Genomic DNA, 55,980 nt, shown 5'->3' with positions numbered 1-55,980 from the left:
CGCTGGAAATATTGCAGAGACTGTTTCCTGAACGGCGAGTCGTGACTGTGCCCGGGCGTGAGATATTGCTTGGTGGTGGCAATATCCACTGTATTACCCAGCAACAGCCAATATCAGGCTAGAAAACGGGAGTGGCGCACATACCCAGAACCGGTAGTGGAGCGACCACTGCCAGATGGGGCATAATCTTCCTTTCTTCACTAGCGCGGCAAGGGTGTCTTTTTGGCACTTGCTCAGGATGTTTCAACTTCCAGAAGGATTTTGCATGCGGTCTTCTCTTAGCTTTCCGTTCTCTCGTACCACTCTCGCACTCGGCTTGGCCGTTGCCCTTTCGGGTTGTGCTGGCATGAATGCAGCGACTAATGTCTCCAGCACTGAACCTTCTCGCCTGCAGGGCGAAATAACCAGTTCAAGCCCAATCAACGTTAATGATGGCTCGCGTTATCAGTCCTTTTACCTAAATCTTAAGGCGGGCGAGTTAGTTCGTGTGCGTCAGACTGGCGCGTTGGAAAATGCCGTCCTGACGCTGGTCGATGACAGAGGTCAACTTGTAGGAGGTCCAAGCCAAGGGTCTCTGCACCTGGCTCCGGAAACAACGGGCAAGTATCGACTGGGTGTTAGTGGTGGCTCGGATAATGGTTATGGTCCATTTACGCTAGAGCTGGATACGATTACCGCACAAAATGGCGGCGATCTGCAGGTTGATGAATCTGTATTCGGTCTGTTGTCTCGTAATCAAAACGCCAACGACTACCAGCTCACTGTTGGCGAGGCGGGGCTGTATGAGATCAACCTGGGATCAAGTGAGCTTGATACTGTCCTCAAGCTCAGCGGTGGTGGCCTGGAGTTGGAAAATGACGATACTGCCCAGTCAACCGACTCACAGCTGGTAACACAATTGCAGCCAGGTATTACTTACACAGTTACCGCCACCGCTCTAGATCAGCCACCGGAAGGTACTTACGATTTGCAGGTTGGTCGCAAGGCATTACCTGAGGGGGTGGAGCTAACCAACGGTGGTGAAATTAGTGTAGGTCAGACCATTAACGGTTTGGCCGATAGCGGTGAGAAGCATTACCGGATAAACATCACCGAACGCGCTCTGCTCCGTGTCAATATGAGTTCCAGTGATGTGGATAGCTACCTGAAGCTGCAAGGCCCGAGTGTTAATGCTGAGGATGACGATAGCGGCGATAATTATGATGCCCAAATTACCGCGTTGGTTCAGCCCGGTAATTATCGTATCTCCGCGTCTACCGTGAACGGCGCCGCAGGCTTGTTTACGCTGACCAGCTCTGTGCGGGCGGTCAGCAGTCGAAGTGACCGCGTTCGCCCTGGAGAAGCGGTAGCCGGACGTTTGCGCGGTGACCAAGGTAGCCAGGTCACGCTGGTCATCAGCGAGCCGGGTTTTTACCAAGTTGATCTGGTCTCATCCGACTTTGATGCCGTGCTGCACATGGAAGGTCAAGGTATGGATCTTGAGGATGACGATGGTGCCGGTGGTACCAACTCGCGTATCGGTCGTTATCTGGACGCTGGCAGCTACCGTTTGACGGCCAAGTCTTATGAAAACGGCAAAACAGGTGACTATGTGTTGTCGGTCGAGCAGACAGACGAGGGCTAGTTGTTAGCCATTAAAAAGCCCGCCGAACGTATGTCCGGCGGGCTTTTTTGTGCGCAGTAACAAGTGGCGCCGCTTGGCGCGGCGCACTTTAGTCAGCGGTTTAGCTGCTCGCGGCCACGCGTTACCGCAGCGAGCACCTGAGCCGGTGCTGTTCCGCCGATATGGTCGCGCGCGTTTACCGACCCCTCCAGCGTCAATACCTCAAATACGTCCTGTTCAATCTGGTCGCTGAACTGGCGTAGCTCTGCCAAGCTCATTTCTGCCAAGTCTTTCTTGTGGTCTACACCGTACTTGACCGCGTGACCTACGATCTCGTGGCAGTCCCGGAATGGCAGGCCTTTACGCACCAGATAGTCGGCAAGGTCGGTCGCGGTTGAGAAGCCGCGCAGTGCTGCTTCACGCATAACCTCTACGCGTGGCTGGATGGCCGGGATCATGTCGGCGAAGGCGCGCAAGCTGTCACGCAGGGTATCGACCGCATCAAACAGCGGCTCTTTGTCTTCCTGGTTGTCCTTGTTGTAGGCCAGTGGCTGGCTTTTCATCAGGGTCAGCAGGCCCATCAGGTGACCGTAAACACGCCCGGACTTGCCGCGCACCAACTCAGGGACGTCCGGATTTTTCTTCTGCGGCATGATCGAGGAGCCGGTGCAGAAGCGGTCGGGCAGTTCTATAAAATTGAATTGTGCGCTGGTCCAGAGCACCAGCTCTTCAGAGAAGCGTGACAAGTGCATCATTGCTAGAGCAGCAGCAGCGCAGAATTCGATGGCAAAGTCGCGGTCGGATACCCCGTCCAGCGAGTTGCCGGAAACGGCGTCAAAACCGAGTAGCTCGCAGGTGATATTGCGGTCAATCGGATAGGTGGTACCGGCGAGTGCCGCGCTACCCAGAGGCATGCGGTTGACGCGCTTGCGGCAGTCCAGAAGACGCTCACGGTCACGGCTGAGCATCTCGAACCAGGCCAGCAGATGATGGCCGAAGGTCACTGGCTGTGCGGTTTGCAGGTGAGTAAAGCCGGGCATAATGATCGCATTGTGGCGCTCAGCCTGGTCGAGCAGGCCGGTTTGCAGTCGCGCGAGCTCAACCAGGATGATGTCGATTTCTTCGCGCAGCCAAAGGCGAATGTCGGTTGCTACCTGGTCGTTGCGTGAGCGTCCGGTATGCAGCTTCTTGCCGGTGATGCCGATACGGTCGGTCAGCTGGGCTTCGATGTTCATGTGCACATCTTCCAGCTCGACACGCCAGTCGAACTGGCCGTTTTCAATGTCAGTCTGGATCGCGCGCAGGCCTTCGATAATGGTGTCGCGCTCGGCATCGCTGAGTACGCCGACTTGAGCCAGCATGGTGGCGTGGGCGATGGAACCCTGGATGTCGTGCTTGTAAAGGCGCTTGTCGAAATCCACCGAGGCGGTAAAGCGGGCGACGAAGGCATCAACCGGTTCGCTGAACCGGCCACCCCAGGATTGATTTGTTGTCTGGTCTTGGCTCATATGTCGGTTTTTCCGCGGCAAGTAAAAGCCCATAGCATATCATTTCACGCTTGCGCGATGGCGTCCGGCTGGCAGACACTTGGGTAATGAAGAACGGATTCTGGTCCTTGCTCAAGCAACCTTATGCCGGGGAAGATTTTTTCCTCCCCGACCTGTGCTCGTCTGTTGCCGTTTTTACCCTGGTGGTGTTGGCGCAACTGGTGGTGCTGGTCTGGGTTTTGGCGCAGCCGGCAGTAGATGGCTTCAACTGGCTGGGGCTGGCAATGGCCTCTTTGTTCGTACAATGGGTGGTATTGCTCTCGGCGGCGTTGCTTTGTCGCCTGCGCAGCTGGATGCAGCGCCGACCGCTGGGGTTGGCGATTGCGGCTTGCTTTGCCGTGGTCGTGGGATTGACGCTCGGCTTTACGGTAATAGGTGACTGGATTGTCTATCGTGGTATGTCAGGCCCCTTTCACTGGCAAACCGAGCAATTGCTCCGCCACGGCGTGATCGCGCTGATCATGACCAGTCTACTGCTGCGTTATTTTTATTTGCAGCAGCAGTGGCAGCGCCAAAGTCAGGCCGAGTTGCGTTCTCGCCTGCAGGCGCTGCAATCGCGAATCCGTCCGCACTTTCTGTTCAACAGCCTCAACAGCATAGTCAGCCTTATTGCCAGCGACCCGGACAAGGCGGAGCAGTCGGTGCTGGATCTTTCCGATCTTTTTCGTGCCAATCTGGGTAGTGCCGACAGTCTGGCGACCTGGGCTGAGGAGCGACGCTTATGCGAAGGCTATTTACGTATAGAACAGTACCGTCTGGGCGACCGTATGCGCGTTATCTGGCACGTGGCGTCCTTGCCGGATGCCACACCCATGCCATTGTTGACGTTGCAGCCCCTGCTGGAGAACGCCATTCTGCATGGGCTGCAACCGCGACTTGATGGCGGCGAAATTGTTATCACTGCCGAGTACGCCGATCAGCAGGTTGAACTTATGGTGCGTAACACCTGTCCTGAAGAAACGGGCAATCATCAGGGTGCGCGGATGGCGATGGAGAATATCCGTGCACGCTTGCAGACGCTGTTCGGTGAAGAGGCTAAGGTCGAGCTTTGGCGTGAGGGCTCATGCTTCTTCAGCAGGCTGGTCTATCCTTGTAGGCAAACGTCTTCACTACAGCAGAGAAGTCATTGAGGCATGAAAGTACTGATCGCTGACGATGAACCCTTGGCGCGCGAGCGCCTGGCCCGGCTGGTTAGCGCGCTGCCTGGCTATCAGGTCCTGCCAGATATGGCCAGTAATGGTCACGAGACTCTGCGCTTGGTAGCAGAGTTGCGGCCGGATATCCTGCTGCTGGACATTCGCATGCCTGGCCTGGATGGCTTGCAAGCGGCCGCAAAGCTCTGTGAAAGCAGTGACGCGCCCGCCGTGGTCTTTTGTACCGCGCATGGTGAATACGCACTGGATGCATTCGCGGTCAGCGCGGTGGGCTATCTGCTGAAACCGGTGCGTAGCGAAGATCTGGCCAGCGCGCTGGCCAAGGCACAGCGGCCTAATCGCATGCAACTGGCGAGCCTTGGCAAAGCCAGTGACCAAGGTGAAACCGGGCAGGCGCGTAGTCACATCAGCGCACGTACACGTAAGGGTATTGAACTCATCCCGATTGAGGATGTGCTCTATTTTATTGCCGACCACAAGTACGTCACCTTGCGCCATCTCGGCGGCGAGGTCCTGCTTGACGAGCCGCTAAAGTCGCTGGAAGAAGAGTTTGGCGACGAGTTTGTCCGTATTCATCGCAACGCACTGGTGGCGCGCCGGCGCATCGAATGCCTTCAGCGCACGGCCATGGGCCATTCCGAATTACGCCTGAGGGATCTTGAGGGCGAGACTCTGACGGTCAGTCGCCGCCACGTGCCGGGGGTGCGCCGTTTGATGGATCATCTGCAAAAGTGATGCGTCAGCGACCCGCATGGATGCCCGGAAGGTCATGGCGTATCATGCAGGTTGGTTTTTAATGAGAATCCCATGACTCGACATCTGCGAATTGCCACCCGCAAGAGCGCTTTGGCCCTGTGGCAGGCCGAATACGTCAAAGCGCGCCTCGAACAACTCGATCCTTCCGTGCAGGTTAGCCTGGTGCCCATGGTCAGCCGTGGCGATCAGCTACTTGACTCGCCGTTAGCCAAAATTGGCGGTAAGGGCCTGTTCGTCAAGGAGCTGGAAACGGCGATCATCAATGACGAAGCCGATCTTGCCGTGCACTCCATGAAGGATGTGCCCATGCAATTTCCCGAAGGCCTTGGGCTTTATGCGATTTGCGAGCGTGAAGATCCGCGCGATGCCTTTGTGTCGAATCATCACGACAAGGTTGATGCGATGCCGGCAGGCAGTGTCGTCGGGACTTCCAGTTTGCGGCGGCAAGCGCAGCTGATGGCGCGTCGCCCAGATCTGACAGTGCGTTTCTTGCGCGGCAACGTGAATACGCGTCTGGCCAAGCTGGATGCTGGCGAGTACGACGCGATCATTCTGGCCGCGGCCGGTTTGATGCGCTTGGGTTTTGATTCCCGCATACGTTATGCCATGCCGCCGGAAGAAAGTTTGCCGGCCGGTGGCCAGGGCGCAGTCGGCATTGAGTGTCGCACCAGCGATACGCAGTTGCATGCGCTGCTGGCGCAGATGAACGATGAAGACAGCGCGTTGCGTGTGCGCGCGGAACGAGCGTTGAATACTCGCCTTAACGGCGGGTGTCAGGTACCCATCGCCTGCTATGCCGAACGTGCCAATGGGGAAATATGGCTGCGTGGGCTGGTTGGCGATCCGGATGGAACCCGCCTGCTCCGGGCTGAAGCGGTTGGAGCCGAGTCCGATCCTGAAGCATTGGGTATTTCGGTCGCCGAGGATTTGCTTGGCCAAGGCGCGCAAGCCATCCTCGACGCCGTCTATGAAGGTGAGCCGCCGCGGTGAGTAAGTCCGTGTTGCTCACTCGTCAGCAGGAGGATAATCAGCGGCTGGCCGAACAGCTCCAGCAGCAGGGTGTTAGCAGTGAAAGCCTGCCACTACTGGAGCTTGCGCCCCTCACTGAGACGGGCGAACAGCGTCGGTTGATGCTCGAGCTTGACCGCTATCAGGTGGTTATCGTCGTCAGTCGGCTGGCGGCGATCCTGGGTCTGCAGCGACTGGATCAGTATTGGCCGCAGACGCCGGTCGGTATCGACTGGCTGGCGGTGGGCCCCGGCAGTGCCAAGCCGCTGCAGCAGTTTGGTTTGCCGGTGCAGTTGCCAGGTGATGGTCAGGACAGCGAAGCATTGCTGCGGTTGCCGCTATGGCAGGCGCATTTTTCTCGTGCGGACCTTAAGGTCTTGATATGGCGTGGCCTGGGTGGTCGCGAGCATCTCGCCGATCAGGTTCGCGCTGCAGGCGGTAAGGTCGACTATCTTGAACTCTATGAGCGGCGCGTCGCAGAAGGTTTGTCTAGCGGGCTGTCGCTCATGGCTGCGCGGGGCGTTGGTGGAATAGTGGTGCTCAGTAGCCAGTCGTTACTGTATTGGCACGAGGCGGCGGGCGCCGACTGGGAGCGCCAGCGCAATTGGCGCTGCTGGGTGCCGAGTGCCAGGGTTGCGGCACAGGCCACTGACCTTGGGTGTCACGATGTAGTAATCTGCAAGGGTGCAGATGATGCAGCCATCGTCGAGGCTGTGCGGGCACACCCGCTGAAGGACTAAAGGGGAAAGGCGTGGAACCAACAGAATCGAATAACAAAACGGATAACGGCACAGCGTCGAGCGCTGCAGAACCATCATCTGCACCAGCGGCCTCGAATGACAAGGCAGAGTCGAAGACGTCTGCGTCCGCGGCCAAGCCGGATGCCGTTCGTAAGCCAGCCAAGCCTGGCGTGCCGCCCAGGGCCAAATCTCCCGGTAATGGGCGGGGGCTAGGCTGGTTGGCACTGTTGGTTGCTCTTGTAGCTCTTGGCTTTAGTCTGTGGCAGTGGCAGCAGCGCCAGGCACAGCAAGTGCAGATGCAAGTCTTGCTCGAGCAAGTGCAGGCGGGCGGTGAGCAGCGCTTGCAGCAAATGAATGGCCGCCTGGAAGGCGTGCCACAGGGCGATGACTGGCAGTCCATGCAGCGGCTGGTAGCAGAAATGCAGCGCAGTCAGCAAGCCATCGGCGAGCGACTGGATATATTGCAGGGTGATGGTCGAGAAGACTGGAAGCTGGCTGAAGCTCAATATCTGTTGCGCCTGGCTTCGCTGCGCTTGCTGGCGGTGCAGGATGTAAACGCGGCGCGCGAGCTGCTGGGTACGGTAGATGGCATCCTCAAGTCGATGCCGGACAGTGGGCTCTACGGCGTTCGTCAACAGTTGGCGCAATACCAGGCACAGCTTGAAGGTCTACCGGAGCTGGATCGTCCTGGTGTCTTTCTGCGTCTTGCCGCGCTGCGTGACCAGGTTGAGCGCTTGGTGCTGTTACCGGTCCCCGAGTTTGATCCGGATGAAGTTTCAACTGAAGAAGAATACGCTGATCGCCTGCAGCGCCGCGATCGTTGGGATCGCGTGCTGATGCGCCTGGAGCGCTATGTCAGGGTTGATTTCCAGCGCGGCAAGGTGATTACGCCTCTGCTGGACGAAGCTGAGATGCAGCGCGTCCAGCGCACCTTGCAGTTGACCATGGAGCAAGCTCAATGGGCGGCCCTGCGCGGCGAGACTGAGGTGTATCAAGCTAGCCTGACACAGGCTGAAAAGATGTTGTCGCAGTATTTCGAGCTGAAAAATTCGCAGGTTCAGGGCATGCAGAAGCAATTGCAGGAGCTGCATGAGCAGGCGGTGAGCTTGAATCCGCCTGAGTTGGCGCCGCTGCAGCAAAGCTTGGCTACTTATATTCAGAATCGACGTTCTGCCTCTGCGGCTAAACAGTCGGAGGCCGGCGATGAGTAAAAGCTATATAGCGGTTCTCGCTGTTCTGCTGGTGGCGGCTTTATTGGGCATGGCGATCGCGGAAGATCCTGGGTATTTGTTGATTGCCTGGCGTAATGTCTCGATTGAAACCAGTATTTGGGTTGGTTTTGGCTTTCTGCTGGCGCTTTGCCTACTGATCTTGCTGGTGCGGGCGGTGATCCGCGTGATTAATGCCTCGGGACGCCGCATCAACCCCTGGTCGCAGCGCAACCTTCAGCAGCGAGCCAACGTGGTGGCGACTCGCGGGTTACTGGAGTTTGCGGAAGGGCACTGGAAGTCAGCGCTGCGGCTGTTGAAAAAATCCGCACCGCATGCTGAATTGCCGTTGATCAATTACCTGGTTGCTGCCAGAGCTGCGCAGGAGATGGAGGACTATAGTGAGTGCGACAGCCTATTGCGCGAGGCCTACGAAACGACCCCCAAGGCTGATGTTGCCATTGCTATAACCCAGGCGCAGTTGCAGATCGCTCGAGGCCAGCTTGAACAGGCGCTGGCGACCCTTACTCGGTTGCGCAAGGATCATCCCAAACACCTTTATGCGCTCAAACTGATGAGTCAGGTGTATTTGCGTCTGGAGGATTGGGAGCGTCTGCTTGAGTTGTTGCCAGAGTTACGTAAGCAGCAGGTGCTTAAGGCGGCCGATCAGGATGCGTTGGAGTATCAAGTTCACAGCGCTCTGCTGCAGCAGGCGGGCCAGCGCGCCGCACCTGCCGATGTGAACCCGGCCAGCCTGGTTATCGCTGCGTGGGAGCAGATGCCCAAGCGTATGCACGACGATCCCCTGGTAGTGGAAGCGTACTGTCTTCAGTTGCGCGCCAAGGGTAGCGATGTATTGGCTGAGGAAGCGCTGCGAAAAGCTTTGCAGAGCAGTTACAACGACCGGCTGATGAATTTGTATGGTTTGCTGCAAGGTCGCGACGCTGCGCGTCAGCTGGCTACAGCAGAACAATGGTTGCAGAGTCATCCGAATAACGCGACCTTGCTTTTGGCCGCGGGACGTCTGGCTCAGCGAAACAGCTTGTGGGGTAAGGCAAGGGATTATCTGGAAGCCAGCTTTGCCAGTAAGCGCGATATCCAGACTTGCGCCGAGTTAGCGCGTTTACTGGATCGCATGGGCGATAGTGCCGGAGCTCAACGCACTATCCGGGACGGTTTTGAGATACTCGAGGATCACTTGCCGGCGCTGCCGCTCCCGTCTTCGGTCTGACTCTGCGGGTTGTGCGCTTGGAGTGTCTTTAGTCCGCGATTCAGCACTTCACGCGCATGGTTTGCCTCGGGGCCAGAGACGAAGCAAACATGCAGTGTGAGTTCAGCCAACGGCATGGGGTGATATGTTAGTGCTGTCGGGCTTTGACGTAGTTCGGGGTCATTTTCCAGCCAGTACGCCATGACCTCGCTATCGATCACGGCGAAGTCGATGCGCCGGTACAGTAGTTTTAGCAGGTTGAGTCGATCGCTCGCCGCCTTTTCAACCTGTAGTTTTCCTTCAGACACTTTTTGGTCAAACTCGGGAGAGTTGTTGTAACCGCTGACAACGCCAATTTTATAATCGGCAAGATCGTCAATGCTATTCCAGCTAAGCACACTGTCCTGGCGCTGAGCCATGACCAATAGGCTGGTGCCGAGGCTTTCCGAGTAATTGCAGCTTGCACCTTGTGAGCGGTATACCGGGAAGTAGCCAGTCTGCGCGGAAAGCGTCTGTGCTGACTTTATAGCCCTGTTCCAAGGCATGAAATTGACCTTTAGGGGCTGTCCTTGGCTCATCAGTGCCTGCCTGATGAGCTCGATATTGACTCCCTGTCCAGGCCGGCCGGCGCCGGTATAGGGTGGCCACTCGAGGGTGTTCAACTCTATCGCTGAAGCGGGTAATGTCGTCAGCCATAGGTTGAGAGCGCACAGGGTCAGGAGTTGGCGCATGATTCCTCTTGGCTGACAGGTTTAGCCTAACCATCTTTCATGCCAGTGTATGTGCGGACCCGCTAACTGTCATCCTATGCTTCAACGCGGCGCGTACGCAAAGGCGTCAGCGTGCATTTGCGTCGCTGGCATGCCTGCGTCTACCAGGGCATCCAGGGTGGCATACACCATCGCTGGGGAGCCGCTGACAAAAAAACGGTAACCCGCCAAGTCGGCGATGTCTTCGCAGATTGCCTGATGCAGTAGCCCTTCTCTTCCTGTCCAATCAGCCTGGTCACTGACAACCTGATGCAGATGCACGTTGGGCTGTGCTTGCCACTGTGACCAATGCGGCGCTTGATAGAAATCGGCACTATGCCGTACGCCCCAGTAAAGATGGATTGGCTGTTTGAAGCCTTGGTTCAGGCAGGACTCGATCAGGCTTTGCATCTGAGCCAAACCAGTACCCGCAGCAATTAGTACTAGCGGCTGGTCCGGCAATACGCGAGCGCATGCATCTCCGAAGGGCGCTTGAACGCGAGCAATACGGTGTTTTTGCAGGTACTCAATCACGGCGTGAGTGACTGGGTCACGATTCAGTATGTGTAGCTCAAGAGTGCGCTCCTCTTGAGGTGCTGACGCGATGGAAAACGCCGCAGGTTCTGCGCCGTCGCGCTCCAGCAAAAGATACTGACCGGCGTGATAGCGCAATGGCTTGCCTGCGGGCAGGCGCAGGCGCACGCGCCAGACATCGGCGCCAATGTTGACGCACTCGCTGACCTGGCAGGCGAGCTCTCGCACTGGTAGCTCGCCTGGGGCAAGTATCCCCTCCCATTGCAGCTCACAGTCGCTTGTGGGCTCTGCCACGCAGGTATAGATGTCGCCGCTATCGGTATGGCTGCCATCGGCAAGCATAACGCTGCCGCTTAACAGGGTCGCACCGCAAACATGGCAGTTGCCGTTGCGGCAGCTCTGCGGGGCGTCAAAACCCAGCCGCCGTGCGGCATCCAGAATGCGCTCGCCGGGTTGGATGTCCAGGGTCAAGCCTGAAGGTTGTAGCGTGACTATCATTAAGTTCTCAACAAGGTCTCATCAATCGATGCCCAGCTCTGTCCATAGAGCATCGATGCGTTGTTTTACGTTCTCATCCTGGTGAATCGCGGTGCCCCATTCGCGACTCGTTTCGCCTGGCCACTTGTTGGTGGCGTCCAGCCCCATCTTGCTGCCAAGACCGGAAGTGGGGGAGGCAAAATCGAGATAGTCGATTGGCGTATTGTCGATCATCACGGTGTCACGCTTGGGATCCATGCGTGTGGTGATGGCCCAGATAATATCGTTCCAGTCGCGAATGTTAATATCGTCGTCAACTACGATCACAAATTTGGTGTACATGAACTGGCGCAGGAAGCTCCAGACGCCCAGCATCACCCGCTTGGCGTGGCCCGGGTACTGTTTTTTTATCGACACCACCGCCATGCGGTAAGAGCAACCTTCGGGCGGCAGGTAGAAGTCGGTGATCTCGCTGAACTGCTTCTGCAGCAGCGGTACGAAAACCTCGTTCAGTGCAACGCCGAGTACCGCAGGTTCATCCGGCGGCCGGCCAGTATAGGTACTGTGATAGATCGGCTTTTCGCGCTGCGTTATGCGTTCAATGGTAAATACCGGAAAGCGATCAACCTCGTTGTAGTAGCCGGTGTGATCGCCAAAAGGGCCTTCATCGGCCATCTCGCCGGGGTGTATGACCCCTTCGAGTACGATTTCTGCACTGGCGGGTACCTGAAGATCACTGCCGCGGCATTTGACCAGTTCGGTACGCTGTCCGCGTAGCAGGCCAGCAAAGGCGTATTCCGACAGGCTGTCTGGCACCGGGGTAACGGCGCCGAGTATGGTTGCCGGATCGGCGCCCAGGGCCACTGCAATCGGGAAGGGTTCGCCAGGGTGCTTCTCCTGCCACTCCTTGAAGTCGAGCGCGCCGCCACGGTGGCTTAGCCAGCGCATGATGACCTTGTTGCGCCCTATCACCTGCTGGCGATAGATGCCCAGGTTCTGGCGTTCCTTGTGGGGCCCCTTGGTGATCACCAGTCCCCAGGTAATCAGCGGTCCAGCGTCGCCTGGCCAGCAGGTCTGCACCGGGATCCGGCCAAGGTCGACGTCGTCACCCTCGAACACGGTCGCCTGGCACGGCGCGTCGCGCACTACCTTGGGGGCCATGTTGATGATCTTTTTGAAGATCGGCAGTTTGGACCAGGCGTCTTTCAATCCCTTTGGCGGATCGGGTTCTTTCAGAAAAGCCAGCAGCTTACCGATTTCACGCAGTTCACTGACGCTCTCTGCACCCATGCCCATGGCGACACGCTCAGGCGTACCGAACAAGTTGCCGAGTACCGGCATGTCATAACCTGTGGGGTTTTCAAATAGTAATGCGGGGCCGCCCTTGCGCAGCGTGCGGTCGCAAATTTCAGTCATTTCCAGGATTGGAGAGACTGGAGTCTGAATGCGCTTGAGTTCGCCGCGCTGTTCCAGGCCCTTGATGAAATCACGTAAATCGGAGTATTGCATCTGAGCTTCAAGCCTCAAGCGGCAAGCGGCAAGCTGTTTGAGGCCAGCTTGCCGCTTGGAAGTTTGACCTGCTGCCATTTCGCCAACAGAACGGCGGCAGAAACAAGGCAAAGCGCTACAAGCCTGTGCGGTCCGCTTGAGGCTTGTAGCTTACAGCTGAGGGTTAGTTCTTGCTGCGCTTCATCGATTGGAAGAATTCGTCGTTGGTCTTGGTGTCTTTCAGACGGTCCAAGAGGAATTCAATCGCGGCAACTTCATCCATGGAGTGCAGAATCTTGCGCAGAATCCACATGCGTTGCAGCTCATCTTCGCTAGTGAGCAGCTCTTCACGGCGAGTGCCGGAGCGGTTGATGTTGATCGCAGGGAAGGTGCGTCGCTCGGCAATCTTGCGATCCAAATGGATCTCCATGTTGCCGGTACCTTTGAATTCCTCGTAGATGACTTCGTCCATCTTCGAGCCAGTATCGACCAGTGCGGTGGCGATAATGGTCAGGCTGCCGCCTTCTTCGATGTTGCGCGCAGCGCCAAAGAAACGCTTTGGCTTCTCTAGGGCGTGGGCGTCGACACCACCGGTAAGCACCTTGCCGGAGCTGGGGATTACGGTGTTGTAGGCACGAGCCAGACGGGTAATGGAGTCGAGCAGGATGATGACATCTTTCTTGTGCTCAACCAGGCGTTTGGCCTTTTCGATCACCATTTCGGCTACTTGTACGTGGCGACTTGGTGGCTCATCAAAGGTAGAGGCAACCACTTCGCCGCGCACAGTGCGCTGCATCTCGGTTACTTCTTCCGGGCGCTCGTCGATCAGCAATACGATCAGGTGGCACTCGGGATTGTTGCGTGCGATGTTCGAGGCGATGTTTTGCAACATCAGCGTCTTACCTGCTTTGGGCGGTGCCACCAGCAGGCCGCGCTGGCCTTTGCCGATCGGCGCACACAAGTCGATGATGCGGGCCATGAGGTCTTCAGTGGCACCGTTACCGGCTTCCATGACCAGGCGCTCATCAGGGAAAAGCGGGGTAAGGTTTTCGAACAGAATCTTGTTCTTGGTGTTTTCCGGGCGATCGAAGTTGATCGAATCGACCTTCAGTAGCGCAAAATAGCGCTCGCCGTCTTTGGGCGGGCGGATCTTGCCGGCGATGGTGTCGCCTGTGCGCAGGTTGAAGCGACGGATCTGGCTGGGCGAGACGTAGATGTCATCAGGGCCAGCCAGGTAAGAAGAGTCAGCTGAGCGCAGAAAGCCAAAACCGTCTTGCAGGATTTCCAGGACACCATCGCCATGGATATCTTCGCCACTTTTCGCGTGTTTTTTCAGAATGCCAAAGATCACATCCTGTTTTCGCGAGCGACCCATGTTTTCCAGGGCCATCTGGTTAGCGATTTCGAGCAGTTCGGTAATGGGTTTTTGTTTGAGTTCAGTCAGGTTCATAGGGTCGGTGAGCAATAGTTTTGTCGGCAGGATAGGGTTGGTTTTCGGCCGCCATTTGGAATGGGGCGATGAGTTGGCTGTAGAAAAAATGAGCCACTGTCGCAGGGGGCGACCGGAAGTTGGAAAGCAAATCTAGCACCGCTTTGCCGCGGAGTCTAGGTTTTAGCAGAAAAATGCGCCCCAGCTTTTTTGGGCTGGGGCTGAGACATCAGATATTGCTGTCGAGGAAGGCTGCCAACTGAGATTTGGACAGAGCGCCGACCTTGGTCGCTTCGACATTGCCGTCCTTGAACAGCATTAGCGTCGGGATGCCCCGTACGCCATACTTAGGCGGTGTGTCGGTATTCTCGTCGATGTTCAGCTTGCAGATTTTCAGCTTGCCGTTGTAGTCCTTGGAAATCTCGTCCAGAACCGGGGCAATCATCTTGCAGGGGCCACACCATTCTGCCCAGTAATCAACCAGGACGGGGGTGTCAGACTTGAGCACTTCTTCTTCGAAGCTGCCGTCTGTGACATGCACTATCAAATCGCTCATGCGTTTCTCCAAGGGTTTTAAAATACATAATTGGCCCATCATAGCACCACCCAAGCGCGAAGCGGAAGCTGATGGATTCTATGCTCCGTGAAGCTTGCGCAGCAGACAACTGTCACCTCGCGGGTGGTAGAATCGGGACACAACCGACTTAAGGGACAACTGCATGGCTGATTCACATCAGAACGATTTCTCGTTGATAGCGGCGATTGACCTGGGCTCCAACAGCTTTCACATGGTGTTGGCTCGGGTTGATCAGGGCGAGATACGCATTCTGGAGCGCCTGGGTGAGAAGGTGCAGTTGGCGGCGGGACTGGATGAGAACCGCATGCTCAGCGAAGAGGCTATGCAGCGGGGTCTTGACTGTCTCCGTCGTTTTGCACAGTTGATCAACGGGCTGCCATCGGGCGCGGTCCGTATTGTCGGCACTAACGCGCTACGTGAAGCGCGTAATCGTGGTCAGTTCATTCGGCAGGTGCAGCAGATTCTTGGCCATCGCGCAGAGGTGGTTTCTGGTCGGGAGGAGGCCCGTCTGATTTATCTCGGGGTATCGCATACATTGGCCGACGACTCCGGTCGTCGCCTGGTTGCGGATATTGGCGGCGGAAGCACTGAGTTTATTGTCGGTGAACGTTTTGAGTCGCTGCTGCGTGAAAGTCTCAATGTCGGTTGTGTATCTTTCAGTCGGCACTTTTTTGCTGACGGCAAGATTACTGCCGCGCGCTACAGTCAGGCGTATACCGCAGCGCGGCTGGAGTTGATGAATATTGAGAAAGCCATCCATCGGCTCGGCTGGACCGAGGCAGTGGGTGCCTCGGGTACGATTCGCACTATTGGTCAATGCATTCAAGCCGCCGGTAAAGGTCAGGGCGAGGTGACCCGTGAGGGGCTGCAATGGCTCAAGCGCAAGGTGCTGAAGGCAACGCATGTTGAAAAACTGGATATTCAGGGCCTGAAGGCTGACCGTCAGCCTATCTTGCCGGCGGGACTGGCTATTTTGGAAGCGATGTTTGATGCCTTGGGTATTGAAAGCATGGCGCACTCAGAGGGGGCCTTGCGTGAAGGCGTGCTCTATGACTTGCTGGGTCGTCAGCAGCACGAGGACGTTCGCGAGCGGACGCTCAGTGCATTGATGGAGCGTTACCACGTCGACATGGAGCAGGCAGCCAGGGTTGAGGCCAAGGCGCAGCGTTTAATGCACAAGGTGGACGAGCAGTGGCACCTGTCGGTCAGCAAGCAGGCTGATTTGCTGATCTGGGCCGCGCGGGTGCACGAAGTGGGGCTGGATATTGCGCATCACCAGTTCCATAAGCACGGTGCTTACCTTATTGAACATTCCGATCTGCCCGGTTTCTCCCGGCAGGATCAGCAGGCACTGGCGCTACTGGTGCGCGGTCATCGACGCAACCTGCCCAATGCCGAGCGTCTCAGTGAGTTTGGCGATGACGCCGGGACCTTGCTGCGGTTATGCATGATTCTGCGGCTGGCCATTCTCTATCACCACATTCGTGGTAATCAGGACATGCCTGAGCTGGCCGTCGAGGCGGGGCAGGACTACTTGATTCTGCACTTCCCCGAGGGCTGGCTCGAAGCCAACCCGCTGACGCAGGCTGACTTCGACCAGGAAGCCCTGTATTGGGCCAAGGCCAGTTACAGGTTGACGGTACGCTGAGGTGAGTTGGCCAGTTTTTCCAGCAGTGCGTTCTGCGCGCTGCGGGCAATCTGGTTGCCGCTGGGCGAGCTAAGCACGTAGGAACCATCACTCTGCAGTATCCAGCTACGCGTGTTGTCAGTCAGAAACACCTGTAGCTCCTGCTTGGCGCGGGTGATCAGCTTCTTGCCTTCCAGCGGGAAGCAAGTCTCTACGCGCTTGTCGAGGTTACGCTCCATCATGTCGGCGCTGGACATCCACACCTGATCCTGGCCGTCGTTGAGGAAGTAATACACCCTACTGTGTTCAAGGAAGCGGCCGATAATCGAGCGCACGGTGATGTTGTGTGAGACGCCGGGTATACCGGGCCGCAAGCAGCACATGCCGCGAATGATCAGGTCAATCTTGACGCCCGATTGCGAGGCTTTGTACAACGCCTTGATGATCTTGGCATCGGTCAGTGAGTTGGCTTTGGCAATGATATGCGCAGGCTTGCCAGCCAGGGCATTCAGGGTCTCGCGGTTGATCAGTTCGAGCAGGCGTTTTTTCAGTGTGAAGGGCGCTTGCAGCAGCTTCTTCATACGCTGGGTCTTACCCATACCGATCAGCTGGTTGAATAGCTTGTGCACATCTTCAGTGAGCGCCAGGTCCGAAGTCAGAATGCTGTAGTCGGTGTACAGGCGCGCATTGCCAGCGTGATAGTTGCCGGTACCCATATGTACGTAGCGCTTCAGGCTTTTCTCTTCGCGGCGCAGGATCAGCATCATCTTGGCGTGCGTCTTGAAGCCGACCACACCGTAGATCACCACAGCCCCGGCCTGCTGCAAGCGGCTGGCCAGCTGCAGGTTCGACTCTTCGTCAAAGCGTGCCCGCAGCTCGATTACCACCGTCACTTCCTTGCCGTTCCGCGCGGCCTCAACCAGGGCGTTGACGATCTCGGAGTTGGCGCCGGTGCGATACAGCGTCTGCTTGATCGCCAGCACATTAGGGTCTTGTGCCGCCTGGCGTAGCAGGTCGACCACCGGGCTGAAGGACTCGTAGGGATGCTGCAGCAGAATGTCCTGCTTGCTGATGGCCTGGAACAGATTGTCGGCACTCGACAGCAGCTTGGGAATTCCCGGGCTAAAGGTAGGGAATTGCAGCTCGGGATGATTTTCCAGTCCGGTAATGGAGAATAGCCGGGTCAGGTTAACCGGGCCGTTGACCTCATACAATTCGGCTTCGCTCAAACCAAACTGGCGCAGCAGAAAGTCGGTCAGTGGTTTTGGGCAGTTATCCGCTACCTCAAGGCGAACAGCGTCACCGTAGCGGCGTGAGAGCAACTCGCCGCGCAGTGCGCGTGCCAGGTCGTCGACTTCATCAGGGTCAACGATCAGGTCGGCGTTGCGCGTCAGGCGGAACTGATAGCAGCCCAGAACTTTCATGCCGGGGAACAGGTCGTCGGCATGTGCGTGAATCATCGACGACAGGAATACAAAGTTATCGCCGCCATCGCATAGCTCTTCTGGCAGGCGAATCAGTCGTGGCAGCGAGCGCGGCGCAGGGATGATCGCCAGGCCCGAGTCGCGACCAAAGGCGTCGATGCCTTCGAGTTGCACGATGAAGTTCAGGCTCTTGTTGACCAGCAGCGGAAAGGGATGCGTCGGGTCCAACCCTATGGGGCTGATAACCGGCGCCACCTGCTGGCGGAAGAAGCGGCGAATCCATAATGTCTGCTTGTGAGTCCATTGGTGGCGGCGAACAAAGCGGATACCTTTTTCGCTCAGTGCGGGCAGTAGGATGTCATTGAGAATGCTGTACTGACGACTGATGTGCTGGTGTGCAATCTCACTTATTTTGCTCAAAACCTGCTGCGGCTGCAGACCATCCGGGCCGGTTTGCTCGCGAGCGAAGGTGATCTGTTTTTTCAGGCCAGCAACGCGAATTTCAAAGAACTCATCCAGGTTGCTGGAGAAAATCAGCAGGAACTTGAGTCGCTCCAATAGCGGGTAGGACTCGTCCAGTGCCTGCTCAAGTACGCGGATATTGAACTGCAGCTGTGACAGCTCGCGGTGAATATAGAGCTCTGGCGCGTTGATGTCGGCCATTGGCGCGGGATCCATAGGCTTTTCGCTAACGGCTGCCGGGCGTGGCAGCAACTCAACTTTGGGCGCTGTCTCTGCGTTACTTGTGGTCGCTTCCTGCGGGTTGCTTTCGCGGCTGCTGTTGAGCTCTGGCATGGGGGCCTCGTTCAGTTTGATTGTTGCTCGCGCAACTGGCGCGCGGCGGTTTTGGCAAAGTAGGTCAGGATGCCGTCGGCGCCGGCACGTTTGAAGGCGATCAGTGATTCGAGAATCACTGCTTCACTAAGCCAGCCATTGTTGATGGCGGCGCAATGCATGGCGTACTCACCACTAACCTGATAGGCGAATGTCGGTACCTTAAAGCTTTCTTTGACGCGGTGGACAATGTCCAGATACGGCATGCCGGGTTTAACCATGACCATGTCCGCACCTTCGGCCAGATCAGCAGCAATTTCCTGCAGTGCCTCGTCACCGTTGGCCGGGTCCATCTGGTAAGTAGCCTTGTTGCCCTTGCCGAGGTTGCCGGCAGAGCCGACGGCGTCGCGAAACGGGCCGTAGTACGCACTGGCATATTTGGCCGAGTAGGCCATTATGCGGGTATGAATGTGGCCTGCGTCTTCCAGCGCCTGACGCATGGCGCTAACGCGGCCATCCATCATGTCAGAGGGTGCCACAATATCGGCACCGGCGTCAGCGTGGGACAGTGTCTGTTTGACTAGAATCTCGACGGTGATGTCATTCATTACATAGCCGTTGTCGTCGATAATCCCATCCTGTCCGTGGGTAGTAAACGGGTCCAGGGCTACGTCCGTGATAACACCCAACTCTGGGAAGCGTGCCTTCAGAGCGCCGGTCGCACGCTGAGCCAGGCCTTCCGGATTATAAGCCTCGGCGGCGTCCAGCGATTTCTTCTCCAGCGGCGTCACCGGAAAAAGCGCTATCGCGGGAATTCCAAGGTCTACCAGCTCTGCTGCTTCTTCCAGCAACAGGTCGATGGACAGCCGTTCGATGCCGGGCATCGAGGCGATGGCTTCGCGTTGACCTTCTCCTTCCAGGACAAAAACCGGGTAGATCAGGTCATCGGTGGTCAGGGTGTTCTCGCGCATCAGGCGGCGTGAAAAGTCATCACGGCGCATACGGCGGGGACGGCTCAGGGGGAACGGGCGTGGTACAAAAGACTGGCTCACGAAAACTCCATTGGTACGGTGGAATACAATCCACTATGCACCTATCTGGTTGACGTTTATACGTCCAGATTATGACGGAATTGTGACAGAAGGCGTAAGGCTGTTTTTTCTTCGAGCTCTGCGCCAGGCTCTGGCGCTAACTCTACGCGATTGCGGCCCAATGCCTTGGCGCGATACAACGCTGCATCGGCGGCGGCCAGCAAGATGCTGAAGTCGTAACCATGGTGCTCCGAACAGGCCACTCCAAGGCTGGCGCTAAGCCAGACGGGTTGACCTTCCTGCTCCCAAGGGTGACGGCATAAGCCTTGGCGTATGCGTTCGGCTACCTGGGCTGCACGCTCGGTGTTCAGGCCTGGCAATATCAAGGTGAACTCTTCGCCGCCAAAGCGCCCGAGCAGGTCGTCGCTGCGCAAATGCTGGCTGATACTCGAGACCAGATGGCAAAGCACGGCATCGCCTGTTTGATGGCCAAACTCATCGTTGATGCGCTTGAAGTGGTCAGCATCGACCATTATCAGGGTTGCTGGTTGTTTGCGCTCAGCCATTATCTCCAGCAGCGCCTTTGCCTGTTCTTGCAAGCTTCTGCGGTTCAACGCGTTGGTCAGGCCGTCGCGTTCGGACAGTCTATGCAGCGCCTCGGCCGTCCGGTAATGGGTCATCAGAATGAACCCGCTGGCCATGCCTATCTGCGCCAGCATCGCGCCCAGCAGGGTCAGGTTTTGTAGTGGGTTGTCCAAGGCCGGGTGGTCGCTCTGCAAGCCACTGAGTGCGGCGAGCGGGCGCCCAATCAAACAAATACCGAATAGCAGCGCTATGCTGCCGGTAAACCAATAGGCTGTGCGCAGCGGCTGGGCCGCACGTATCAGCAGCTCCTTGGCGCACATCAGGAAAAAGCCGCCAAGCACGAGCGAGCTGATGGCGTAGCAGATATCCAGCCTGCCCAGCTGAAAGCGGCAAACCCAGAGTGCTAGCATGATCAGTGCTGCGGCGCTGATGGGCCCCCATTCGGGCTGGCTGCGGCCTTTGAAGGCGCGTACGCCAAGCCAGATGACGCCAAGTCCGGCCGTCATCAATCCATTGGCGAGAATAATGGAAAGGCTGTGATGCAGGTGCTCCTGGTTGACGTTAAGCATCAGGCCCAGCATCAGGCCGCAGTTACCCAGTGCCCAATGTCGCAGCCCTTGCTCGGTGCCTGCATGCCAGGCTGCCAGTGCGAGCAATAGTGTCATGCTGAGGGTCACCAGTGTCAGAGTGACAGTCAGCGTCGTCAGGTCGAGGGTAGTGAGTATGTACACTGCGGCTTCCCTGCTCGGCAGCGAGCTGCCAAGACGTTGTGTCATCTTCCTTGAAATAGCGGCGACAGATCAATGAGGGTTGGTCGCTCTGCCGGAAGATGAAAGCAAAAGTGATCATCTCGGTAGACCGCAAAATTAAACCAAGTACTGCGCGCGGCAAAGATAATGGGCGCTGTTATGCCTGAAGATGAGTAGCAGTTGACACAAGTCGCTGCGGTTAATGCTGATTCACACAGCTTTCGCTGCGCTCAATCAGTCAATTGGTCCGCTGGTATGTGGCAAAATGCAGTGCTATTTCCTTGTCTGGATGGTGTTGATGCGTATCTGGCTTCGCCGGGGTTTGACCCTGTTATTGCTATTGATCTGGCTCGCGGTCCTTGTCTGGGCTTACTGGTGGTTCGAAGCGCGCTACGTGAAGTCGTTCGAGCGGCCGGCCTTTTTTCAGGGGGAAGCCGTCAGCCCGCCTTTTGCTCCCGGGCATGTTCAGGTTGTCCACGTGTGGCAGTCAGGCTGCCCCTGCAGTGCAGGGCATGAAGCTTATGTGGATGAGATGACCCAGCGCTTTGCGCAGCAGGGGGTAGAGTTCGCGCGCTCCGGACAGCGCAGTACCGACGGTTTGACTGACGGCCTCAAGGTGCTGCCTTATTGGCCGATACCTGAGTTATGGGCGAACTGGCCCGGTGCCCCTGCAATTGCTATTTGGGACGCTGAAGGACAGTTAGCCTATGTAGGGCCTTACAGTGACGGAGCTCACTGTACAACTGACAGCAGTTTTGTCGAGCCAGTGGTGCAAGCCCTGCTAGCCGGACGCAAGGTAGCAATTACTCGCCAGGATGCGGTGGCTTGTTTGTGTGACCTTGATCCCGGTGAGATAGCTATTGATGAATCCAACAGTTCCCCAGTCTCTGAGCCTTGATGCCCATTACCTGCAAGCTGACCGTGTCATGCTGGGTGTGCTCTGGCTATGTATGCTCGCCTCCCTGGCACTGGCCTCCTGGTATGGGACTTGGGCTCAGGCTCTAGTTGTTGGTGGCGGCACGCTGATGGTTATGCATGGCCTGCACGCTTTGGGTAAAGGTGGGCGCTTATTTCGCTGTGCTATAGGGGCTGCCTTTATGGTAATGGCGGCGCTGCATATTAATCAGAGCCGCGGCACCATGGAGATGCATTTCTCCATTTTCGTTCTACTGGCTTTTCTTATCTATTACCGTGATTGGATGCCAATTCTGGTCGCGACGCTGGTTATTGCAGTCCATCACCTCATGTTTTTCTATTTGCAATCACGATTGCAGGGGGTATGGCTGGCGCCAGGATTGACCTTCGGGTTGGTTTTCGTGCATGCAGGTTATGTCGTGGTTGAAGCGGCCGTATTGATATATCTCGCGCAATTAGGCTATCGCGATGCGCTGGAGGGCGAGGCTATGGGGCGAGCCACGGCGATGATGATGGTCGAGGGCGAGAGAGTAGACCTAACTTATCGCGTAGCGATGCGTACCCCTATGGTTGACTCATTTAATCGATTTGTTGGCGGGCTAGATGCAATGGTCGCTGACGTGGGTGATAGCCTGGAGCAGCTGGGTGAAGTGGGGCAGGCGGTTACGGGAAAGTCCGTCGCGGTTCGCCAAAGTGCCGAGCGCCAGCAGAGTGAAACCCAATACATGGTCCAGGCGATGCAGGAGCTTGGTCGTGCGACGGCCGAGGTTGCGCGTAACGCGGCAGATGCAGCTGCAGCATCCGAGGGTGCAGATGGTCACGCCCAGCAGGGGTACAGGGCGATGGAGGGTATTCGTGCGGAGGTGAACTCGCTGGAAGAAAATATTCGCCTTACCGGTACTGCCGTTGATGGCGCAGCACAATTAGCGGTCGATATTGATCAGGTGGTTGATGTGATCAAGAGCGTGGCCGAACAGACTAATCTGCTGGCATTGAACGCAGCTATCGAAGCGGCGCGTGCCGGTGAGCACGGTCGTGGGTTTGCAGTAGTAGCTGATGAAGTTCGTAATTTGTCGCAGCGTACTGCCCGTTCAACTGCCGAAATCCAGGATTTTATATCGCGCTTGCAGCGTGCTTCAGAGCAGGCGCGCGGCGCGATGGAACGCAGCCAGGATTCAGTCGAAAGGTGTATTTCGGTTACTGAAAATAGTGCACAGATTCTCTCTGGAATCGTGGCAGAAATCGCCAGTATCGCAAACCTCAACACTACAATCGCGGCCGCTACTCAGGAGCAAGCTAGCGTAGGTGACGATGTGGCTAAACATCTGCACGGCATTGGCGATATTGCTACCGCCAATGCCGATCAGGCCGTCGAGTTGGCGCGTCTGGCAAGTGAGTTGGAGGCTGTTCGAGGGCAGTTAAACGACCAGGTTCGTCAGTTTGCTACCAAGCGCGGCTAGTTGCCGCGCGACAGCAGGCGGTCAAGTGAATTGGCAAACGCCTGTTTGTCTTTGTCGCTGTAGGGCGCTGGTCCGCCGCGACCGGCGAGGCCGGCGCCGCGTAACTCATCCATCAGGTTGCGCATCGCCAAGCGGTCGCCGATGCTCGCTTTATCATAGACCTGGCCGCGCGGGTTGATCGCGGTAACGTGGCGATCTACCAGGCCAGCCGCCAGTGGTATGTCGGCGGTAATGACCAGGTCACCCTGGCTCGCTTGCTCGATGATGTAATGATCGGCCGCGTCTGCGCCAGCGGAAACAATTACTTGGCGCACGCCCGGCCCCGGCGGCAATTGCTGGGCACTGTTGGCGACCAAGACCAGCTCGATCTGCTTGCGGCGCGCCGCCTTTACTGCAACATCGCGTACCGGTCTGGGGCAAGCGTCGGCATCAATCCAGAGAATCATGTTTGCTCCGTTGTGCGGTTACTCGTCTGCCAGGGCAGCCTGTAATTCGTCGAGTTCCTCATGCGCCTGCAGCCAGGCCTCCTCCAGCTCGGCAATACGTTGCTGGCAGCTGGCCTGTCTGGCCAGCAGTTGTTTCAGGAGGTCCTTGTTGCTGGCCTCGTATACGCTGGGGTCACCGAGTTCGGTTTCTATCTGTGTGTGTTCCTCGTTGGCGCCAGCCAGTTGCTGCTCCAGTTTGTCAGCAGCCTTCTTCAGCGGCGCCAGGCGCTGCCGGTGCTCTGCTGCGGCACGCCGCTGGGCCTTGGCATCTACCTTGGGTGCGCTGTTGGACTCGGGTTGTGCGGCAGCGGCTTGTTGTTGGCGGAACTGCGCCAGCCAGCGGGTATAGCTGTCCAGGTCATCGTTGTAGGTATCAACCTTGCCGTCGGCAACCAGCCAAAGCTCATCAGTGGTGTCACGAATCAGTGCGCGGTCGTGGGATACCAGCAGCATGGCGCCTTCAAAGGCTTGCAGGGCAATGGTCAGGGCGTGACGCATTTCCATGTCGAGGTGGTTGGTTGGTTCGTCGAGCAGCAACAGGTTGGGTTTTTGCCATGCGATAAGAGCCAGCGCCAAACGCGCTTTCTCGCCACCCGAGAAGTGCTCGACCGCCTGATCAATGCGGTCGCCCTGAAAGGCAAAGCCACCCAAAAAGTTGCGCAATGTCTGTTCGCGCTCATCCGGCGCCAGTCGCGCCAAATGCAGCAGCGGGCTGGCGTCAGGGTCAAGGCTGTCGAGTTGATGCTGGGCAAAGTAGCCGATAGCCAGGTGCTCGCCGGTTTTCAGTTCGCCACCAATTAACGGCAGATCGCCGGTCAGTGACTTGATCAGCGTGGATTTGCCTGCGCCGTTGGGGCCGAGCAGCCCGATACGGGCGCCAGGCGCGAGCTGCAATTTGACGTTGGCGAGTATGCTGTTGCCGGTATACCCCAGTTGACCCTTGTCCAGGTCCAGCAAGGGTGTGGATTGGTTGGTCGCTTCGCGAAAACTGAAGGAGAACGGCGAATCAATATGCGCTGGTCCGAGTTCTTCCATGCGTTCCAGCGCCTTGAGGCGGCTCTGCGCCTGTCTGGCTTTGGTGGCTTGAGCGCGAAAGCGCGCGATATAGGCTTGCATGTGTTCGCGTTGCGCTTGCTGCTTCTCGAACGCTGACTGTTGCTGTGCCAGGCGTTCGGCGCGAGTGCGTTCAAACTGGCTGTAGCCACCACGATAAAGGTTCAGTTTCTGGCCTTCAACGTGCACGATATGCTCGACCACTGCATCGAGAAAGTCGCGGTCGTGGGATATGAGTAACAGCGTGCCCGGATAGCTGCGTAGCCAGTCTTCCAGCCAGAGTATGGCGTCCAGATCCAGGTGGTTGGTGGGCTCATCCAGCAATAGCAGGTCCGATGGCCGCATCAGGGCCTGCGCCAGGTTGAGACGCATACGCCAGCCGCCGGAGAAGTCACCAACCGGGCGGTCGCATTGCTCGCTGCTGAAGCCCAAGCCAGCAAGCAATGTACGTGCGCGGCTATCTGCGGTAAAACCATCGTGACTTTCCAGTTCACCATAGAGGCTGCCTAGTTGCTCGGCGGCCTGTTGCGCTTCTGCCTGTTGCAAGCGGTGCTGAATGTCGCGCAGGCGCAGGTCGCCGTCCAGCACGTAATCCACAGCCAGGCGATCCAGATTTTCGATTTCCTGGCGCATATGGGCGATACGCCAATCGGCGGGCAGGCTGCAACTGCCAGCATCGGGCTCAAGCTCTCCGCGCAGCAGTGCAAATAGGCTGGATTTACCGGCGCCATTGGTACCCAATAGGCCAACTTTCTGGCCTGAGTGCAGGGTAAGACTGGCGTCATCAAGCAGCCGCAATGGGCCACGCTGTAACGTAAGGGATTCAATGGTGATCATAGGGCGCGAGTATATCAGCGCGCTAAGGTGCTGTGAGCAGGGGATACAAGAATGAGTGAAGATCGCGATAGTTTGATTGGCTGGGCGCTGGATTGTTATCAGCAGCCAGGGGTGATGAGTACCTTGCTGGCGTTGCAGGATGAGTGTGGGTTGGACGTTTTGCTGTTGCTGGCGTCCGCGTGGTTATGGACCCAGGGTCGGCGAGTGTCGCACGAGGATATGTTGCCAATGCTTGCGCAGCAGCAATCCTGGCAGGACCAGGTGATCAAGCCATTACGACTGGTTCGGCGCAAGCTCAAGCAGGATGAGTCGGCACAGTCGCTGTATCAACAGGTGAAAGCGGTTGAGCTGGAAGCTGAGTTGTTACAGTTACGGCGTTTGGAGCCGTTGTTTGCGGAGTTGTCCGTGCCTGTCAGGTTGCCCTTGGTTGAGCAGCTTGGCGTGCTGGCGCAGGTGCAAGGCGGAGGAGAGAGTGGTGAGCGGCTGCAAGCATTGCTTGATCAGTATGCAGCCGCTGTCGCCGACTTTAGTTCGACTGCGGCGTAGTGGGCTTGGCTGCGGGTCTGGGTTTGCGCGCGCGTGATGACTTGGCGTTATTGTTGTTGCGCGGCGCAGCGGGGCGTCGTGTACGAGGCTTGGCTGCAGGTTTTGGGTTGTCGCGCTTTTCCAGTGCCTGGCCAACCTGAGTGTCGATGCGCTCGAGGCCTTTGGCAAGGCGCAGGGTCTGGCGTACATCGCTGCTCAACTGCTTGATATAGCTTTCGGCTCTCAGTCGGGCTTCATGTAGCTCGACCTTGGCTGACTCCAGTTCGGCCAGCTTCTTGCGTGTTTTGTTCGCTGGTTTCTCTGGCTGCTCGGCTTCCCGCGCGCTGAGTTTCTGCTTGGTCTGGCTGAGCTTGAGATCCAGCTTTTCTTGCTGGCGCTGCAGCTTGGCCAAGGCTTTCTGTGCGTCCTGCTCGGCCTGGTTGCACGCATCCGCCAAGTGTTCGTTGAGCGTTCTGGTCAAGGTTTGCAGCAGGTTGAGAGGATTGGAAACCTTGTCGTCTTGCTTGGCGGTGGTGGTGCTTTTATCGGTGCTGGTCACTGGCATTTCCTGTGGGTCAGACGGTGCTGAGCATGTCTTTGTGAGCGGTATGCAGTACTTCAATCAGGCAATCTTCCAGCTCGAAGCGCTCATGCAGCAAGCCTCCGAGGTGTTGCAGGCGAGTCTGCATGGTGTCTTCATCGACGCCGCAGTCGGGCTGGCCATAAGTGTCGTTGAAGGTGACCGCTTCACGGGTCGTGGTTTCGATGCGCGGATAAACCTGGTGGGCCAGTTCAATGCCTCGCTGGTCTTTGAAATCTTCCGCTTCGCGCATCAGCTGTTCATAAATTTCAAAATGGCCGGCTGACAGGTAGTCGACGAGCGCATCGCAAAAGGCCGCCAGTTCATTGTCCGGGGCGTTCTTTGGTGCCTCGCGCTTGCGCAAGTTGGTGTAGTGCAGAATGAGCTGTTTGCGCTCTGCGAGCCAGCGGTCGATCAACTGGTGAACACCGCCCCAGCGTTCCTGGGAGTTTCTGCAACTGTCCAGCATGTTCCACCTCGTCAAGCTGTGCCGGCGGACCGACTATATGGGTATATGTTCTTTCGTTGTCGCTACAGAATAGGCCACTCGACAGCTGCGCTTCAAGGTTTATAAAAGCTCAGCGTGATACTGCCAAGGGTGAAGCCCCATTTGCTCATCACGGCGCGGTTGAGCATGACGTTGTCATCCACCAGATACATGCGGTCATCCAGGTCGACCAGCCAGGTACGGCCACCGACCGGCAGGCGCAGGGTATAGCGCCAGTGGAACGCATTGCCTGCCAGCGTGCCTTGCGCAACGCCCTCTACATCGTCCGCGGTGCCCTGCCAGTTGCCATCGGGTTGCCGGGTCAGGGTCCAGACCCGGCGCTCGGTAGTGCCGTCGGAGTAAGTGAAGCGTTCATCCAGTGTGCCGGTGTCGCCTTCCCAGGTGCCTGTCATCTTGACGTGAAAGCGCTTGATCACCTCACCGCTGCGGTCCTGGAACATGCCCCAGGCCTGCAGGTCGCCATTGAGGTAGTCCTGCAGCGAGAGTGCTGGTTTCTCCGCCGCGTATTGCTCAACATCGGGGCTGGCGCAGCTGGCCAGAACGCAGCAGAGCAGTACCGTTAACAGTTTTTTCATCGACAAGACTCCAGTCAGGATTAGTCGACCCTGCGCACCAGTTGCATCAGGCCGAACACTGCGAAACAGACAAAGGCAATCAGTGTGCCCTCGGCAATACTCAGACCAAGAAAGGTCCAGCTTACTTCGGCGCACTCTGCGGTCCCGCTGAAGACCAGGCTGAGCATTTCCTGGAACGGTAGCACGTCCAGCATGTAGTCCAGGCTTGGTAGGCACGCAGGAAGCTCGTCGGCAGGCTGATGCTGCAGCCATATTTGGCGTGACGCAATGGCCCCGCCAAACACGCTGATCAGGGTCACTAGTGCGCCGTAGCAGCGGGCAGTGGTGCGCTTTTCGTTGTTCGGCTTGGGGTTGTGCAGCACTGCAGCAAGGCAAGTCAGCGCGATCAGGATCACGGCAACGCGTTGCACTATGCAGAGCGGGCAGGGTTCGAGGCCTACTATGTGTTCCAGGTACAGGGCGGCGCCCATCAGCAACACACAGGCAATGAAGGCAAGCAGGTAAAGGGGGCGGGAGGCCGGCAGGGTCATGCGATATTCCGTCTTCTGCAAATTTGCGGTTGCTTACCTTAGAGCATGCGCTGCATGGCGCACAAGGCTAAAGTCGGTTTCAGCGCAGTGGTGGTTGCGGACGGTTGCAAGCGGGGGATAAACGGTGTGGCGCGCCCGACGAAGGGGCGCCACTATTGTCGCTGTCTCCAAAAGAATCAGGCAGTACCAGCGGCTTCTTCGGTGCGACGTTGCTCGGCCTGAGCGTAGAGTGCGTCGAAGTTGACTGGTGACAGCATCAGCGGAGGGAAGCTGCCACGCAGAACCAGGTTGTCGATCGCCTCACGTGCGTAGGGGAACAGAATGTTCGGGCAGAAGGCGCCAAGGGTATGGCGCAGAGCCGCTTCGTCCAGACCATTGATGGCAAAAATACCGGCCTGCTGCACTTCGGCGATAAAGGTGGTTTCGTTGTCGCCATTAGTGACGGTGGCATTCAGCGTCAGCACGACTTCGTACATGCCTTCCTGTAGCTCGGTGTGGCGCGTGTTCAGGTCCAGATTAACCTGTGGGTTCCACTGGGTCTGGAATACGCTGGGCGCTTTCGGGGACTCGAAGGAAATGTCTTTGGTATAGATGCGCTGCAGGCTGAATTGCGGCTGGCTGGCTGCACCGTTGGCGGCTTGATTGTTCTGGTTTTCTTCGGCCATGTTCGGTCCTTATGAAGTGCTCGTTAGTGTGGTTTAAAGCGTTGGTTAAATCGGCTGATTACCCTGCCAGCAGGCTGTTCAGTTGTCCAGAGCGCTCGCAGACAAAGAGTTCGTCACAGCCACCAATGTAGGTGTTACCGACCCAAATCTGTGGCACCGACGTTCGGCCACCGGCCAGGCGCGTCATTTCTGCGCGCACGGCAGGCAAGCCATCGACGTTGATCTCTTTGTACTCGACCTGCTTGCTGTCGAGTAACCGCTTGGCGCGCATGCAAAAGGGGCAGTAGTTGCTACTGTAAATTACGACCTTTGCCATATTATTTCACCAGCGGCAGATTGTCTGAGCGCCAGCTGCCAACACCGCCGGACAGGCGAGCGACGTTGTCGTGACCAGCTGCCTTGAGTTGCTTGGCGCAACCGCCCGAGTGTTGACCGGCGGCGCAAACCAGTAGCAATGGCTTGCCTTTGTGCTTGTCCAGCTCGCTGATGCGAGTGGTCAGGCTGTCATACGGGATGTTGATGGAGTCAACGATATGGCCAGCCGCAAACTCTTTTTTGGGGCGTAGGTCGACAACAATGGCATTTTCGCGGTTGATCATGGCCGTTGCCTGCTGGGTGCTGACCGCGGTGCCGGACTTACGTCCTTCGGTAAACAGCAACAGCGCCAGTACGACGAGAAAGGCGGTGGTTAGCAGATAGTGGGCGCTGATGAATTCAATCAAGTGCTGAAGAAACTGCATTGGAGATGCTTCCAAAATCGATAAAGGGGGCGAGTATACACCAAGGTGGGCATCGAATAACGAGTGGGGGTGACGCGCCTGGGAAAAGCATTGTGCAGGTGCGAACGGTCGATGCAATACCGGGGCGGAACCGAGCATGACAGCTCGGGGCCTGGCAAGTAAACTGTAGACTTAGTTTGTCGCCTGGCACAGCCCTGGTTGGCTGTGGTCCTCTTCGCCCAATTCAACCTGTGAGTTCATTCAGTATGACAGCAACCCCAAAGCCCGTAGTCCTCATGATTCTGGATGGCTTCGGTCACAGCGAGTCGCCGGAATCCAATGCCATCATGGCTGCCAATACACCGGTATGGGATAGGCTGTGGGCTAACGCGCCACACACGCTGGTTTCCGGCTCGGGCATGGATGTGGGGCTGCCGGATGGGCAGATGGGTAATTCTGAAGTTGGTCACATGAATCTGGGCGCTGGACGGGTGGTCTATCAGGATTTTACCCGGGTTACCAAGGCGATCGATGACGGTGACTTCTTTACCAACGAGACTATTTGTGCCGCCGTTGATAAGGCCGTCAGTGCGGGTCGCGCGGTACACATTATGGGTCTCTTGTCGCCAGGCGGCGTGCACAGTCATGAGGAGCATCTGGCGGCCATGGTGGAACTGGCCGCCAAGCGTGGTGCGCAGCAGATATACGTGCACGGCTTCTTGGATGGGCGCGATACGCCGCCTAAGAGCGCTGCACCCTCGCTGCAATTGATGGAGCAAACCTATGCCCGCTTGGGCAAGGGGCGCACTGCCAGCCTGATTGGTCGCTACTTTGCGATGGATCGTGACAACCGCTGGGATCGCGTTGCATCTGCTTATCGCTTGATCGCCGAAGGGCAGGGCGAGTTCTCCGCGCCGACCGCTGTTGATGCCTTGAATGCCGCTTACGAGCGCGGCGAGAGTGATGAGTTTGTTAAGGCCACCACTATTGGCGATGCGGTGCGGGTTGAAGATGGCGATGCTGTGGTGTTTATGAACTTCCGGGCTGATCGCGCACGTGAATTGAGTCGCGCTTTCGTGGAACCTGCTTTCAGTGACTTTGAGCGCGGGCGCAAACTCAATCTGGGCGGTTTTGTCATGTTGACGCAGTATGCGGCCACTATTCCCGCTCCTTGCGCCTATCCGCCAGCGTCGCTCGATAACGTCCTGGGTGAGTATCTCGCCAAGCAGGGCAAAACCCAGCTGCGTATCGCGGAGACAGAAAAGTACGCGCATGTGACCTTCTTCTTCTCCGGTGGACGTGAGGAGCCCTTTGACGGCGAGGAACGTATTCTGATCCCTTCACCGCAGGTGGCGACTTACGATTTGCAGCCGGAAATGAGCGCGCCTGAAGTTACTGACCGGATCGTCGAAGCCATTGAGCAGCAGCGCTACGACGTGATTATCGTTAATTACGCCAATGGCGATATGGTCGGCCATACCGGTGTGTTCGATGCCGCCGTAGCCGCCGTAGAATGCCTGGATAAGTGTGTTGGGCGAATTGAAGAGGCGCTGGGTAAGGTCGGTGGTGAAGCGCTGATTACCGCTGATCACGGCAACGTCGAGCAGATGGCAGATGACTCGACAGGACAAGCGCATACCGCTCATACCTGTGAGCCAGTGCCTTTTGTTTATGTGGGGCCGCGTGCCGTCGAGATGCGCGATGGCGGCATCCTCTCTGATGTGGCGCCTACCGTGCTGACACTGCTTGGCTTGCCGCAGCCGGCAGAAATGACCGGTCGTTCAATTGTGACTCGGCTCTGAAACCTATTTATCCGCAGCGGGAGGCAGGGCCGATGGAGTGGCTGTTGGTAGCGGCAAGGTTTTGCGGTAGAGCGGTGATCGCCGCTGGCATGAGTGTGCTGGTGCTGAGCGCGGCCGCGCCTGCCGCTGCGCAGGAAACCGATTCGCGTGCGGCGCGTGCTGAGCTGGAAAAGACTCAGGCCGATATTCAGCGCTTGAAGGATATGCTCGATGGGCTGAAGCAGGAAGTCTCCGGGCTAGAGTCCGAGCTGAAAGAAAGCGAAACGGATATCGGCCGGCTCAAGCGCGAAAGCAGCGAGCTAGAGCAGCAGATTCGCGACGGTGAGACGCGCTTGCTGGACCTGCGCGAACAGGCTAAGGAGCTGCAGGCTTCGCTGGAAGCTCAGCAGGAGCAAATAGCCCAGCAGGTGCGGGCGGCTTATATGGCCGGGCAGCAGGGGTACCTTAAAGTGCTGCTTAATCAGGATGACCCGGGCCGCATGGCGCGAATGATGCGCTATTACGAGTACGTGGGGCAGGCGCGTGTGGAGGAGATTAACCGCTTTAATGACACGCTGAGCCAGATTCAGTTGGCCAGTGCCGAGATCGTGCGCGAGCAAGCCGACCTGCGAGGCGCGCGCGAAGATCTGGAGGTGCGTGAAAGCGCGCTGCAGACACAACAGCATAAGCGTACCCAGTTGCTGGCGTCGCTGCAGGGACAAAGTCGTTCAGAAGCGCAGAAACTCGCCGCGCGGCAGTCCGAGCGGGCGGCGCTGAACAAACTGATCAAGCAGCTGGACGAAGCCATTACCAGCCTGCCCACGCCTACGCCGCCTCCCGCGAGGAGCCAAGCCTCCAGCCAAAGCCAGAGTGCAAATCAGAATGCCAGTCAGACGCCGGCTGCTTGGCCTGCTGGCGGCCTTGCCTTTGCCCAGGCGCGAGGCAAGATGCCGCTGCCGGTGCGTGGGCGCATTGTCTCTCGCTACGGCAGTCAGCGCGGCGGGGATGCCCGGCTGAAGTGGGATGGCCTCCTGGTTTCCGCGTCGTTAGGTACTCAGGTTCATGCCATCCACGGCGGCCGCGTGGTTTTCGCGGACTGGCTGCGTGGCTCCGGGCTGTTGCTGATTCTGGATCATGGCAACGGCTACCTCAGTCTTTATGGCCATAACCAGACTTTGCTGCGCGAGGTGGGCACCTGGGTACAGCCGGGCGAAGCTATCGCTACGGTAGGTAATAGTGGCGGTTTACCTGAACCATCGCTGTATTTTGCGATCCGTCACAGAGGGCAGGCCCTTGATCCATTGGCCTGGTGTATGCTGTCGGGATGATGCCACCTGAGTTGTCGCCTGTTCGCAGCTTGGTTGCTGTCCGTCTTTCTTGCGTTGGGAGAGTTTCATGATTGCAGTGCGTAGTCTGTTCGTAGCCGGCCTGAGCCTGAGTCTCAGCTTGGCTCCTGTGTATGCGCAAGAAGCACCACAGGAGGCTGCTGCTCCCCTGCCGCTGAATGACTTGCGTACCTTCGCTGAAGTGTTTGAGCGTATCCGCACGGCTTATGTTGAGCCGGTGGATGACGCCACGCTGCTGGAAAATGCGATTCGCGGCATGCTTGAAGGACTGGACCCGCACTCCGCCTATATGGGGCCGGATGAATTTGCCGGTTTGCAGGACTCGACTCAGGGCCAATTCGGCGGCTTGGGTATTGAGGTTGGTCAGGAAGACGGCTTTCTCAAAGTGGTTTCGCCGATCGATGACACGCCCGCCGCCGAGGCGGGTATCGAGGCGGGCGACCTGATCGTCAAGATTGACGATCAGCCGGTCAAGGGCATGAGTCTGATGGATGCGGTCGACAAAATGCGCGGCGAGCCCGGCAGTAGCATTCGTTTGACGCTGGTGAGAAATAACGGTCGGCCGTTCGAGGTGTCGCTGGAGCGCGCCATTATCAAGGTCAAGAGTGTTAAGTCCGAGATGCTTGAGCCCGGTTATGCGTACTTGCGTATTACCCAGTTTCAGGTCAATACCGGGGACGAAGTGCGCACTAGTGTTAACCGCCTGAAAGCCGATGGCGAGCTCAAGGGGCTGGTGCTGGATTTGCGTAACAACCCAGGTGGTGTGCTGCAGTCAGCAGTCGAAGTGGTAGATACCTTCGTCGACGAAGGCTTGATCGTCTATACCAAGGGCCGCTTGAGTAATGCAGAAATGCGTTTCAGTGCGACCAGCAATAATCCCTCCGGCGACGTGCCCCTGGTGGTACTTATCAATGGCGGCTCAGCCTCTGCCTCAGAGATCGTTGCTGGTGCGCTGCAGGATCTGGGGCGCGGAGTGATTATGGGGACCGACAGTTTTGGCAAGGGCTCGGTACAAACGGTGCTGCCATTGAACAATGATCGCGGTCTCAAGCTCACCACCGCGCTGTATTACACGCCGAAGGGTCGTTCTATTCAGGCGCAGGGTATTGTTCCGGATATCCGAGTGGAGCGTGCCCACCTGACGCTGGATGAAAGTGAAATCAGCTACCGTGAGGCTGATCTGGCTGGCCATCTGAACAACGCCAGTGGCAATGAGCGTCCGACGTCGGCTGCCCGTCAAGATGCCAGCCCTCTGGCTGATGACTATCAGCTTAGCCAGGCCGTTAGCCTGCTGAAAGGCTTGAACGTCGCCCGCGAACGCGTGCAGTAAGTTCAGCAGGTGGTCAGGCTATTTATAGCTGCAGCTGATTGCGCGCGCGTATCGCGGCTGTTGATGGCCTGGTTGCTGATCTCTGCGCTATTTTTGGGCGGGTGCACTGATGAGCAGCCGCCAGAACCAGCCGCTGAGTCGGCTCAGCAAGCAGCTCCCGTCGCTAGTGAACCGCTTTCACCGTTGCCGACTGATGCTCCGCAAAGCCCTGTCCCGCCGGCTGCCGAGGTTCTGCTGACGGAGCCCGGCGTGCCGGCTGTTGAGCTGCTTCCCGTCGTCATTCCTGAGATGCCTGCCCCGGCAGCGTTTGCACAGCCATCGCTGCGGGTCCCAGTGCTGAGTATCATTATTGACGATATAGGCCAAAGCCGCGTTGCGGGTGAGCGGGTCATTGCGCTACCGGGACGGGTGGCGCTGGCCATTATGCCTTTCACGCCCAACGCGCAGCTGTTGGCCCGGCTCGCTGCCGAAGCGGGCAACCCGGTTATGCTGCACCTGCCGATGGAGAGCATGGCCTCGCTTTCGATGGGTGAGGGCGGCCTGGATACACAGATGGGTAGAAGCGTGTTTGATGCTCGGCTGCAGGCCAGTCTCAATGCGTTCAGCCCGATTCAGGGCGTCAATAATCATATGGGTAGTAAGCTGACGGCCGATCGCGAGCGCATGGACTGGCTGATGGCGCAGCTGGCTGCGCGCCAGCTGTTTTTTGTGGATAGCCGCACAACCAAGGACACGCAGGCGGCTTTTGCCGCGCAGGCGTTGAATGTGGATAGCGTATCGCGTGATGTCTTTCTGGATAACGAACGCAGCACGGCAGGGCTGGAACAGGAGTTTAAGCGGGCGTTGGCGCTGGCGCGCAAGCAGGGTTCAGCGGTGCTGATTGGTCATCCCTATCCTGAGAGTCTGAGTTTTCTCGAGCGCCGCTTGCCGGAACTGGAAGAGCGCGAGGGTGTAAGGCTGGTGAGTGTGCAGGCGCTACTGACGCGCCCGCATTAACCTGAGCTGGCCCGCTTAGAGGCGCATCTCAATGCCGCGTTCAGCCATGTAGGCTTTTGCCTCGGCGACGGTAAATTCACCAAAGTGGAAGATGCTGGCGGCCAGCACGGCGTCTGCGCCGCCCTGGGTTACGCCGTCAGCCAAGTGCTGCAAGTTGCCGACGCCGCCAGAGGCAATGACCGGGATATGCAGCGCATCGCTGATAGCGCGCGTGACGCCCAGGTCGTAGCCGCTTTTAACGCCGTCTTGATCCATGCTCGTGAGCAATATTTCGCCTGCGCCCAGCTGTTCCATTTTGCGCGACCATTCCACTGCATCCAGTCCGGTTGGCTTGCGACCGCCGTGGGTGAAGATTTCCCAGCGGCCCGGCTCGCCTGGAGCGGACACTCGCTTGGCGTCAATCGCAACCACAATGCATTGCGAGCCAAACCGATCCGCGGCCTCGCCCACAAATTCCGGATTAAACACGGCTGCGGTGTTGATCGAGACCTTATCGGCACCGGCATTAAGCAGGTTGCGAATGTCTGCAACCGTGCGTACGCCGCCGCCCACGGTCAGCGGAATGAATACCTGACTGGCCATGCGTTCCACTGTATGTAGCGTGGTGTCGCGTTCCTGGTGGCTGGCGGTGATGTCGAGAAAGGTTATCTCATCGGCACCCTGCTCGTTGTAGCGGCGTGCTATCTCAACGGGGTCGCCAGCATCGCGGATATTCTCGAACTTGACGCCTTTCACCACGCGACCGTTGTCTACGTCGAGGCAGGGGATGATGCGTTTGGCGAGCGGCATAGGTAATTAGCTCCAGATCTTTTGGCGAGCTTGAAGCTAAAAGCTGGAAGCTTAAAGCAAAAGCATCGAATTCGGCCGATGCTGCTCGGCCCAAGTATTGTATGTGCTTGACGTCGAGCTTCCCCGACGCATGCCTTCCAGCTTCCAGCTTTTACTTATTGCTGGCCGCGTACTCGTCACACAGGGCCTGTGCTACCGCGACATCCAGCGTGCCTTCATAAATAGCACGGCCTGTGATGGCGCCGATGATGCCGGGTGTGGTGGTATCCAGCAGGGTCTGAATATCACCCAGATTATGGATGCCGCCGGAGGCGATAACCGGTATCGAGGTGGCATTCGCCAGCGCTGCGGTGGCTTCCACGTTACAGCCCTGCATCATGCCGTCTTTGGCAATATCGGTGTAGACGATGGCAGAGACACCGTCCGCTTCAAAGCGCTTGGCTAAATCGATCACCTGAATGCTGCTGACCTCGGCCCAGCCGTCGGTCGCGACAAAGCCATCCTTGGCATCAAGGCCAACGATGACCTTGCCCGGAAAGGCGCGGCAGGCTTCGGCTACAAATTCAGGCTCTTTTACCGCCTTGGTACCGATGATGACGTAGCTGACACCGGCCTTGACGTACTCTTCGATGGTTTCCAGTGAGCGAATACCGCCACCGATCTGGATTGGCAGGTCGGGGTAGCGCTTGGCAATCGCAGTCACGGCGGCGCCATTGACCGGCTTGCCTTCAAAGGCACCGTTCAGGTCGACCAGGTGCAGGCGACGGCAGCCGGCCTCGACCCATTTGGCGGCCATGGCGACCGGGTCATCGGAAAACACCGTTGCATCGTCCATCAGGCCTTGGCGCAGGCGTACGCAGGCACCGTCTTTGAGGTCGATAGCGGGAATAATGAGCATAACTTTTTCCTTTGGAAAAAGAGCTTCAAGTTTCAAGCGGCGAGCGGCAAGCGGGTTTGCTTGCGACGTGCGACTTGCAGCCTGCAGCTCTGATCTTTACCAGCGCCCATCCCAGGCGAGAAAGTTCTGCAGCAGCTGCAGACCGTTGGTGTGGCTTTTCTCAGGGTGGAATTGGGTGGCGAATACATTGTCCTGCGCGAGTGCCGCGGCGAAGTCGACGCCGTAATGGCAGCGCCCGGCCAGCTGTCCGGTTTTGCCGGGTGCGGCGTAGTAGCTGTGCACAAAGTAGAAACGGGCATCCTGTTCAATGCGGTGCCAGAGCGGGTGGTCGATGGTTTGTTGCACCTGATTCCAGCCCATGTGCGGCACCTTGAGGCGTACGTCTGCGTCGTACAGCTCGTCACCAAAAAACTTCACCTGACCGGGAAACAGGCCAAGGCTATCAACGCCGCCATTCTCTTCGCTGTGCTCCAGCAGCATCTGCATACCGACACAGATGCCGAGCAGGGGTTTCTCCCTGGCGACCTGCAGTACCACCTGATCCAGGCCCAGTTGGCGCAGTTCGCTGACGCAATCGCGGATCGCGCCAACGCCAGGTAGTACCACACGATCGGCATTAAGTATGGCCTGTGGATCGCTGGTCACTTCAACCTGTTGCGCGCCGACATGCTCCAGTGCTTTGGCAACCGAATGCAGGTTGCCCATGCCGTAGTCGATAACCGCTACATGACTCGACATGGATTACAGGCAGCCTTTGGTAGACGGCATGATGCCGCTCATACGCTCGTCTTGCTCGATAGCCATGCGCAGTGCGCGGCCAAAGGCCTTGAACACGGTTTCAATCTGGTGGTGTGTATTCACACCGCGCAGGTTATCGATATGCAGGGTAACCTGAGCGTGATTGACGAAGCCCTGGAAAAACTCCATGAACAGGTCAACATCAAAGCCGCCGACGCTGGAGCGGGTAAAGGGCACATGCATCTGCAGGCCGGGACGACCGGAAAAGTCGATCACGACACGTGACAGTGCTTCATCCAGAGGTACATAGGCGTGGCCATAACGGCGGATGCCTTTTTTGTCACCGATGGCCTTGGCAAAGGCCTGGCCCAGCGTGATGCCCACATCTTCAACCGTGTGGTGGTCGTCGATGTGCAGATCGCCTCGGGCCTTGATGGTCATGTCGATCAGGCCATGTCGGGCAATCTGGTCGAGCATGTGTTCAAGGAAGGGAACGCCAATGTCAAAGTCTGCCGCACCCGTTCCATCAAGGTTGATGGCTACATTGATCTTGGTTTCCAAAGTGTCGCGCGCGACACTGGCCTTGCGCTCGGCCATGATGAATCTCCGCTGAAATTGTCGGTCAAGGGCGGGCATTATACGTGTCTGTGGCCCGGTTGGGCTACCGCGGACTTATTGGCCTGATTGATTGCTCTGGTCGCTGGGCTAGTGGGCTGTGATCGGCGCTGAGGCCTGGGCAGAATGCGTAGTGAAATGACCGGGTGTTTAGAGCTCAGAGATAGAGGCTATGACGACGGATTTTGACCTGATAGTGATTGGTGCTGGTGTGGTGGGGCTGGCCCTGGCGCAGCACATGGCGCGTGCTGGGCGCAGCGTGCTGGTGCTTGAGCAGGAAGATTGGATCGGCCAGCACAGTTCCAGCCGCAACAGCGAGGTCATTCACGCCGGTATCTATTATCCGCCGGGTTCGCTCAAGGCGCGATTGTGCGTCGCCGGGCGCGATCTGCTGTACGCGTGGTGCAAGCAGTACGCGGTGCCGCACCGGCGTATTGGTAAGTTGCTGGTAGCCGTGACGCCAGAGGAGATTCCCGCTCTCGAGCGGTTGCAGGCCAATGCGGCGGCTAGCGGCGTGGCGTTGCGGTGGCTTGATGCGGCGCAAGTGCGTGCGATGGAGCCCGAGGTGCGGGCTGTGGCGGGGCTGTTCTCGGCGCAGACGGGGATTGTGGATAGCCATGTGCTAATGCAATCCTTCGAGGCTGCCCTGCAATCAGCCGGCGGCAGTCTGATCTGTCGCAGTCAGGTGCAGCGTATTGTGCCTTGTGGGGCGGGGTTGGCGGTCGAAGGTATGAGCGGCTCTGACCCTTTTCGTCTTACCGCCAGGCAGGTAGTCAATGCCGCCGGACTCTTTGCGCAGCAGTTGCAGCAATCGGTAACCGGGGTGAGGCAGGTGCCACCCGTGCACTGGTGCCAGGGCCGTTATTTTGCTTATGCCGGGTCGTCGCCTTTCCGTCATCTGGTTTACCCTATGCCGGAGGTCAATACGGCCGGTTTGGGTGTGCATGCAACACTGGATATGGGTGGGCAGCTGCGTTTTGGTCCCGATGTACGCTATGTCGATCAGCTGGATTACGCTGTGGATGAAGAGTGTCGCCAACCATTCGCGGCAGCGGTGCAGCGTTACTGGCCCGGCTGCGATCCGCAGCGATTGCAGCCGGCCTACGCTGGCGTTCGGGCCAAGCTGAGCGGGGCGGGGGAACCGGTCATGGATTTCGTCCTCCAAGATCAGACTACGCATGGCGTGAAAGGCTTGATCAGCCTGTTTGGCATAGAGTCGCCGGGATTGACTGCCAGTCTAGCGCTGGCGGATCAGGTAGGTCGGATGCTGGACGCCAGCTGAAATCAAAGCTGAAATCAAGGTTGTATTACCCCGCAGAAGTGTTTTCGGCGGGGCCAATAAGGAGAAGTGATGAAAGCCTTTGCCAAGGTACTAGGGCTGGTGGTGTTCGGCATTGCGGTGCTGGCTGTCGGCGTGCTGTTTTTCCTCACCCGGATGTTCGATCCGAATGATTACAAGGAAGAGATTCAGCAGGCCGCACGTGAGCAGGCCAATATTGAGCTGACCCTGGGTGGCGATATCGGTTGGTCGCTGTTCCCTTGGCTGGGTATTGAGCTCAAGGATGTGGGCGTGGCACCCATTGAGCATCCAGATCAGTCGCTGGCGCAGGTGGGCTCTCTGGGGCTTGGCGTCAAGGTCCTGCCCTTGTTGCGTCGTCAGTTGCGCATGAGTGATGTGATTCTTGACGACGTGCACCTGCAACTGGTCAAAGGTGATGACGGCGTAGGTAACTGGGCCAGCATTGGCCCGCAGGAATCTGCTGCAGCCGAAGGCGCTGATGGCGGTTCCGGTGCACCCTCTACCACTGAAGACAAGCAGATGGATTTTGCGGTTGAAAGTGTGCAGGTGACTAATGCCAGCGTACGTTACGAAGATCGCCAGAGCGGGCAGGTACTGAGCCTTGATCAGGCCAATCTGACCACGGGCGCGTTGATCGAAGGCGAACCCTTTGATGTCAGTTTTCTAGGGCTGTTGACTACTGATAAGCCCGCGTTGCGCGTACGCCTGGATATGAAAACCGTTGCTCAGTTCGACCTCGGGTTGAAACGCTACGAGTTCAGCGCTGTGGAGATGAAAGTGGACGCCAGTGGCGAACCCTTCTCCGGTCGTGCCATCAATCTCCAGCTGCAAGGCGATGGCCTGCTGGACTTGACCGCACAGGTGGCAGAGTTGAACCAGCTGCGTATGTCATTGGGCGATATGCGCGCGACCGGCGCATTGAAGGTCACCGCCCTGGATACTGCGCCGACATTAGCGGGCCAGATTGATGTGGCCGAGTTTGATGGTCGCGATCTGCTACGTGATTTGGGGCAGGAGTTGCCCGATATGGCCGACCCGGGCGGACTTTCGCAGATAGCGCTGTCCGCCAAGCTGGATGGCTCTGCTACCAGCATGATGCTCAGGGATCTGAGTCTGTTGGTTGACGGTGCAACCCTGAAAGGGCAAATGGGCGTGGCTGACTTTGAGCGCCAGGCGCTGCGCTTTAACTTGGCGGGCGATAGCCTCAATCTGGATAACTATCTGCCCGCGGTCGAGGAGAAAGATGGCACTGCATCGCAGCAAACTGGCGGCAGCAAGTCGACCGCGGCGCCAGCAGAATGGAGTGATGAGTCGGTATTGCCATTGGAGCGCTTGGCCGCCCTCGATGTGGACGGTAGCCTCGCACTGAAGCAGCTCACCCTGACCGGCCAAAGCATCCAGCCGTTTAAGGTAGAGGTTGTGGCGCGCGATGGTCGCATCCAGCTCAAACAGCTCGATGGCGGAATATTCTCCGGCACCTTCGCCAGCAAAGGTGAAATTGACACCCGCCAGACTCCGGTCAAAGTGTCCCTGACTAGTGAGATCGCTGGTTTGGATTCGCTTGCTGCGCAACAGGCCTACGATGTGCCGGCTCAGGTACGTGGCGATCTGAACCTGAATATGGATCTGAGCATGCGCGGCAACAGCATGCGTCGCTGGATGAATACTCTGGGCGGCAACGCTCGCTTCCAGGTAGACGATGGCGCTTTGCTGGGGGTGAATCTCGAGCAGCAGCTATGCCGCGCTATCGCCCTGGCCAATCGCAAGTCGCTCAGTGGCGAGCATGGTAGTGAAAACACCCCCTTCAGACAGCTGAACGGTAGTTTCAGCATACGTGATGGCCAGATCACCAATCGCGATTTGGTCGCCTCCTTGCCGGGGATCACGGCCAAGGGCAAAGGCGAAGTTAATCTGCCAGATCAGCGTCTGGACTATCGCATTGGTCTGCTGCTGGAAGGTGACAAGAGCGACATGCCGGATGAAGCCTGCCAGGTTAACGAGCGCTATGTGGGGGTCGAGTGGCCCGTGCGCTGCCAAGGGTATTTACATAACGCGGCCAGCAGCTGTGGTGTTGATAGCGAGGGCGTCACCCGGGTAGCTGGCCAGTTACTTGGCAATGAAGCCAAGCGCAAGCTGGAAGAGCGTATCGACGAGAAACTGGGCGACAAGGCACCTCAGCTGCGCGATGCACTCAAGGGGTTGTTTTCCAATTGAGCCCTGATGACTTCGCCCAGCGGGTGCTGGACTGGTATGACCTGCACGGACGCAAGGACCTGCCCTGGCAGCAGGGCATGACGCCTTACCGCGTGTGGGTGTCTGAGATCATGCTGCAACAGACGCAGGTAGCCACCGTCATTCCCTATTACGAGCGTTTCATGCAAGCGCTCCCGGATGTGCATGCCCTGGCTGCCGCCAGTGACGACGAGGTACTGCATTTGTGGGCCGGGCTTGGCTATTACAGTCGGGCGCGCAATCTGCACAAGGCGGCCAAGCTGGTGGTCAGCGAGCACTCCGGTGAATTCCCGCGCAGTATTGAGGGGCTGATTGAGCTCCCCGGTATCGGCCGGTCGACCGCTGGCGCGGTCGCCTCTTTGAGTATGGGGATCTGGGCGCCGATTCTGGATGGCAACGTCAAACGGGTACTGGCGCGTTTTGGCGCGGTCGAGGGCTGGCCGGGCGAAAAGAAGGTGCATGACCGCTTGTGGAGCATGGCAGAGCGTTATACGCCCCAAAACAGGGTGCAGCACTACACGCAGGCCATGATGGATATGGGGGCGACCCTGTGTACTCGCACTAAACCATCCTGCCTGCTGTGTCCGCTCAAGGACGGCTGTGAGGCGCGAATGCTCGGTGAGCCTACCCGCTTCCCTTCGTCCAAACCGCGCAAGGTAGTACCGATACGCCAGTGCGTGATGCCCTTGTTGATGAATCAGGATGGCGAGGTGTGGTTGCAGCGCAGGCCGCCGAGTGGCCTATGGGGCGGCCTCTGGTGCCCGCCACAGCTGGATGGCGAGGAAGAGCTTGCCCAGTGGCTAGGTGTGCAGGCGCTGCGTGTTCATAGTCGTGAGTCTTTACCGGCGCTGCGGCATACCTTTAGCCACTTTCATCTGGATATTCAGCCGTTGCTGCTACGGGTGGACGCCAGTGCTGGCGTGGCTGAAGCGGGGCAGGTCTGGTATAACCTGCGCCAGCCCAGTCGTCTTGGTCTGGCAGCGCCAGTTAAAAAGCTGCTGAAACTGGTTGAGTCCTATGTTCCCACTGTTGCCTGAAGGAGCCCGCGATGACACGCATGGTTATGTGCCGCAAATTCAAAGAAGAACTGCCCGGTCTAGAGCGGCCGCCTTATCCCGGTCCCAAGGGCGAAGCGATTTTTCAGGATGTATCCAAGCGCGCCTGGGATGACTGGCAGGCGCACCAGACGATGCTGATCAATGAGCGTCGCCTGAACATGATGGATCCGGAAGATCGACGCTTTATCCAGGCTGAAATGGACAAGTTTCTGGCCGGTGAAGATTACGCTCAAGCCGAGGGATACGTGCCTCCGAGCGCATGATGTTTGGGTAAGCGGCTGATAAGTAGAAAATATTTTTCGTTTGGCGCTTGACACAAAAAGGCTTAAACCGTTTAATAGCGGCCCTTGATGCCCAGATAGCTCAGTCGGTAGAGCAGAGGATTGAAAATCCTCGTGTCGGCGGTTCGATTCCGTCTCTGGGCACCACTTATTACGAAAGCCCGCTGGCAACCCCAGCGGGCTTTTTTGTTTTTGGCAGTTGAGAGCTGTCTAGCTGGCATCTTGGCAAGCGTTTTGCCTGTGATTTTAGCGGCGTGACCGAAAGAGGGTTCTTGGTCATGCGGATTAGCTGTGCTAATTTTGCCAGAATATGACGACCGGGCGTCTGCAGAGAACGCTGCACCCCGGCTGCCGCATCACAAATGCGGTGGTAATACACCTGACGGCTAAAAGCCTAGTGGATAACGATAAGTGACTTCGCCCGCTCTAGAAGTGCGCAACTTGCACAAACGGTACGGCGACCTTGAGGTGCTCAAGGGCGTTGACCTGGTCGCCAACGATGGCGACGTTATTTCTATTCTCGGCTCTTCCGGTTCAGGCAAGAGTACGTTGCTGCGCTGCATTAACCTGTTGGAAAACCCCCATCAAGGCCAGATTCTGGTTGCCGGTGAAGAGCTCAAACTTAAGCCTGCGCGCAGTGGCGAGCTGGTTGCTGCCGATAGCAAGCAGATCAATCGTCTGCGGGCACGTGTTGGGTTCGTTTTTCAGAGCTTTAATCTGTGGCCGCATATGAGCATTCTCGACAACATTATCGAGGCACCTCGTCGTGTGCTGGGTCAGTCCAAGGCTGAAGCGGTAGAGTCGGCCGAAGCCTTTCTGGAAAAGGTCGGTATAGCCGACAAGCGCCACGCTTTCCCGGCGCAGCTGTCCGGCGGCCAGCAGCAACGTGCCGCGATTGCTCGCACGCTGGCCATGCAGCCGCGCGTCATCCTGTTCGATGAGCCCACTTCAGCACTTGATCCAGAAATGGTTCACGAGGTGTTGACGGTAATTCGAGCATTGGCGGATGAAGGACGTACTATGCTGTTGGTTACCCATGAAATGGGTTTTGCTCGACAGGTTTCGAGCCAGGTTGTATTTCTACACCAAGGGCTGGTCGAAGAGATCGGTACGCCGGATCAGGTGTTCGATAACCCCGGTTCCGAACGCTGCAGACAGTTCATGTCAAGCCACAAATAGGAGTAGGTCCATGAAACAATACAAGAAAGTTTTGCTGGCAACCGCCACAGCGTTGTTTATGAGTGCTCCGGCTTTTGCCGAGACGCTGCGCATCGGTACTGAAGGTGCCTACCCTCCATTTAACCTGGTGGATAGCAGTGGTGAAGTGGTTGGTTTTGACCTCGATATCGCTAACGCCCTGTGCGCCAAGATGGAAGTTGATTGTGAAGTTGTGACCTCGGATTGGGACGGCATCATTCCCGCGCTGAACAACAAATTCGACTTTCTGGTCGCGTCCATGTCGATCACCGACGAGCGCAAACAGGCGGTTGACTTTACCAATCCTTACTACACCAACAAGTTGCAGTTTGTTGCTCCCAAGTCAGCTGATTTCAAAGTCGATGAAGCTAGCCTGAAAGGCAAGACGATCGGCGCCCAGCGTGCGACCATCGCCGGCCAATGGCTCGAAGACAATATGGCTGACGTCGTGGATATTCGTCTGTATGACACCCAGGAAAACGCGTACCTCGATATGAACTCCGGTCGCATTGACGGCGTACTGGCAGATAACTTCGTGCAATACGAGTGGCTGCAAAGCGACGCTGGCGCCAACTTTGAGTTCAAGGGCGAGCCCGTGTTCGACAATGACCAGATCGGTATTGCTGTACGCAAGGGTGACCCGCTGCGTGAGCGCCTGAATACTGCATTGCAAGCCATCATTGACGACGGTTCTTACGAGAACATCAACGCCAAGTACTTCCCTTTCAGCATTTACTGATGACCAGCCGGGCTCTGCGGGGCCCGGCCTGGAACTATGCCCATGCCTGATTTACAAGGTTTCGGTCCAGCCCTGCTCGAAGGGACCTGGATGACCATTCGTTTGTCCCTTGCCGCGGTATCCGTTGGCCTATTGTTCGGCCTGCTCGGTGCGTCTGCCAAGGTGTCGAACAATGTCTTTGCACGTGGTCTGGGTGGCTTTTACACCTCGGTCGTACGCGGTATCCCGGAAACCGTCTGGGTATTGATGATCTACTTCGGCACCGTATCCGCTTTCAACGCGCTGGGTGCCTATTTTGGCTATCCGCGTTTTTCGCTCAGCCCTTTTGTTGCCGGCACCCTGGCACTGGCACTATGTTTCGGTGCTTATGCCACTGAGGTTTTTCGGGGTGCGCTGCTCGCCATTCCGACTGGCCAAAAAGAGGCCGGCCTGGCGCTGGGTTTGTCCAATTGGCGTATTTTCTATCGTATAACGCTGCCTCAGCTTTGGCGCGTCGCACTGCCGGGTCTGGGGAATCTATATCTGATTCTGCTCAAGGACACCGCGTTGGTGTCGCTGATTACGCTTGATGAAATCATGCGCAAGGCGCAGGCCGCTGCCAATTCGACCAAGGAGCCTTTCACCTTTTACTTGTTGGCCGCTGGCATTTACCTGTTTTTAACGGTCTTTATCATGGGTGCGCTGCACTGGTTTGAAAACCGGGCCAATCGTGGCTATGTAAGGACCGAGCTATGATTCTGGCCGAGAAGTGGGCGCTGATTGAGCGCTTTCTACCGCAGTTGTGGGACGGTACTTTGGTGACGCTGCAGCTGGTTGGCCTGGCTGTGCTGATTGGTCTTTTTGTGGCGATCCCCTTGGGGTTGGCGCGCGCCTCTCGGCATTGGTATATCCGTGCCTTACCCTACAGCTACATCTTCTTTTTTCGCGGCACGCCGCTACTGCTGCAGCTGTTTCTGGTCTATTACGGTATTTCGCAGTTTCAGGTGGTCCGTGACAGCTTTCTCTGGCCCTATTTGCGTGAGCCCTTCTGGTGTGCGTTGATCACCATGACCATGCACACCGCTGCCTATATTGCCGAGATCCTGCGTGGCGCCATTCAGGCGGTTCCGCCGGGAGAAGTTGAGGCTGCTCGTGCACTGGGTATGTCCAAGCGTCAGGCTCTGCAGCACATCATTCTGCCGCGCGCCATTCGTATCGGCTTGCCTGCCTACGGCAATGAAGTGATCTTGATGCTCAAAGCCAGTGCGGTGGTCTACACCGTAACCATGATGGATATCATGGGAGTTATCCGCACTATCAACTCGCGGACCTATGAATATGAGTTGTTCTTCATGGTGGCGGGGGCGATGTACCTGATTATTACCTTGGTATTTACCCAGCTGTTTCGCTTGGTAGAACGCTGGCTCAAGGTTGATGCCAGTCGGCAATCGCGCTGAGCAAGCTCGTGTGAGTTTTGCCCAGCGCTTTGCTGAGCTTGATTGCTGGCTGCAGCAACACCAGCAACTGTGGCGCCCGAAGCCATTCACTCAACTCACGCTCGAGTGGGAGGCCGACTACCCTGAACTGTCCGGTTGGCTGCGACAGCGAACCCTGGCCGAGGCAGAAGCTGCACACCATCAACCTCAGCTATTGAGCGCACCGGCTCCCTTCACGCAGCTAGCCGCCGAGGCGCAGGAGTTTTGTCGGCTGCCGCGCTGGCAGGGCGACTCTACCGGGCACCTCCCTGAACCCTTGTACCGCCATGTCCCCGGCCGCAAATGGCAGCAGATTACCGAGTTTGCTTACGCCACGACTGCGCGCTTTGATCAGCCCACCGTCCGCTGGGTCGACTGGTGCGCGGGCAAGGGCCACCTAGGCCGCCTGTTGGCCTGGCAGGGCGGGCAGTCACTCAGCTGTCTGGAGCATGACCCGGCATTGAACCTGGCTGGTGCAGAGCTTAGTAGCGCGCTTGGTATTGATGCTACCCATATGGACAAGGACGTATTGGCCGCTGATGCCTCTATGCTGTTCGATAACAGCGATAGTCTGGTCGCCTTGCATGCCTGTGGCCAACTACATACCACCTTGCTTGAACGGGTTGTCTCGCGTAGCTGCCACCAACTGGCACTGTCGCCTTGCTGCTATAACCGCATTGCTGGGGAAAACTATCAGCCGCTCTCTGTAGTCGCTCGGAAGGCGCGCTTGCAGCTAAGCCGAGATGATCTGGGGTTGCCTTTACAGGAGACGGTTACGGCTGGGCGCCGTGAGCGCGAACAACGTGATCGCTCTATGGCCTGGCGTTTGGCTTTTGACCTATGGCAACGGGAAGAGCGGGGCCGTGATGAGTACTTATCCACGCCATCAAAGCCGCTAGGCGGCACTGCCCAGGGCTTCGCCGGTTTCTGTCATAGCCTGGCTGCGCACCACCGGCTGCATCTGGCAGCCCCCGCCAGTTGGACGCAACTCGAAAGCCGCGGCTGGCAGCGGCTTGCCCAGGTACGCAACCTGGAGCTGGTGCGCGGGCTCTTTCGCCGCCCGCTGGAAATCTGGCTGCTGCTCGACCGCGCGCTCTACCTGCAGGATGCTGGCTACCGGGTGCAGCTTGGCGAATTCTGCGCGCCAAGCCTGACGCCACGCAATTTGCTGCTGTTGGCAGAAAAAATGTCTGACAATTAATCACCAGTCTATGAACTGCTAGTGCACAGACTTATCCACAGATTTTGCATAATTGAGGTTATCCACGTCAGCTGTGCATAACTGTGTTGATGACACGGTGGTAACTCTCTGAGGGCCAGTAATTACGAGTGCTGGCAGCTTTCGTATGAAAATTGATCACGGTTGATAAACTCGGCAAAACAACAGCTTGCACGTGTTAAGTCAAGTGATTAACGAAAAGTAATGCACAAGTGACCAGACGCCGCACTGAAGAAAAAAACGCACTTAAATGCAAACTGATGCGTCGCATGGCTTTACACAAAAATTTAGGCATATATAATGCGTGCCCATGCCGGTATAGCTCAGTTGGTAGAGCAACTGACTTGTAATCAGTAGGTCCCGAGTTCGACTCTTGGTGCCGGCACCAGTAAAATCAAAGGCTTACCTTAAAGGGTGGGCCTTTTTTTGCCTGATTTCCGGTTTCGGGTAGGATTCGGGTAGGAGTTTGACGTCACTTGGAGTCATGGTTAGACACAGCAATGTCGAACCACACGCGTACTGGGAGCGATGTGGTTCCTGGTTTCGGGAAGCGCCAATTAATCTAAAACGGCAGACGCTCCGTCAAAACGATCCCGCCATCACCTCTCACTCAGACTCCGCAATCTCTCTAGAACTTTCTCATGACACCCAGAACCGAAGATCCAGCTTTTATATCTGGAGTTGTAATCGCCACCCAGCTCATTTCGCCATGACTTGAGTAGCTCAGTAATCTGCGGATTGTATGACCAGGAACGCACTGCGATGGAACCACTGGGCAACGTCCGAGCGGAAACCCACATCTGCATGATGGTGAAGCGATGTTCTGTCGGCACTCTCGGCTGCTGATGCTCAAGGGGGTAGGGCGGGGTGGTAATTTCGAGGGGCTGAAGAACATCGGGGCTCGCAGGATAGATCCAGGTTTTGTGGTGAGCGTCATCTAGGATATAGCGCTTCACCTCTTCGGATGGTACCGGGTGCTGGTTTGTCAGGAGCTCACGTAAATCCAGCTCTATGGTCCGAATACCCGCAGCTTGAATGCGATCACGTTTGTCGTCATTGATGAACGACGTCACAGCAACCTCGATAAAAAGCTCGGTGCCATCTTTGAGAGCAGCTACCAGGTCAGGTTGAAATCCTGCTTGAGGGACCTCACGAATTACGTTTTCGAAATCCCACCAGCTACTTTTGTCATTGGTGCTCGGAGAAACGCCTGGTAAAGGCGGAAGCTGCAGGCCTTGCGCCTCGCAAATTAGCTCTTTGGCGTACAGGTGCAGGAGCGTTTCAGGCTGAATGATGCAGCTTTCTTTATTTGAGCGGTGGGCGAAATGGTGGCCCCGAATCGAGCCTTTTCTGGCGACTACAGTCTCTCCACAACCAATGCATGTGCAATCGCAGGCGAGACCGCGTTCTGCATTTTCAATGTCGGTAAGTTTCCCAGCTTGGTTGAGCGCTACGAACATGGTCATGGTGTTATCCCTCTGGTCTAAAGAAGGTCCCAAGTGTCATTATTCGTCGGGGGTAAAACCTCCCCCAAACCCCCTGCAAAGGGGTATGTGTAGCTAATGATTAAGCTGGCGCCCGCATTTTCAGGGCTAATGGAGGCGTGGTGCAGGATGTGATGCGATGCTTCGAAGAGGAGCTGATAGAGGCTCCTGCTGATTCCAAGGCATACCGAATTTTGCGGTTCATGGTTCAAAAGAAGCTGGCTGATATCGAGCGGGGAGGACGCGAGCCTCAGGTTTATCCGCGGTCAGCATTACTTTTGTGCGTAGAGGGCGAGACAATAGCTCGGAATGCCGATCCTGCAAAATGGTTGAAACCGGGCCTGTTGGAAAGTTACTTGGAGTCCCGCCAAGCGTCGCTAATTATCCGCCTGCAACGCGCGGGCTTGGACCAAATGCCTGCTATCCGAACTGATGGAGGAAAAGGCGGGAAAGGCATTGAGCGTACGTACTGGCTAGACACGGAAGCCATTCCACTAGCTGACGAATTAGAAGGAGCGGCGATTGGTTGTCGGCAACTGACGTATAGGAGATCTGAGCTGGGGGAAGTGAAGCCATCATTACTGCTGCGGTTCATTTTCTCTAACGGCACGCTAAAAAACCGCAGTTGGCGAGGGCTCGCCCTGTTTGGCGTGACTCTGTGTGGGTTTTTGCTTTTTGTCGTTTGGTTGCTTGCGGGAATGTGGAGTGTGTCGAGTCTCCACGCAGCCCTTTCGCTTCGACAACTGTTGAGCACTGCATTCTTCGCGGTATGCGGCTGGATCATCTGGACTAGCTTTTACAGCCCTTGGGTGCGCTTGGTAGATGAGCGTGTAGTGAAGGCTTCGGCAGCACTCCTTTCGTTCAAGGAAGACTCGGCAGAACTCGAAATGCACCGCGATAGCGACAAACAGCAGTGGACTAGGATTGTTCGATTCAGCGGTGACTGTCCAATCTGCGGCGGCCGCGTGCTGCTTTCAAGGGGAAAGCCAGATCAGGTGCTGCCTTTGGTGGGACGATGCAATGAAAGCCCGTATGCACACGTTTTCAGTTTTGACCGGGTACGACTGGAAGGAAGCTATTTGGGTCCAGGTGATCTCTCATTGGAGTAATCGACAATCTTCCGCTGCTGGTGCTATCCATTATGGAGGCTCTCGGCCAAAAGCTGATGCTGCCAGCGGTCCGCCCCTAGGAGGGTGCGTTAAAAGCTCGGTGTTTGAGCTTTAGCGAAATGCCGTCCTCTCCCTGTTCAATTGCCAGCTCATCTCCCAAAGTCCAACCAAGCTTCTCAAGTAGCTCGTATGGAAGCTCAACAATAACGTCTCCGCTGCCATCCCCAGGATCTTGGCAGACAACTCGCCAGCTATCAGACATGCCCATAACGTCACCCTCGCTATATAAAGCTAAAGTATGGCAGTTTTATCCTGGGGACGCCTGGCTGTCGCGCGCGCCCAAGTCTTCGCGGCTGTGTTACAGGTCGATTGCACAGATACAAAAATCCACATCTAGTGAGTGGGCTTTCGGATATCTCCAAGGGGGAGCTAGGTGCCACTATTCTCGGCGCAAGCGAGATGGGCTCCCTTTTCTGAAGTACCGCTAACGGCTCAGAGTGTGTAAAAACGTTGTTCAGCGCGCTTGGAGTCCGACGCAGGGTTGGAAATCGCGTTCCTATGCATAATCTAGGTCTACTGACCTCCAGAAAAATTCTGGATTTCACGTAGTAGTGCAGACTTCAGTTTGAGTGACTGTTTTCACACACTCTGGCCCGGAAGCGGCCGGTCCCATCACGCAGACACCGGCCAAAAATACATCTTCGTTGTACTGACAAAAAACGACCTATTAACGTGATAAACAAGCCTCAGCTGCATGGAAACTCGCTGGTTTTAAAATTTATCATTATTCCCCCCTTGCAATGATGCCACCTTGCCTTCATAACCTCAGTACAACAAAGTTTAGAGAAGGTGCCAGTGATCGATACAAAACAGCAGCGGTTCCAGATCCTAGCTCTTTCTGGTGGAGGCTTTCGTGGGCTTTACACCGCGAAGATACTTGCTGACATCGAGGATCAGATAGGAGCACCAATCGCTTCAAAGTTTGATCTGATCGCAGGTACATCTATCGGTGGCATCTTGGCTTTGGCTGTAGCACTAGAAATTCCTGCTCAGAAAATGGTCGACCTCTTTGAGAAGCACGGTGAAGATATCTTCAAGCCGCGCTTCAACTTTTTTGGCACTTTGCGATCTGCCTATTCCCCCGAGCCATTGAAGCGCCTATTGCAAGACGAATCTCTCTTTGGCCAACAGCCCCTTGGGGAATGTAAGCATCCAGTAATCGTACCCGCTATCAACTACTCCCGGGGCGAGCCACAGCTATTCAAGACACCTCATCACCTAGATTTCATTCGTGACCACAAATTTGCCCTAGTTGACGTGGCACTTGCTACCAGCGCAGCCCCTATGTATTTCCCGCGTCACACCTTCAACAACAACCAATATGTCGATGGGGGGCTGTATGCCAATGCTCCAGGGCAACTTGCAGTCCATGAAGCCCAGCAGTTCATGGGGCAATCCATCGAGTCTATTTACGTCCTTGCCGTAGGAACCATGTCCTCTAAGTTCACCGCTAATCCCGGACGCAATCGCGCCGGAGGAACCTTTGACTGGGGGGGGCTGAAGCCAGCCAAGACACCAGAGCGGCTGTTTAGTGTTTCGATTTCGGTTTTGGAAACCCTTACACACAAAGTTCTGGGTCACCAGCTTGAGGGCAGATATACCCTCATTGATGACGCACTTACTGACGAAGTGTCCAAGGCTGTGGCCCTCGATAAAACGGATGCATCTGCCCGAGAGGCTCTTCTGGGAGCTGGGTCCGAACGATCAAAGGCATTTTTAGGCTCGGCTGAATCTAAGCCATTTCTTGCACATCAGCCCAGTCCACCAGTTTTTTATCACGGTCATAATGCCGCCAAGGAGAATTTTTGATGCTCAAATACAGCAAGCTCTTTCACAAGGGCGGCAACGACTCTGACGTTTACGAAGATCGGATCGTCCCAACGTCGGAACAACGCAAGTTTTTGATCAGTTGCAAAAACAAAGTGCGCGAGCATCTTAGGTCACGCATCCGCAGAGCAACAAAGGAAGAGCTGGGTATGGACCGTGTGGTCGAGCCACGCTTCCGCACCCAAGGCTCTTGGGCTTACAACACTTGCATCATCCCTGAGCGAATGCCAACGCAAGAGATGGATTGGGACTTTGGCGTCTATCTGCCCGTAACTGTTTGGGAAGAGAACGGCCCACCGCATGCTATGGCCAAAGCATACTTCGACTTAGTCGAGTACGCGCTTGGGGACTTGTGTGCTCAAGAAAATTGGCAGCTTCTGTTTGGTAAAGATACATGTATTCGAATTCAGGTCGCTAACTGGGCTCACCTGGATATTCCTTTATACGCTGCACCCGAAGATGAGTTTGAAAAGGTTAGAGAGAGGGTTGATCTGGCGGAAGCCTGCGCCGAATTGATGCGCAAAAGCGAAGCACTGATGGATACAGTAGACTTCGATTTTGCCATGAATCAGATTCAGGAGCAGCAATGGGAGGATCTCGATCATGTAGTGATGGCCACTCGCAGTGGTGAGTGGAAAGCCTCTGATCCAGAGGTCATAGCGAATTGGTTCAGAGATCGGATTGAAGAGCACGGGGAACAATTGCGTAGGGTATGCCGTTATTTGAAAGGGTGGCGTGACTTTCACTGGACATCGGGCGGGCCCACCTCAGTCTCCATCATGATTGCTGCTGCTCAGAAGTTTGAGCCCCGTCCTAGGCGTGATGACATTGCCTTGGAGGAGACGTCCCGACACCTCAGTCAGATGTTTTTGAGCGACATTCACGAGGAGGGTATCGACAATGGACAAGAAGACTTCAACCGCTTGAGCGAAGAAGACCGCCGCCTGGCGTCGACACGCTTCAGGACACTCGCGTCCACTATGCAAGAATTAAGATCAATACATGAGACCCAGAAGCTTGATGTCATCCGCCAGCTTCGTGGCCAGTTCGGCGCACGTATTCCTAACGATATCTCCTTGATCGAAGTGGACGCTGGGGCCGACGCTATCCGGAATACAGCACCTTTACGGGTCGCACCTCCAGTAGTTCTTTCCACCAAGGCTGGCTGATCTGGATGTCCAAGCTGGGTGAATCTCTGCGAGCACTGAAGGCCAGAGGGTTCGCCCCAATCGCTGCTCGCAGTCCAGCCCGTTCATTTAAAGGCGAGCTGGTCTGTAAGAGAGGAAAGGTCAACGCTAGGCTAACAATTTCCGACTGGGATTTTTTGAACTACCCTCATATTCAAATTCTTGAAAGGCAGGCTTTTCTCCCAGAGCTGATGCCCCACGTAGATGTCGCTGGCAATTTGTGCTACTTCGCTCCAGGCTCCGTAACGCTGGATCGATATGATCCAGCTACAGCTATTCTTCAGTGCCTCGACCAAGCCACTGCAATTCTTGACCGAATTTGTTTAGATTCGAGCTATCGCGTCGCAGATATTCAAAACGAGTTCCCCGCTCACTGGGAATACGGCCAATTATTACCGCCACGGCAGGTTCTGCTGGGCGAAATCAAACGAAGCGCAACAACGGCGAATTACTTTATTCTAGAGACCGGGGATAAGAAACGAGCTCTCATTTCTAATTCTCCTGACGAAGCGACAAGATTGGCTAATGCTTTAGGAGCCAAGCTTAAATCATCACACTTCCAATGCTGGATACTTAGAACAAGGACTTTACCAGCAGTACCGCAAGAAATGCCCACCACGATAAAAGCGCTATTCGACTGGATAAAAATCTGGGACCAAGCTTTATATACTAGGATCCAGAACATATTGGGCCAACGTGATTATCTTAAACAGTCCTATTTACCCTTCGCCATTGAAACCCCAGTTGGCTGGCTCGGCTTTGGGTTTGATTTAGACCGGATGCGACGTGAGACATACCGTAGAGATCCAAAAAAATACAGGCAATACCTCCATACGAAAGGGGGTAGCCAGAACCTATTTCGGATGGCTATCAAGCAGGTCAGTGCTAGCTTCGTCCATAACAGAAATCTGGGTATCCGGAATTTCTGGTTGATAAAATGCCAAAGATGTAAAGAAGAAAATCTTTCTCAGCGGATTATCTGATTGATCCTCTTCAGCCTACTCTACTGCCAATTTTCTGTTTCCACCTTCGCCTGAGTCTTCATAGCGATGCTGACTAGGGAGGACAGCGAGAGCTGGGCAAGCGTCAAAGCGGTTCTGGTTCATGCGCAATCCGAACACCTGCACAACATTCCTCTTGTAAGAAACCGATCAAATTCTCTAGGTGCCCATACTCGGGTATACAGACAATCGTGCGGCTATGTTTCTCCTGCCGGATCAGCCCTACCTTGGCCATGCGCGCAAGGTGATGTGATAGCGTCGAAGCAGGAATACCCAGCCCCTTCTGGATATCTCCGACCGAAGCCCCATCATGGCCAGCTTTGACCAGAAAGCGGAACACGGACAGTCGGTGACTATTCCCTAGCTCAGCTAAGCTGGCTGCAACCTTTTCGTGATCCATAGCACGCCCCAATAATTCGATGTTTCTAGAATTATAGTTGACAGGTCGGATAAACGCAAGTAGGCTGCGTACATCATTTCGACAATACTAGAAATATAGGAGTAATATTGAATGTCATCTCAACTCCAAGACGCTCTAGGCATGTTCGCCTTTCTCGCTATCGAGCTATCGGTTTTATTCATTGGCATTAGCTTGCTGGTCGGAGTTCTTCAACGTCACATCCCACCATCCAAGGTGGAAGCGTTACTGACTTCCAGTGGGAAGCGAGGCTATTTTCTTGCTGCTGGTTTAGGAGCTATAACGCCCTTCTGTAGTTGCTCGACTATCCCCATGTTGAAAGGGTTGATTCGGGCACGGGCCGGTTTTGGGCCGATGATGGTGTTTCTTTTCTCATCTCCGTTGCTGAATCCTATCGTCGTCGGCCTGCTGGTTGCCACGTTTGGATGGACACTTACTGCTATCTATGTGCTCGCCGCTTTGGTGGTCGCGGTAGGTGCCGGATGGCTGCTTCACACGCTTGGCTTCGAGCGTTATGTGCGCCGGACGGCGACACAAGAGAGCAGTGGATGTAGTTCATCAGCAAGCCCGTGCAGTGCTACATCGACCGCATCGAGTTGCGGCACCAACAGCTGCGACACCACTCCGAAGACGGCTTCTTGCGGGGCTGATAGGAAGACAACAGTCTCTACGTCTAGCGAATGCTGTGACAGTCAACCCACTGTCACGGTTAAGAAAGAAGGGAAGTACAGTGGTGTGTGGCGGGAAGCTTGGTCGGACTTTATCGATGTGTTGCCTTACCTGCTCATCGGTATTGCGATTGGCAGCGTGATCTATGGTTTCATGCCCACTGACTTATTGGAGCAGTATGCAGGCCCAGATAATCCCTTTGCCATTCCAGTTGCCGCTGTCATCGGCGTGCCGTTGTATATTCGCGCTGAAGCCGTCATACCTCTGGCAGCGGCTCTGATGGCCAAAGGCGTGGGTGCCGGGACGGTGCTAGCGTTGATCATCGGCAGTGCCGGAGCCAGCCTGACTGAGCTCATTCTGTTGCGCTCTTTGTTCACGCTGAAGCTTTTAGCGGCGTTTTTAGCAGTCATTTTTGCTATGGCGATGATTGCCGGTTACGCCACCTACCTGTTTTTCTGATCAAGGCGGGAGATGATTAATTCGTTAAGCCTTCCTGGGTACCAGTTGGTGGATTCTGATGAGCAGAATGAAGACATACATTTTCGGCTTGAAGCACCTACACCAGTAGCCTGCGAGGGGTGCGGCGTGCAGGGTGAGTTCGTGCGGTTCGGCAAGCGTGACGTTCCCTATCGTGATCTGCCCATCCACGGCAAGCGGGTCACTCTCTGGGTGGTCCGCCGCCGATACACCTGCCGGGCCTGCAAGACAACATTCAGGCCCCAGCTACCGG

The 55,980-nt window shown here is 56.6% G+C and carries 55 protein-coding genes, 2 tRNA genes and 1 pseudogene (1 of these 58 only partly in view); 33 read left to right on the top strand and 25 right to left on the bottom strand.

Going from position 1 to position 55,980, the window contains the following annotated elements:
• Both aguA and EF096_RS09435 read left to right on the top strand, forming a co-directional pair.
• Positions 1 to 122 carry the 3' end of an agmatine deiminase gene (aguA, locus tag EF096_RS09440; RefSeq protein WP_123889377.1) on the top strand. The gene continues 979 nt to the left of window position 1, outside the view, so 122 of the gene's 1,101 nt are visible here — the last part of the coding sequence; its start codon lies off the left edge, out of view; the stop codon is at positions 120 to 122.
• Between the two features lie 143 nt (positions 123 to 265).
• Positions 266 to 1,624 carry a hypothetical protein gene (locus EF096_RS09435; RefSeq protein ID WP_123889376.1) on the top strand — a complete coding sequence of 453 codons (1,359 nt, stop codon included), beginning with the start codon at positions 266 to 268 and terminating at the stop codon, positions 1,622 to 1,624.
• Between the two features lie 92 nt (positions 1,625 to 1,716).
• Here the strand turns inward: EF096_RS09435 and argH are convergent, their stop codons facing one another.
• The gene (gene argH, locus EF096_RS09430) at positions 1,717 to 3,111 is read right to left on the bottom strand and encodes an argininosuccinate lyase (protein WP_123889375.1); all 1,395 of its coding nucleotides are present in this window, start codon (positions 3,109 to 3,111) and stop codon (positions 1,717 to 1,719) included.
• An 86-nt stretch (positions 3,112 to 3,197) separates the two neighbouring features.
• Between argH and EF096_RS09425 the strand changes: the two genes are divergently transcribed.
• From EF096_RS09425 to EF096_RS09400, 6 genes are all read left to right on the top strand, one after another.
• Positions 3,198 to 4,280: a sensor histidine kinase gene (locus EF096_RS09425; RefSeq protein ID WP_123889374.1), complete on the top strand. Its 1,083-nt coding sequence runs from the start codon at positions 3,198 to 3,200 to the stop codon at positions 4,278 to 4,280.
• A 3-nt stretch (positions 4,281 to 4,283) separates the two neighbouring features.
• Positions 4,284 to 5,039: a LytR/AlgR family response regulator transcription factor gene (locus EF096_RS09420; protein ID WP_123889373.1), complete on the top strand. Its 756-nt coding sequence runs from the start codon at positions 4,284 to 4,286 to the stop codon at positions 5,037 to 5,039.
• 72 nt (positions 5,040 to 5,111) lie between these two features.
• Positions 5,112 to 6,050, top strand: a complete 939-nt coding sequence (gene hemC / locus EF096_RS09415) for a hydroxymethylbilane synthase (protein WP_123889372.1) — start codon at positions 5,112 to 5,114, stop codon at positions 6,048 to 6,050.
• Entirely contained in the window at positions 6,047 to 6,808 is a 762-nt protein-coding gene (locus tag EF096_RS09410; RefSeq protein WP_123889371.1) for a uroporphyrinogen-III synthase, read from the top strand. Before hemC ends, EF096_RS09410 begins: the two co-directional genes overlap by 4 nt.
• An 11-nt stretch (positions 6,809 to 6,819) precedes the next feature.
• Positions 6,820 to 8,019 (top strand): uroporphyrinogen-III C-methyltransferase, encoded by a 1,200-nt coding sequence (locus EF096_RS09405; protein ID WP_123889370.1) that lies wholly within the window; start codon positions 6,820 to 6,822, stop codon positions 8,017 to 8,019.
• Positions 8,012 to 9,247, top strand: a complete 1,236-nt coding sequence (locus EF096_RS09400; RefSeq protein WP_123889369.1) for a heme biosynthesis HemY N-terminal domain-containing protein — start codon at positions 8,012 to 8,014, stop codon at positions 9,245 to 9,247. Before EF096_RS09405 ends, EF096_RS09400 begins: the two co-directional genes overlap by 8 nt.
• Here the strand turns inward: EF096_RS09400 and EF096_RS09395 are convergent.
• The 5 genes from EF096_RS09395 to trxA all read right to left on the bottom strand — a co-directional run bounded on the left by EF096_RS09395 (position 9,211) and on the right by trxA (position 14,459).
• The gene (locus EF096_RS09395; RefSeq protein WP_123889368.1) at positions 9,211 to 9,957 is read right to left on the bottom strand and encodes a substrate-binding periplasmic protein; all 747 of its coding nucleotides are present in this window, start codon (positions 9,955 to 9,957) and stop codon (positions 9,211 to 9,213) included. The genes EF096_RS09400 and EF096_RS09395 overlap by 37 nt on opposite strands.
• 81 nt (positions 9,958 to 10,038) lie before the next feature.
• Entirely contained in the window at positions 10,039 to 11,007 is a 969-nt protein-coding gene (locus tag EF096_RS09390) for a CDP-6-deoxy-delta-3,4-glucoseen reductase (protein ID WP_123889367.1), read from the bottom strand.
• A gap of 21 nt (positions 11,008 to 11,028) precedes the next feature.
• Positions 11,029 to 12,495, bottom strand: coding sequence for a 4-hydroxy-3-polyprenylbenzoate decarboxylase (gene ubiD / locus EF096_RS09385; protein ID WP_123889366.1), 1,467 nt, complete (start codon positions 12,493 to 12,495; stop codon positions 11,029 to 11,031).
• A gap of 163 nt (positions 12,496 to 12,658) precedes the next feature.
• Positions 12,659 to 13,924, bottom strand: a complete 1,266-nt coding sequence (rho, locus tag EF096_RS09380; protein ID WP_123889365.1) for a transcription termination factor Rho — start codon at positions 13,922 to 13,924, stop codon at positions 12,659 to 12,661.
• A gap of 208 nt (positions 13,925 to 14,132) precedes the next feature.
• Positions 14,133 to 14,459: a thioredoxin TrxA gene (trxA, locus tag EF096_RS09375; RefSeq protein ID WP_092286297.1), complete on the bottom strand. Its 327-nt coding sequence runs from the start codon at positions 14,457 to 14,459 to the stop codon at positions 14,133 to 14,135.
• A 163-nt stretch (positions 14,460 to 14,622) separates the two neighbouring features.
• On the opposite strand from trxA, the gene ppx reads away from it, so the two are divergent.
• Positions 14,623 to 16,128, top strand: a complete 1,506-nt coding sequence (gene ppx / locus EF096_RS09370) for an exopolyphosphatase (RefSeq protein ID WP_123889364.1) — start codon at positions 14,623 to 14,625, stop codon at positions 16,126 to 16,128.
• Here ppx and ppk1 read toward each other — a convergent pair.
• Genes ppk1 through EF096_RS09355 form a run of 3 tightly spaced genes read right to left on the bottom strand, consistent with a single transcriptional unit; the run spans position 16,107 to position 20,697 of the window.
• A complete protein-coding gene (gene ppk1 / locus EF096_RS09365) occupies positions 16,107 to 18,326 on the bottom strand; it encodes a polyphosphate kinase 1 (RefSeq protein WP_123889363.1) in 2,220 nt (739 codons plus the stop codon). The genes ppx and ppk1 overlap by 22 nt on opposite strands.
• An 11-nt stretch (positions 18,327 to 18,337) precedes the next feature.
• Entirely contained in the window at positions 18,338 to 19,357 is a 1,020-nt protein-coding gene (gene hemB / locus EF096_RS09360) for a porphobilinogen synthase (RefSeq protein WP_256671284.1), read from the bottom strand.
• A 56-nt stretch (positions 19,358 to 19,413) separates the two neighbouring features.
• The gene (locus EF096_RS09355; protein WP_123889362.1) at positions 19,414 to 20,697 is read right to left on the bottom strand and encodes a GGDEF domain-containing protein; all 1,284 of its coding nucleotides are present in this window, start codon (positions 20,695 to 20,697) and stop codon (positions 19,414 to 19,416) included.
• Between the two features lie 271 nt (positions 20,698 to 20,968).
• Here EF096_RS09355 and EF096_RS09350 point away from each other — a divergent pair, with 271 nt between their 5' ends.
• The gene (locus tag EF096_RS09350) at positions 20,969 to 21,568 is read left to right on the top strand and encodes a DUF6436 domain-containing protein (protein WP_123889361.1); all 600 of its coding nucleotides are present in this window, start codon (positions 20,969 to 20,971) and stop codon (positions 21,566 to 21,568) included.
• The gene (locus EF096_RS20280) at positions 21,534 to 23,045 is read left to right on the top strand and encodes a methyl-accepting chemotaxis protein (RefSeq protein ID WP_123889360.1); all 1,512 of its coding nucleotides are present in this window, start codon (positions 21,534 to 21,536) and stop codon (positions 23,043 to 23,045) included. Before EF096_RS09350 ends, EF096_RS20280 begins: the two co-directional genes overlap by 35 nt.
• Here the strand turns inward: EF096_RS20280 and EF096_RS09340 are convergent.
• Both EF096_RS09340 and EF096_RS09335 read right to left on the bottom strand, forming a co-directional pair.
• The gene (locus tag EF096_RS09340; RefSeq protein WP_123889359.1) at positions 23,042 to 23,491 is read right to left on the bottom strand and encodes a YaiI/YqxD family protein; all 450 of its coding nucleotides are present in this window, start codon (positions 23,489 to 23,491) and stop codon (positions 23,042 to 23,044) included. The genes EF096_RS20280 and EF096_RS09340 overlap by 4 nt on opposite strands.
• An 18-nt stretch (positions 23,492 to 23,509) precedes the next feature.
• On the bottom strand, positions 23,510 to 25,420 hold the full coding sequence (locus EF096_RS09335; protein ID WP_123889358.1) for an ATP-binding cassette domain-containing protein: 1,911 nt from the start codon (positions 25,418 to 25,420) through the stop codon (positions 23,510 to 23,512).
• A 51-nt stretch (positions 25,421 to 25,471) separates the two neighbouring features.
• Here EF096_RS09335 and EF096_RS09330 point away from each other — a divergent pair, with 51 nt between their 5' ends.
• On the top strand, positions 25,472 to 25,966 hold the full coding sequence (locus EF096_RS09330) for a TIGR02444 family protein (protein ID WP_123889357.1): 495 nt from the start codon (positions 25,472 to 25,474) through the stop codon (positions 25,964 to 25,966).
• Here EF096_RS09330 and EF096_RS09325 read toward each other — a convergent pair.
• From EF096_RS09325 to EF096_RS09295, 7 genes are all read right to left on the bottom strand, one after another.
• Positions 25,947 to 26,504 (bottom strand): Dor-1 like family protein, encoded by a 558-nt coding sequence (locus EF096_RS09325; RefSeq protein ID WP_123889356.1) that lies wholly within the window; start codon positions 26,502 to 26,504, stop codon positions 25,947 to 25,949. The genes EF096_RS09330 and EF096_RS09325 overlap by 20 nt on opposite strands.
• A gap of 16 nt (positions 26,505 to 26,520) precedes the next feature.
• Positions 26,521 to 26,994: a sigma D regulator gene (rsd, locus tag EF096_RS09320; RefSeq protein WP_123889355.1), complete on the bottom strand. Its 474-nt coding sequence runs from the start codon at positions 26,992 to 26,994 to the stop codon at positions 26,521 to 26,523.
• Between the two features lie 92 nt (positions 26,995 to 27,086).
• Positions 27,087 to 27,608 (bottom strand): DUF3833 domain-containing protein, encoded by a 522-nt coding sequence (locus EF096_RS09315; RefSeq protein ID WP_123889354.1) that lies wholly within the window; start codon positions 27,606 to 27,608, stop codon positions 27,087 to 27,089.
• 20 nt (positions 27,609 to 27,628) lie between these two features.
• On the bottom strand, positions 27,629 to 28,138 hold the full coding sequence (locus EF096_RS09310) for a disulfide bond formation protein B (protein ID WP_123889353.1): 510 nt from the start codon (positions 28,136 to 28,138) through the stop codon (positions 27,629 to 27,631).
• Positions 28,139 to 28,314: 176 nt separating this feature from the next.
• Positions 28,315 to 28,803 carry a protein-export chaperone SecB gene (secB, locus tag EF096_RS09305; RefSeq protein ID WP_123889352.1) on the bottom strand — a complete coding sequence of 163 codons (489 nt, stop codon included), beginning with the start codon at positions 28,801 to 28,803 and terminating at the stop codon, positions 28,315 to 28,317.
• A gap of 58 nt (positions 28,804 to 28,861) precedes the next feature.
• Complete coding sequence (gene grxC, locus EF096_RS09300) at positions 28,862 to 29,119, bottom strand: glutaredoxin 3 (protein WP_123889351.1); 258 nt, start codon at positions 29,117 to 29,119, stop codon at positions 28,862 to 28,864.
• Position 29,120: 1 nt separating this feature from the next.
• Positions 29,121 to 29,543: a rhodanese-like domain-containing protein gene (locus EF096_RS09295; RefSeq protein WP_123889350.1), complete on the bottom strand. Its 423-nt coding sequence runs from the start codon at positions 29,541 to 29,543 to the stop codon at positions 29,121 to 29,123.
• 245 nt (positions 29,544 to 29,788) lie between these two features.
• Here EF096_RS09295 and gpmI point away from each other — a divergent pair, with 245 nt between their 5' ends.
• The 4 genes from gpmI to EF096_RS09275 all read left to right on the top strand — a co-directional run bounded on the left by gpmI (position 29,789) and on the right by EF096_RS09275 (position 34,975).
• Complete coding sequence (gene gpmI / locus EF096_RS09290) at positions 29,789 to 31,324, top strand: 2,3-bisphosphoglycerate-independent phosphoglycerate mutase (protein WP_123889349.1); 1,536 nt, start codon at positions 29,789 to 29,791, stop codon at positions 31,322 to 31,324.
• 32 nt (positions 31,325 to 31,356) lie between these two features.
• Positions 31,357 to 32,631 (top strand): murein hydrolase activator EnvC family protein, encoded by a 1,275-nt coding sequence (locus EF096_RS09285; protein ID WP_123889348.1) that lies wholly within the window; start codon positions 31,357 to 31,359, stop codon positions 32,629 to 32,631.
• Between the two features lie 67 nt (positions 32,632 to 32,698).
• On the top strand, positions 32,699 to 33,979 hold the full coding sequence (locus EF096_RS09280; RefSeq protein ID WP_123889347.1) for a S41 family peptidase: 1,281 nt from the start codon (positions 32,699 to 32,701) through the stop codon (positions 33,977 to 33,979).
• Positions 33,980 to 34,228: 249 nt separating this feature from the next.
• Positions 34,229 to 34,975, top strand: a complete 747-nt coding sequence (locus EF096_RS09275; protein ID WP_158611255.1) for a divergent polysaccharide deacetylase family protein — start codon at positions 34,229 to 34,231, stop codon at positions 34,973 to 34,975.
• 15 nt (positions 34,976 to 34,990) lie between these two features.
• Here EF096_RS09275 and hisF read toward each other — a convergent pair whose 3' ends face one another.
• The 4 genes from hisF to hisB form a co-directional block, all read right to left on the bottom strand.
• Positions 34,991 to 35,764, bottom strand: a complete 774-nt coding sequence (hisF, locus tag EF096_RS09270; RefSeq protein WP_123889345.1) for an imidazole glycerol phosphate synthase subunit HisF — start codon at positions 35,762 to 35,764, stop codon at positions 34,991 to 34,993.
• 151 nt (positions 35,765 to 35,915) lie between these two features.
• Positions 35,916 to 36,662, bottom strand: coding sequence for a 1-(5-phosphoribosyl)-5-[(5-phosphoribosylamino)methylideneamino]imidazole-4-carboxamide isomerase (gene hisA / locus EF096_RS09265; RefSeq protein ID WP_123889344.1), 747 nt, complete (start codon positions 36,660 to 36,662; stop codon positions 35,916 to 35,918).
• Positions 36,663 to 36,758: 96 nt separating this feature from the next.
• Positions 36,759 to 37,400, bottom strand: a complete 642-nt coding sequence (gene hisH / locus EF096_RS09260; RefSeq protein ID WP_123889343.1) for an imidazole glycerol phosphate synthase subunit HisH — start codon at positions 37,398 to 37,400, stop codon at positions 36,759 to 36,761.
• 3 nt (positions 37,401 to 37,403) lie between these two features.
• Positions 37,404 to 37,997 (bottom strand): imidazoleglycerol-phosphate dehydratase HisB, encoded by a 594-nt coding sequence (gene hisB / locus EF096_RS09255; protein WP_123889342.1) that lies wholly within the window; start codon positions 37,995 to 37,997, stop codon positions 37,404 to 37,406.
• A 190-nt stretch (positions 37,998 to 38,187) separates the two neighbouring features.
• On the opposite strand from hisB, the gene EF096_RS09250 reads away from it, so the two are divergent.
• From EF096_RS09250 to EF096_RS09200, 11 genes are all read left to right on the top strand, one after another.
• Positions 38,188 to 39,297, top strand: coding sequence for an NAD(P)/FAD-dependent oxidoreductase (locus tag EF096_RS09250; RefSeq protein ID WP_123889341.1), 1,110 nt, complete (start codon positions 38,188 to 38,190; stop codon positions 39,295 to 39,297).
• 69 nt (positions 39,298 to 39,366) lie between these two features.
• A complete protein-coding gene (locus tag EF096_RS09245; RefSeq protein WP_123889340.1) occupies positions 39,367 to 41,529 on the top strand; it encodes an AsmA family protein in 2,163 nt (720 codons plus the stop codon).
• Positions 41,526 to 42,584 (top strand): A/G-specific adenine glycosylase, encoded by a 1,059-nt coding sequence (mutY, locus tag EF096_RS09240; protein ID WP_123889339.1) that lies wholly within the window; start codon positions 41,526 to 41,528, stop codon positions 42,582 to 42,584. The genes EF096_RS09245 and mutY overlap by 4 nt, the downstream gene beginning before the upstream one ends.
• 11 nt (positions 42,585 to 42,595) lie before the next feature.
• Positions 42,596 to 42,868 (top strand): oxidative damage protection protein, encoded by a 273-nt coding sequence (locus EF096_RS09235; RefSeq protein WP_123889338.1) that lies wholly within the window; start codon positions 42,596 to 42,598, stop codon positions 42,866 to 42,868.
• Positions 42,869 to 42,957: 89 nt separating this feature from the next.
• A tRNA-Phe gene (locus EF096_RS09230) sits at positions 42,958 to 43,033 on the top strand.
• A 264-nt stretch (positions 43,034 to 43,297) separates the two neighbouring features.
• Positions 43,298 to 44,065, top strand: a complete 768-nt coding sequence (locus tag EF096_RS09225) for an ABC transporter ATP-binding protein (RefSeq protein WP_123889337.1) — start codon at positions 43,298 to 43,300, stop codon at positions 44,063 to 44,065.
• 10 nt (positions 44,066 to 44,075) lie between these two features.
• Positions 44,076 to 44,822 carry an ABC transporter substrate-binding protein gene (locus tag EF096_RS09220; protein ID WP_123889336.1) on the top strand — a complete coding sequence of 249 codons (747 nt, stop codon included), beginning with the start codon at positions 44,076 to 44,078 and terminating at the stop codon, positions 44,820 to 44,822.
• A gap of 42 nt (positions 44,823 to 44,864) precedes the next feature.
• A complete protein-coding gene (locus EF096_RS09215; RefSeq protein WP_372237878.1) occupies positions 44,865 to 45,557 on the top strand; it encodes an ABC transporter permease in 693 nt (230 codons plus the stop codon).
• Positions 45,554 to 46,258, top strand: a complete 705-nt coding sequence (locus EF096_RS09210) for an ABC transporter permease (RefSeq protein ID WP_123889334.1) — start codon at positions 45,554 to 45,556, stop codon at positions 46,256 to 46,258. Before EF096_RS09215 ends, EF096_RS09210 begins: the two co-directional genes overlap by 4 nt.
• Complete coding sequence (locus EF096_RS09205) at positions 46,236 to 47,477, top strand: methyltransferase (RefSeq protein ID WP_123889333.1); 1,242 nt, start codon at positions 46,236 to 46,238, stop codon at positions 47,475 to 47,477. The genes EF096_RS09210 and EF096_RS09205 overlap by 23 nt, the downstream gene beginning before the upstream one ends.
• Positions 47,478 to 47,807: 330 nt before the next feature.
• Positions 47,808 to 47,883 (top strand) — tRNA-Thr (locus EF096_RS09200).
• A 211-nt stretch (positions 47,884 to 48,094) separates the two neighbouring features.
• Here EF096_RS09200 and EF096_RS09195 read toward each other — a convergent pair.
• Positions 48,095 to 48,961: a competence protein CoiA family protein gene (locus EF096_RS09195; protein WP_123889332.1), complete on the bottom strand. Its 867-nt coding sequence runs from the start codon at positions 48,959 to 48,961 to the stop codon at positions 48,095 to 48,097.
• A 140-nt stretch (positions 48,962 to 49,101) separates the two neighbouring features.
• Between EF096_RS09195 and EF096_RS09190 the strand changes: the two genes are divergently transcribed.
• Positions 49,102 to 50,088 (top strand): hypothetical protein, encoded by a 987-nt coding sequence (locus EF096_RS09190; RefSeq protein WP_123889331.1) that lies wholly within the window; start codon positions 49,102 to 49,104, stop codon positions 50,086 to 50,088.
• Between the two features lie 76 nt (positions 50,089 to 50,164).
• Here EF096_RS09190 and EF096_RS20580 read toward each other — a convergent pair whose 3' ends face one another.
• Complete coding sequence (locus EF096_RS20580; protein ID WP_123889330.1) at positions 50,165 to 50,356, bottom strand: AbrB/MazE/SpoVT family DNA-binding domain-containing protein; 192 nt, start codon at positions 50,354 to 50,356, stop codon at positions 50,165 to 50,167.
• 587 nt (positions 50,357 to 50,943) lie between these two features.
• Between EF096_RS20580 and EF096_RS09180 the strand changes: the two genes are divergently transcribed.
• The 3 genes from EF096_RS09180 to EF096_RS09170 are packed head-to-tail and all read left to right on the top strand — an operon-like array spanning position 50,944 to position 54,145.
• Complete coding sequence (locus EF096_RS09180) at positions 50,944 to 51,957, top strand: CBASS cGAMP-activated phospholipase (protein WP_218565752.1); 1,014 nt, start codon at positions 50,944 to 50,946, stop codon at positions 51,955 to 51,957.
• Entirely contained in the window at positions 51,957 to 53,144 is a 1,188-nt protein-coding gene (locus EF096_RS09175) for a CBASS cGAMP synthase (protein ID WP_123889329.1), read from the top strand. The genes EF096_RS09180 and EF096_RS09175 overlap by 1 nt, the downstream gene beginning before the upstream one ends.
• A 5-nt stretch (positions 53,145 to 53,149) precedes the next feature.
• Entirely contained in the window at positions 53,150 to 54,145 is a 996-nt protein-coding gene (locus EF096_RS09170) for an E2/UBC family protein (protein ID WP_123889328.1), read from the top strand.
• A gap of 103 nt (positions 54,146 to 54,248) precedes the next feature.
• On the opposite strand, the gene EF096_RS09165 is transcribed toward EF096_RS09170, so the two are convergent.
• Positions 54,249 to 54,563, bottom strand: coding sequence for an ArsR/SmtB family transcription factor (locus EF096_RS09165; RefSeq protein WP_000349485.1), 315 nt, complete (start codon positions 54,561 to 54,563; stop codon positions 54,249 to 54,251).
• Between the two features lie 111 nt (positions 54,564 to 54,674).
• On the opposite strand from EF096_RS09165, the gene EF096_RS09160 reads away from it, so the two are divergent.
• Entirely contained in the window at positions 54,675 to 55,709 is a 1,035-nt protein-coding gene (locus EF096_RS09160; RefSeq protein WP_000098298.1) for a permease, read from the top strand.
• Positions 55,710 to 55,721: 12 nt separating this feature from the next.
• Positions 55,722 to 55,980: pseudogene (locus EF096_RS09155) on the top strand (transposase family protein); the annotation flags it as partial.

The sequence above is a fragment of the Pseudomonas neustonica genome (assembly GCF_003797945.1).
In the GTDB taxonomy this organism is placed as follows: domain Bacteria; phylum Pseudomonadota; class Gammaproteobacteria; order Pseudomonadales; family Pseudomonadaceae; genus Halopseudomonas; species Halopseudomonas neustonica.
This window is presented reverse-complemented; position numbering and strand designations above follow the sequence as displayed.

Bases quoted from the DNA above. Each gene is read 5' to 3' on its own strand.
- EF096_RS09435 (WP_123889376.1), top strand. From the start codon at position 266: ATGCGGTCTTCTCTTAGCTTTCCGTTCTCTCGTACCACTCTCGCACTC.
- argH (WP_123889375.1), bottom strand. From the start codon at position 3,111: ATGAGCCAAGACCAGACAACAAATCAATCCTGGGGTGGCCGGTTCAGC.
- EF096_RS09425 (WP_123889374.1), top strand. From the start codon at position 3,198: ATGAAGAACGGATTCTGGTCCTTGCTCAAGCAACCTTATGCCGGGGAA.
- EF096_RS09420 (WP_123889373.1), top strand. From the start codon at position 4,284: ATGAAAGTACTGATCGCTGACGATGAACCCTTGGCGCGCGAGCGCCTG.
- hemC (WP_123889372.1), top strand. From the start codon at position 5,112: ATGACTCGACATCTGCGAATTGCCACCCGCAAGAGCGCTTTGGCCCTG.
- EF096_RS09400 (WP_123889369.1), top strand. From the start codon at position 8,012: ATGAGTAAAAGCTATATAGCGGTTCTCGCTGTTCTGCTGGTGGCGGCT.
- EF096_RS09395 (WP_123889368.1), bottom strand. From the start codon at position 9,957: ATGCGCCAACTCCTGACCCTGTGCGCTCTCAACCTATGGCTGACGACA.
- EF096_RS09390 (WP_123889367.1), bottom strand. From the start codon at position 11,007: ATGATAGTCACGCTACAACCTTCAGGCTTGACCCTGGACATCCAACCC.
- ubiD (WP_123889366.1), bottom strand. From the start codon at position 12,495: ATGCAATACTCCGATTTACGTGATTTCATCAAGGGCCTGGAACAGCGC.
- rho (WP_123889365.1), bottom strand. From the start codon at position 13,924: ATGAACCTGACTGAACTCAAACAAAAACCCATTACCGAACTGCTCGAA.
- trxA (WP_092286297.1), bottom strand. From the start codon at position 14,459: ATGAGCGATTTGATAGTGCATGTCACAGACGGCAGCTTCGAAGAAGAA.
- ppx (WP_123889364.1), top strand. From the start codon at position 14,623: ATGGCTGATTCACATCAGAACGATTTCTCGTTGATAGCGGCGATTGAC.
- ppk1 (WP_123889363.1), bottom strand. From the start codon at position 18,326: ATGCCAGAGCTCAACAGCAGCCGCGAAAGCAACCCGCAGGAAGCGACC.
- EF096_RS09355 (WP_123889362.1), bottom strand. From the start codon at position 20,697: ATGACACAACGTCTTGGCAGCTCGCTGCCGAGCAGGGAAGCCGCAGTG.
- EF096_RS09350 (WP_123889361.1), top strand. From the start codon at position 20,969: ATGCGTATCTGGCTTCGCCGGGGTTTGACCCTGTTATTGCTATTGATC.
- EF096_RS20280 (WP_123889360.1), top strand. From the start codon at position 21,534: ATGAATCCAACAGTTCCCCAGTCTCTGAGCCTTGATGCCCATTACCTG.
- EF096_RS09340 (WP_123889359.1), bottom strand. From the start codon at position 23,491: ATGATTCTCTGGATTGATGCCGACGCTTGCCCCAGACCGGTACGCGAT.
- EF096_RS09335 (WP_123889358.1), bottom strand. From the start codon at position 25,420: ATGATCACCATTGAATCCCTTACGTTACAGCGTGGCCCATTGCGGCTG.
- EF096_RS09330 (WP_123889357.1), top strand. From the start codon at position 25,472: ATGAGTGAAGATCGCGATAGTTTGATTGGCTGGGCGCTGGATTGTTAT.
- rsd (WP_123889355.1), bottom strand. From the start codon at position 26,994: ATGCTGGACAGTTGCAGAAACTCCCAGGAACGCTGGGGCGGTGTTCAC.
- EF096_RS09315 (WP_123889354.1), bottom strand. From the start codon at position 27,608: ATGAAAAAACTGTTAACGGTACTGCTCTGCTGCGTTCTGGCCAGCTGC.
- EF096_RS09310 (WP_123889353.1), bottom strand. From the start codon at position 28,138: ATGACCCTGCCGGCCTCCCGCCCCCTTTACCTGCTTGCCTTCATTGCC.
- secB (WP_123889352.1), bottom strand. From the start codon at position 28,803: ATGGCCGAAGAAAACCAGAACAATCAAGCCGCCAACGGTGCAGCCAGC.
- grxC (WP_123889351.1), bottom strand. From the start codon at position 29,119: ATGGCAAAGGTCGTAATTTACAGTAGCAACTACTGCCCCTTTTGCATG.
- EF096_RS09295 (WP_123889350.1), bottom strand. From the start codon at position 29,543: ATGCAGTTTCTTCAGCACTTGATTGAATTCATCAGCGCCCACTATCTG.
- gpmI (WP_123889349.1), top strand. From the start codon at position 29,789: ATGACAGCAACCCCAAAGCCCGTAGTCCTCATGATTCTGGATGGCTTC.
- EF096_RS09285 (WP_123889348.1), top strand. From the start codon at position 31,357: ATGGAGTGGCTGTTGGTAGCGGCAAGGTTTTGCGGTAGAGCGGTGATC.
- EF096_RS09280 (WP_123889347.1), top strand. From the start codon at position 32,699: ATGATTGCAGTGCGTAGTCTGTTCGTAGCCGGCCTGAGCCTGAGTCTC.
- hisF (WP_123889345.1), bottom strand. From the start codon at position 35,764: ATGCCGCTCGCCAAACGCATCATCCCCTGCCTCGACGTAGACAACGGT.
- hisA (WP_123889344.1), bottom strand. From the start codon at position 36,662: ATGCTCATTATTCCCGCTATCGACCTCAAAGACGGTGCCTGCGTACGC.
- hisH (WP_123889343.1), bottom strand. From the start codon at position 37,400: ATGTCGAGTCATGTAGCGGTTATCGACTACGGCATGGGCAACCTGCAT.
- hisB (WP_123889342.1), bottom strand. From the start codon at position 37,997: ATGGCCGAGCGCAAGGCCAGTGTCGCGCGCGACACTTTGGAAACCAAG.
- EF096_RS09250 (WP_123889341.1), top strand. From the start codon at position 38,188: ATGACGACGGATTTTGACCTGATAGTGATTGGTGCTGGTGTGGTGGGG.
- EF096_RS09245 (WP_123889340.1), top strand. From the start codon at position 39,367: ATGAAAGCCTTTGCCAAGGTACTAGGGCTGGTGGTGTTCGGCATTGCG.
- EF096_RS09235 (WP_123889338.1), top strand. From the start codon at position 42,596: ATGACACGCATGGTTATGTGCCGCAAATTCAAAGAAGAACTGCCCGGT.
- EF096_RS09220 (WP_123889336.1), top strand. From the start codon at position 44,076: ATGAAACAATACAAGAAAGTTTTGCTGGCAACCGCCACAGCGTTGTTT.
- EF096_RS09215 (WP_372237878.1), top strand. From the start codon at position 44,865: ATGCCTGATTTACAAGGTTTCGGTCCAGCCCTGCTCGAAGGGACCTGG.
- EF096_RS09210 (WP_123889334.1), top strand. From the start codon at position 45,554: ATGATTCTGGCCGAGAAGTGGGCGCTGATTGAGCGCTTTCTACCGCAG.
- EF096_RS09205 (WP_123889333.1), top strand. From the start codon at position 46,236: ATGCCAGTCGGCAATCGCGCTGAGCAAGCTCGTGTGAGTTTTGCCCAG.
- EF096_RS09195 (WP_123889332.1), bottom strand. From the start codon at position 48,961: ATGACCATGTTCGTAGCGCTCAACCAAGCTGGGAAACTTACCGACATT.
- EF096_RS20580 (WP_123889330.1), bottom strand. From the start codon at position 50,356: ATGGGCATGTCTGATAGCTGGCGAGTTGTCTGCCAAGATCCTGGGGAT.
- EF096_RS09175 (WP_123889329.1), top strand. From the start codon at position 51,957: ATGCTCAAATACAGCAAGCTCTTTCACAAGGGCGGCAACGACTCTGAC.
- EF096_RS09170 (WP_123889328.1), top strand. From the start codon at position 53,150: ATGTCCAAGCTGGGTGAATCTCTGCGAGCACTGAAGGCCAGAGGGTTC.
- EF096_RS09165 (WP_000349485.1), bottom strand. From the start codon at position 54,563: ATGGATCACGAAAAGGTTGCAGCCAGCTTAGCTGAGCTAGGGAATAGT.
- EF096_RS09160 (WP_000098298.1), top strand. From the start codon at position 54,675: ATGTCATCTCAACTCCAAGACGCTCTAGGCATGTTCGCCTTTCTCGCT.